Genomic DNA, 57,671 nt, shown 5'->3' with positions numbered 1-57,671 from the left:
TACGTATTTAAATCGTTTATTAAAATATCGATAACATAATTGTCTAGGGGGAATTACAATGCAAGAAGATACTAAAAGTGTTTTTATTAGTTATAGCTGGGATAGTCCAGAGCATCAACAGTGGGTTATGGATTTAGTTGGTTTATTAAGAGACAACGGGGTAGATGCGAGTTTTGATATGTTAGAAACTCAATCTCAAACAGTAAATTTAAATGCAATGATGGTTTCAAATGTACGTGATAATGACTATACGGTCATTGTGTTAACTGAAAACTATAAAAAGAAAGCGGAAGCATTACAAGGTGGAGTTGGGTTTGAAACGCTATTAACAATGCCATTATTGATGAAAAATCCGAATAAATTAATATTAATTGTAAGACATGCTGGCAATTTTGAATCAGTGGTTCCATTCCATTTGGATGGATGGTATGCCATTAACTTTTCGGATGATGCTAATTTTGAGAGGGCATTTAAAGAATTACATTATCGTATCGAGGGAGTACCGTTATATGAGAAAAAACCTTTGGGGAAAAAACCAAAATTAACCCCTCTTAAGGGTATAGTTGAAAAGCCAAGCATTGATTTTTCAGATTTTGATATACCGAGTCTAAAACGCATTACTGATTTAGAAAAGGAAAAATTTATTAATGAAAGTTTTCAAGAAATGAATACGATCTTTAAAGAGCTGTTTTCACAAATGAAACAAAGTAACTTAAATTTTGATTTTACCGTGGAAAATGGAGAAGCGAAGTGTATTTATAAATTGTATGTAGATGGAAATGTGAAGAGTGGATTAAAGATTTGGTTATCAAATGATTTTGCTACTACAAGCATAAAAATGGCTTATGGACGTCTGTCTGTGTCTCCTTTGGATAACAGCTATAATGAAAGCATTGTATGCGAAGTAAATGAAAAGAATGAATTAGCTTTAAAAATGCAAATGAATATGTTTGGGGGAAAAGATACAAATGAACCACTAAGTATTGTAAAAACAGTTTGGAAAAACCATATAACTCCTTATATTAGTTAACGTAATAGTAATTTACAAGTTACATGGTGTAAATATTAAACTTTTAATTTATACAATTTCTTATTTTCATATAAAATTTTCAGAAAGGAATGTAGAAAATAGGGTAGTCCGTAAAATATTATCGCATATAGTGGTGATGAGGTGATGCTCCATGACAACAAAACCATCTCCACTTAAACTAGGCAATGAAATGTACGGTACGTTGAAAATTGAAAAAGCGTTTCTTGAAGCATTAGAAATGTATTTTATAAAACAGCAAGACCAAAAAAACTCCTAGTTAATTAGGAGTTTTTTATTTCGTTGAAAAAGATAAAGTAGTAGATATGATCATTCAGTTTTATAAATCCATACGTAATTTTCACCTATATAAGTATCCCAGTATTTCCATTGCCAAGGTGGAGGGGGTGTATCTTGATAATATAATTGATAAAAGACATTTAACCATTTTAGAGAATAATGATTAATTTTTAGCGAGTGATACAAAGCGCTTGGAATAGGAAAAGCCAATTGATATCCACCGCTACCTTTTCTTGAATAATGGTATATATGGAAAGGTTCATTCAAGGGTAAGCTTTTTAAATCAGCTGTGTAAAAAAGAATGCCGTAGTTTTTAGCCCCTTCAAAAAATTTAAGAAGGGATTCAACATCTGAATATTGTGTGTTTCGTATGCCGGTGTTTAATGTGAGAAGTTTCATTAAAGAGCCTCCTAAAGTAATAAGGATTTTTCCTATCTATCATACTTTCCAGATTTAATAAAAATATTCATTTATATAAAAAAATTTTATTAAAATGAATTTTTTGTTTGTGTTATACAGACATGAGACAAAATTATCTCTTCATACATTAAAGAAATAACTTACATAGAAAGAAGGAAGAGAGCATGAGAGGGAGGTTACAACAGCTTCAAAAAATATATTATTTTTTAATAAAAATATATAAAAACTAGTAATGTACAGATTAGTTGCATATCCTAATAACATTTGGCATAATATAGAAAAAAGGGTGTACGGTTAGGAAAGGAGGAAAACAAGATGAAAACGACGATTCCTGCTTGTTTGGTTGATTTATCAGCACAAGATCAATTCATTATTGATACAGAAAGTTATAAATATTCATTTATGATTCGTTATGCATATAAAAGATTACAAGAAGGAATGGCAGTCGGTTCTCTTGAAAAAATTCTTTCTGCAAAAACAAATACTAATATTCGTGTAGCAAAAGATGCCGTAGCGGAAGCCGTTCAATTAATCAAATCTAGAAAAGCATTAATGATAGAGTATTTCGAATTATGGAAATCCCGTTTTGAGAAAACAAGCACAAAACTAGAAAAACTACTTTGTATTCCAGATATAAATCCAAATTCAAAACGGATATTAGGATTACAAAACAAATTAGAAAAACAAATTTTGAAAATGGATCATTATGAACAACATGTGAAACATGATACGTATGATGAAGTCATATTTGGCGGGCGTGAAAACTTTGAAAAACGTACTAAAGGTTTAATTACAAAAGAACAATGGCAAGAGTTACGAAATGGACGTTTTTCTTCACGTGGTGATAAAAGCAAAAAAGGGAATCCTAATCTTCGTGTCATCGAAGAGAATGGTTCTTTTTTCTTAGAGATGACAACAAGTAATCCATTCCAAAAAGGAAAGAAAACGTTATATCAAAAAGTACGCTTTTCTTTATATATTGCATCAAAAAAATCGAAAAAAACAGGTCAATATAACGGACGAAATTACCCTGCATTGATGCGTCAAGCGTTAGCTTCTGGTGATGCATATGCGGTTGAAATTTTAAAGCGAAACGGAAAATATCGGGTTCATATTTCGATTACAGAACAACCTGCGCCACTTGTTACTTTTCCTGTGAATGGATATCGTGGTTTAGATACAAATCCAGACGGGTTGGCTATTTGTCATGTTAAGAAGGACGGAAATCCCAAATCATTTGAATGGTTAGGAGAAGGTGGATTACAAGACTATCCATCTGACAAACGAGAAAATTTAATTTATGAACTTTGCCATAAGTTAGTGAGAAAATGTGTGGAAGACGGTACAGGTCTTATTGTCGAAGATTTGAAATTCATTCAAGATAAAAGTATTAGTGCGAAGTTTAGACGTATGAGTCATTCTTTCTGTTATCGAAAAATCTTATCTACGTTAGAACGTTTGTGTGAACGATACGGTGTGGAGTTTATCAAAGTAAAACCTGCGTTCACATCGATTTCCGGAAGACTAAAATATCAACAAAAATATCGAATATCTGTTCATGAATCAGCAGCACTTACCATTGGTCGTCGTGGCATGGGAATGAAAGAAAGAATTCCAAAAAAATTACAAGATATATTAACGAAACAGCAAACAAAATCATGGAAAAAACAAAACGAATGGGCACGTTGGAGTACAGTTCGAAAACGGATTACAAATATACTCAAAAAACGAAAAGCGAAATTCCATCAATGGTTTCATCATAAACAACACGTGTATCAAACGATAAAAAAATAAAAAACCTCTTGTGCTGGAACGTAGTGAAGAAGGTGCAAGATATCTTTTACAGGGTCGGGTAACACCCGAGGTCGAGGAATCCTTCTTAGTAAGTAGAAGAAGCAACATCCCTTGTCGGTGGAGCGAGAGCTGTCCCCTAGTGCGGAATCCTGTGAGCGCACGTCGTGAAAACGATGAAAACTTCTAACTAAACTATTTTAATAGTTTTTATTAGATTTTTTTAACCAGGCTTATGACTGTTCGACTAAAACAAATTGTACCGATATACACAGAAAGTATTTCTGAAACGGTTAAGAAAAGGATGGTACGTTGCATATGGAATGGTGAAAATCTGTCAAAATACCTAGTTTTGGAGAAAGATCCAAATCATAAAAGATATTATTTACTATCAGGATATGTAGCCTACGAGGCGTATAAAGAAGCAGGAATAAGTGTTGTCGATTGTATCGTCAAGCCTTTTTCGAATAGAACAGAACAGATGGTGCAGCTGTTACAAAATATGTTTCATAATTCTAGAAGTGATTGGATGGGGAAATCGGCTTTAATTTCTACATTGTTAGATCAAGGAACAAGCATAAAGGAAATTGCAAAAAGAGTAGGCGTAAAAAATCAAGATTTGGAACGGTATTTACTTCATCCGGAAATTCCATTGGAAATAGCGAATAAGGCTTATGAATTAAAGTGTGTACCCTTAGTTGATAAAGTAAGACGGTTAGGTATTTCAGATATATTAAAATATCGTTTATATGAGAGAGCGGTATTAAACAAGAGCAATCCTGCTCGCTTAAAGCATGATCAGTTACATAAGGTGAAGTGGTTGTTGGATTTAACGATATTTTATGAATTGTATGACATTGAATCGCAGTGGCAATATATATTGAAAATGATGGATTATAAAACGGTTTTAATAAGTATGTTGCAGTCCGAAATTGAAAAAGAGCTGTCTCATTGGGGGAGAGGTCCAGATGACGATGATTTTCCAAGCTTAACAAATTAAAAAAGAGAAACTCTATAGGAAGAGATTCTCCTTTTTTCTTTGTTCTACGGTAATTGGTAAATACTACCAAATTGGAGTCGAGGTGCTCTCCAGTAGGTGTCGTTTTTTAGTTAATTGGAATTTCTAATTCATGATATTTTCCGTTTTTTCCTTTAGAAAAGTAAATAAATGATACCTTGCTGTAATTAATTGTGAACGATTTGTATGCTCTATTAGGATCATCTCCTAAGAAATATTTGGTTCCTATATAACCACGAACTGTTTTCCCAGGGGGGATTACAGAATCGAATTTGTATTTATCGGGAAGTTCCATGGAGTATGGGATTAAATTATAGAAGTCACCTAATTTTGCGTAAAATAGGGTGTTTTCTATAGCACTGTTGCTTAATATATCAATTGTTTGGTCTGTTGTATTCGTAATGTCTAAAGGTAAAATAAGAGTAACAGTCTCTCTACCATTATAAGGATCAAAATATTTGATTGGCTTCAATGGCTGAAGTACATGATATTTAATTCCTTGCAAATCTTGAAAAGTACGATTGGATGGAAAATTATCTTTTTGGATTGTATACATGTTATTATTTGCGTTTACAGTCCTGTATTGCAGTATACTAAAAACAAGGAATAGTAGTGTGAAGGTTATTCCTAAAATAAAGTATATTTTTTTCATTCTTCATCAACCAACCTTCCTTCGCTAACACAAATAATACGATCGATGATAGGATTACTTAATATTGTTTCATCGTGACTAGCTAAAATAATGGTTGTTCCTTTTTCTTTTTCATTTTTCAAGAGTTCTAAAACAAGTTGTATTCCTTTACTGTCTAGGGCGTTAGTAGGTTCATCTAATAATAGTAATTTGGGTTTTTCCATTAAGGCTTGTGCAATTCCCAAACGTTGTTTCATGCCTAACGAGTATCTTTTATATTTCCTCTTATCTAATTTGTTTAGACCTACTGTATCAATTGTGCTTAAAATTGCTTCATCTGTGACCTTTTTATTAATAGATGCTAGAAATTTTAAATTTTGAAATCCAGAGTACCCGGGGATAAAACTTGGATATTCAATCAATATTCCCATATCCTCTGGGAATTGAATATCTTTACCAATTTTTTTGTTATCTACGTAAACTTCACCTGAATTTAAATGAAGTAATCCAGCTATTGCCCGTAAAATCATCGTTTTTCCTGATCCGTTATGTCCTTTTAAAACTAACACTTCGCCTTTTTTTACTGAAAAGCTTATATTATTTAAAACAAAATTGCCTTTTAATTTCTTCACCATATTTTCGCATCGGATAAATTCTGGCATATTTTAATCTCCTATCACATCTAATTTTTTAAAACTCAAAAAGCTTACTATTAGTATCAAAATAAATGTAATGAATGAAACTAAGAAAAACTCATTATATTGAATGGAGTGAGAATGACTGGCTGTTAGTTGGATTGGACTATGATCCACAAAATACCAACGTCCTGGCATTACAAAAGATCCTAACAGATAATGGCTATGAATAAATACAGAGCCTACTAAGTAGGTTACTAAGCAGCTCAAAGCAATAATACTAGGCATATAGAGTGTAAACAGTTCATAAATTAAACATAGTATATAGCTAATAATTATTTGAATTGCCATGGTGTACAATATATTACTAAGAAATAGATTATTTGACATAGAGGAGGAACCTAATACATTTATAAGTGAAAAATACAATGTGAACCAAATAACATACATAACAATCCAAAGTACGAACGTATAAACGAATAATGAGATCATTTTACTTGACCATAACAAAGATTTTTTTCTAACACGAGGAAGCAAATATACACCGTTTTTTTGTATATCTGAATGAGTAAAATGTCCTAGTGCCAATAAAGGAATCAACTGAAAGAAGAGCCAGTAAAAAGGGAATGTTAGACGACCTTCTTTATAAAAGTGAGCTAGATTAATAAAATCTACACCTGAAAATATTTTATAAAAATTAATACTTAGAGAAACATGTCGCTCATTCATGGCGGTAAGTTGATTCCATGTACAATAAAAAACAATAGCAGTGTATAAAAGGATTAGAAAAGTAGACATTTTCATGGTATCTCTAAAGCGTAAATACAAGTCTCTTTTTAATAAATAGTATAATATCATTTATTAATGCACCTCTTTCTCTTCTTCCGAAGAGATATAATTCTTTTTCTCAATAATGAATATGCTAAGGGCATATATGAAAAAGAATATACCTACACGTAAGGCTATTATGCCTATGCCGTTGGCTGGATTTTGGAAAAAGGTATGTATAAATAAGTAGCCGTTTAATAGTAACGCATCTACTGTTATTGTACATATTAAAATAATTATTACCAGAATGTTTGGTAATAGAAGTTGTAAAAAAGCAGCCACTACCCCTATGAAAATAATAGAAAACATCTGAAATGGTACAAACCTAAAAAAGTTAATTTTTTCTGTACCTGAGGAAATTACATAGGCAGTTAAACTACTCTGAAAAATAATAACCCCGCCAATTATCATTGTAAATATGATTACTTTTAGATAATATATGCTTACCAGTTTTAACGTATTATTCATTCGGTGGATAACGTAAATATTAAAAAATCCCGACATGGTATATACAGCAAAAATAATTATTAATGGAATGAAAATCATTGATAAATGATGAACAGATAGTAATTTGAAAAGTACCTCTAGACTGCTCATTTGATTGTGTACAGTATCTTTTGTTAAGAGGTATATTGTAAGTATACTCAATGCCAAAATAACTAATAATGATTTGTATTTTGTTTGTATAGTTTCTTTTATCGAATTATAAAAGAACATGCTTTTTACTCCCCCAAACATAAACACATAAGGATAAAATCCAAATAATAATTAAGACAATTAAGAAGTTTTGAAGTTCAAAAAAGCCAAGATCTTTAATTAAGTATTCTTTTGGATTAATAAATGATTGTCCAATTGTTAACCAAAAGATATGTAAAATAAAAGGAACTACATAAACAAAATATACTCTTTTGATGAAAAAGGAGACAGCTAGTGCTAAACTTGAACAAATTGCGCCATACATCCCGTTTAAAAATACATACATAAGAAAATATATGTTGGGGTGCCCATAATAAACGGTATGAAATTGAGCGGTTGGAGAGATAGTAGCCGACGTATAATTTATTATTGGATTTGGAGCAACCGCTGGGTATGTCATTAAATATAAATAAAAATTAAAGAGCAGTGGAATAGCTATAATTAAAAACGAAATAATAAAATTAATTGAATACAATGATAAAAAGTAACGTTGAGTTCCCATCTTGATTAAAACTGAATATAAAAAACCATTATTTCGATCCATTCGGTACATTCCTGAAAAAGTAACTGCAGCTGCTATAGGTAATACAATGAGATACAGTTCACTGTAAAATGGAAATCTATTAAAATATAGAATATTAGACAAATATGGGGATATAACTATTGAGTGCGTACTATTAAATCCCTTAGTTGTTATAAAGGTAAATATATATTGTATAAAACTAATAATTAACATCATGAATAATGTGATCCATAATATTTTACCTTTGAAAAGTCGTGTTAAAAAATAACTCATTGTTGGACATCCTCCAAAATATTACCAGATTTAATTTTTTGTAATGTGAATAATTGATCTGCCACACCATAACATTTGTTATTTGTATTTAGCCATATATAGCGAAAAGAAATATAGGCTTGTTTGCCCTCAAATTTAGGCATTTGAATTTCATACTGATAAACATCTTTAGTGCCATTTTTTTTCATATACTTAATTTCTTGTTTCCATTGTATAACTTTCCCATCTTCCTGTTCGATTCGTCCTAATAAATAATTGGGCTTGTTTTTATTACTAAAACCTGATAAAAAAATATAATTTTGTTCTGGTAATACACCCGGTTGAATTTTTTTATTTGATATGTTTTGTTTTATACGAATGTCGTTTACATCTATTTGCTTATCGTAAAATGTTTTTCCATCTTTACTTTCAAAAAATACCTGATTGAAAATGGCATTGTTATTTTTATTTTTTAATTCAATTCTCCTTAAATTTTCTTTTTGACTCGTTGCATCATCAATAATGATAATGGGTTCTTTAATTTCTTTTTGACAGGCAGTTAACAAGAATAAGGTTGTTGCGGAAATACATAATAAAATTAAATATCTTACTAATTTGATTTTGATTACCTCCAATCAATTTTATGGATAAAATAACCTAGTGATATTACACAAGAAAACGTGTCATTCTTTTTGGAAAGGGAAAAGAAGTCCATCTTTTATTATAATAGTTTTTTATATCCGATTTCCCTTAAATTTTTATGGTATTAATAATTGTAATAATTTTTTCAACTGTTTTCTGATAAAGGATTACACTGGTGAAAGTTGTTTTATAGTGAAATAATTAATTAATCCTTTTGTCAGTAATAGTTATTTTAGTCTATCAATTTACAATGTTTATCGTAATCCTCTGACAAAAAAAGTTGTATGATTCTTATTAAGAATCATACAACTTTTACATGTAGCAAAAAAATTTTAAAGAGCGCGGTATTATTTGAAAATATTACTATGATTTAATTTTTACTTAATATTCAGTATAAGATCCTTTTGGTCTAACGCTATCAGGGCTCCAATCAACATTATATGAGTTATTCTCTCTTGAATACCCACCAAAACGGACAGGAACTTGTTTACCATAAGTCTCAACTGCATTATTTATGAAGAGATATGTACGCCCTGGTTGTACAGCACCTTCATGTTTACCATCCCCAGAAGCGTTTTTCCAATCTCTTCCCCCACTCCACACATTGGCATCTGCTTCCGCCCAAACATTGAAAGAACCTGCGGAATTGCTAGAATTCACACGCATATACATTGAGGAAGTATTATCTTTTCTACGAGCGTTTGTATAATCCCAAGCACTATTCCATTGGAAAGTAAAATTGACAGTTTCATCACTTGTATCAGCTAGCGAAAATTTACTTACTCCAAAAATACTGAAAAATGTACCTAAAGCTAATATTAATATAAGAGCGAAACGACTATTTTTTCTAATTATCATTTAACATTCTCCTCTTTTATTATTAGAATATTTTAAATAATTCCGCCTCTAAATATTAACATCTTCTTCCTATAAATGTTAATATGTGAAATTCAAATAAAATATTTCTCAATAAAAATCAGAAAAATCAATTTTTAATTCGCTTATTTTATACTTTCATAATTTGAAAACAATATTTGAAGGATGGATGTTTTAATTAGGATGGTTGAATTGTATACGAAATGGAGGAAGTGGTAACTTATCCTCTAAGTTTAGAACAAAAATTAGGTAAAAAGATATCAGCATACTGGATGTATAAAAAAGAAGGAAGCGCTATATTGATTGTATTGTAAGTCAATTTTTTTTAGAAAGAAGCAACCAGTTTTATTATTGAAAAGTATCTTTCAAATGGTTGGAGTGAATTGGTGGATAAATCTATTGTGATTTTTAAACGTTAGACAAGGAAGGGAAATTTAATCATCGGGCAAGGTTGTTTCAAGTGAGAAGCTGATCAATATTTACAAGAAGGAAAAAATAGATAAATACAAAGAAGAAGATGGTTGGTGATCAGCTAGAGGATATCAGTTGGTAAGTAGAATTATTATTTAATAAAAAAACGAGAAACATGTATGTCACAGGGTTTCTCGTTTTTTATGTTTGGTTTGAAAATCTTTTACTTATGAAGGGGCTGATGCCCTTTTAGTGGTGAGCGATTTAATTTTTGATGTAGTTTCTTCTGTATTACTTTGTAAATCATTAAATCGTATGAAGGTGTATCAAATACAATAGGTAATATTTCTTCAGGACGAATACGATTTGTGTGATCTGGATTGTTGTATAGAAATTTGCATGTGAAGGTAAGATCTGCTTCCGGTTGTGGATTTTGTTGTATCTGAATAGCACTCCAAAGATTTTTATTTTCTTGATAATAAAGAAAACAAAAATCTTGCTCAATATGTGTTTTCCATTGTTTTTCTATCTCGACTCCACGTTTAATCTTTTTGAAATTATTTAATGCAGAAGCATGTTTTTTTTCTAAGGCTGTTATAGAAGAGCTTATACTAGATATAGTATCTTCTAAGTTCGTAATATTAGCTTCGATATTTTGTTTTTGTTTGGTAAAGGAATCTAGTTGTATTGTTAAGTTGTTTTGTTTAGATTTTAATTCTTGTATTTCTTTTGATTCAGATCCAGCATAAATAAATCGAGTCCATTTACGGAATTTATTGCTGAATTGTTTTTCTGTTTCTTTGATTTTGGATTTTGTAATGCGAAGTTGCTTTTTTATATTTGCTGTGTCAATTAATAATGTGTTATGAAGGACGGACATACTGTTTTTCTCTTGGGTTTTCATTTCTTTTTCCTGAAAAAGCAGTTGTTGTTTTTGTTGGGTTTCTTGAACTGTTTGTTTTATTTTCTTGAAATCCGATTGAGCTTGTCTGTGAAAAGTAAACATTCCAGGGTGATATGAATGAAGTTTACTATGATGAAATTCCATTGTACGTGTAAGTAGTTTCTGAATTCGATCAATATTAATACTGGGTGTTCTAAAAGGACAAGGTTCACTTTTTTGTAAATCTAAAAATACAATTTGATGATGTAAAGAAAATAACTCTATTTGTGAAAAGCCCTGATTATGTTTTAAACGCCCGTAACATCCGATTTTTCTATTTTCTAGGCATTGTAAATCTGTTTCATTATAAATATGATAAGGTGATACTGACAAGCGAAATGGACGATCGGATTTATTTGAGCCTTGTTTAAATACAATGTTGATATAACCACCGTTATTACGAGCCTCAACTCTTTGTATTGTTCCATATACAATTGCGATTTTGTTTGGGTATTGTTTAGATGAGTCAATTGCTTCATCGGGAGATAGCAATAAATTTTCGATTTTTTTAGTTTCATTATCTTCGGTTATAACAGGTAATTCTCTCCAACTTTCCCCGTAGCGATTGTAAATGTCTTGCAGAGCACCGAATGTTTGTAGGTGTGAAGCTTTAGGTTTAATTGTTTTTCCTAAACCTTTTGTGGAAGATCTAATTTCAGTTTTTAATATTTGATTCATCCGATTTAATATGATGAGGCGGGCAGTTTGTTTTTCAGCAATTTCGATATGGTCGAAAGAATCAGATAGTTCTTTGTAATAATCTGATGGATCATTAAAATAGCAGCCTTTGAGATGATCATGATTTTTCTCTTGTGATTTGCGACGGAGTTTGAAGTGGGTTTTATTTCCGTTTTCATATATATAATGTGTTAATTTAGGTAGGGCATAATCAAAGGGTTCAGTATGATTTTCTTTTATCCATTTTTTATAGCAACCATAGCAATAAAAGCTATCTTTAATTAATTCATAATAAGGATGAGTGTCTCCATGTTTTAATCTTAATTTTTTAATATCTTCAGCGGTATCTTTTATCCAGTTAGAATCATTTTTTCGTACTGCATAGGGCATAGAACTTATAGAAGTCATATTTCAACATCCTTTTTAATAAATTTTCTTTTTTATTAACATAAGTTTTTTAATTTAGAAGAGTTAGTACATATTTTGTTTTGATTTGTAAAATTCTAATTTTTCTTTCGTTAAATTTATTATACTAGAATTATTGTGTTTCAGAAAAGAGAAATATTCACATGTATCTGCTGTTGTAGCAAAATTAGGGTTGAAAAATTGAAACGGCAAATAGGTATTGTATAGATGAATTCATTAATATTTAGTAATTAATAGATTGAATTAAAACGCTAAATTATTATAAAATGATAATATATTTCATGAGAGGAAGATAATTTGTGGACATTATTGACATTGACATATTAAAACCTATCTTTGATCAACTAGCTATGCGAGTAGCGATGATTTTATTCATTCCGCTACTGATTACATTATTAGGTGTTGCGATTTTAAATAGATGTAATGCACCTAAGGTTGTTATTTTATATGGTATGGTATCTGTATTTTTGTTTTCTGTGTATAAAATGTTTGGATTATTCTATATGTAAGTAGAGGACAATTTGTCTATGGAGTAAAATATAGGTATAAACTGTTTCCAGCTTTTAATGATAATTATGAATTTCAAATTTGCTGTCTTTTGATGAAAATAGTTAAGAGATTTAAGAAGTTGTACAACAATTAGTTTAAACTGGTCGATTTGTAACAACATTCCAATATCGTTTAGATCCGTTATTTACAGTACGTTATGTTCATACGACGCCGGTGTTAAATAACTTAATTAATCAGTAAATAAAAAGAAGATGGCTGTTAACAGCCATCCTTTTTTATTTTAAAGCAATAATTCGAAAAAAGTACATTGAAAGAACATAGCATATATTTAATGTTTATTCTTTGTGTTTGGGATTTTTGATTATTAACTGATTATAAAGGGTTACATATCGACCGTTTTCAATAACAGTATGTTCCGGGGCACCATAAAAAATATTATTAACGCCATATTTATCTTGGAGTTTTGAAATAATACTTTTAATGGTTTGTGTCATATCGTTTTGGGTATATAAAATCCCTTCTTCTAGTAACATATCTTCTATTGTGTCAATGTAATCATCCCCGATAAAGTTAACATCACTTTCAAGTTGAACATGTACCCATTCGAGGTAGTCATTAGCTACTTTTAGTAATTCTTCTTTCATATTGATTCATCTCCTTAATTAGAAAAAAGAGAACCTCTTTTTATAAAGGTTCTCCTATTTTCGAGAATTTATTCATATTTATAAAAATAATTCATAATAATGAATAATAGGTAGACAAGTTGTTCATAATGAGAGTAGGGTGTTTATTTGGGTTGATAAAGTTCCAAACCTTTTTCAACATGAGCAATAAAGTAATCCGCTAACTCTGGATTTTCATCATGAGTTTTTTGTAATACTTGGCATAATCGTTGTAAACGAAAATCAAGTTCATGGTTTGGAGAATCTGTTTCCTGGGTGAGAGCAGGGAACAGGTTCAGTTCTTCTTGTATTTGTTCTAGAAATGTAAGTGAAACAGTATCGGTTTTCATTGTTTCTAAATTACTGAGGTAGCCTGGTGAAACATGTAATGTTGCTGCAAGGTCATTTAGTGTAATCCCTTTGTGTTTTCGTAATGTTCGGATGGTTTGCCCGAGATGTTGTAACAAGTAAATACCTCCCTTAATTAGTTCTTAAACAAATATTTTATCTTTAAAAATATATGCAGTTGGGGAAGAAAACAGACTTTTTATAAATGACTTTTATGAAAATGAAATAGTGGAAGGAGTGGAGTTTTTGAAAGATACAGAAGCAATCGGGTACATTGTAATGGGAGTAAGTAGGATGGGATATGGATTAGATGTTATATTTCAGGCAATGGATGTAGCTCAATTGGTGTTAAATCAAACATTAAAAGAAGAATTGTGGAATGAGGATGTCTTAGAGGTAGTTGGAAATTTAGTACATGAAATAGAAATAAATGAAGACGAGTTAAAATCTGAAATGTACTGGAGTTTTGATATTCACACAGAAAACGAAGCGGGTATCATTTATAAAAAAATTATGGATTTAAGAAAGAACGAATCAAAATTAACGAGATAACAATAGTGTGATTATGTAAATAGGATTTAGCTTGAGGGAGAGCTAAATCCTATTTTTTTATTTTTAATATTACTTTTGTGTAGTTATATCTGTTATATGACATTCATAAAATTATTAGAGATATGAGGTGAGGTGGAATATGACAAGGTGGATTAATGTTCAAGAAGCGATGAAGATTTTAGAAGAAAACTATATAAAGGTAAGTTATAAAACATTTACGGATTGGCTTCGGAAGTTAGAAATTGCAGCAGTTCCATCAGAGAATCGGAAGGAGGGATGGAGTATTCGCGAGGAAGATTTATTTGAGTTTATCGATAAGAAACGTCCAGGGTTACGTCAAATTTTGCAGGAATATCAGCATCTTATTCAAGATATAAATGATGTAAAACAACAAGTACAAGTTTTATTTCATAAAAAAAATGAAGGAGAAGTTGAGTATTTGGAAGGAAGGGCGAGTATAACGAATGGGGACATTCATTTTTTATATGATGTGGTAAATATTATGTGTGAAGAGATATCAGCATTGCAAAAGCAGAATCAATGGATGAAAGATGTGTATGAACAAGTGGTAGAAGAATATGATTTATTGCAACAAAAAGTGAGTACGTTGGACGCAGTGATTGAAAACAGACAACCACTGAGCAACATAGATGAAAATAGGATTCAGGGTTTGGATGAAAAAGCATTTCAAGGGCTATTAAGAGCTCAATTTAAAAGACTCTTTCCTGATCGTACATATTCATTAAAAGGAGAGAAGGGATTGCAAATATATCAAGATTTTTGCAATCTTGTATTTCCAAAAGAAGATAAACATCTGGGGATAATAAAGAAAGGAGACGAGTATATTTATCAACGAACAGATGAAAAATCTACACAGGTAAATCGTCTTTATAATAAAGTAATAAAAGAGTTATTAGAAGATATGGAAAAAAGAGCCGTTTTGGGAAAATAGGCTCTCTTTTTCAGGGTACTTTATTCATTTTTGTAAATTAATTTTATAAAAATGAATAACTAGTTCTTAATTGGTAATAATAACCACTAAGCAACTATTCCTTTTGGTATAATATCAATCCTTGTTCAATATGAGAAATAAAATAATTTGCTAACTCGGGATTGGTATCATGTAGCGTTTTCAGTAGTTCGCATACCCGATCTAGTCGGAAATGTAATTCATGATGAGGAGAAGTTGTGTGATTCAGGGAAGGAAATAAATCAAATTCCTCATTCAATTTTGCGAGTAACGTTAAAGAAATGGTATCTGTTTTTTGTGTTTCAAGGTTACTTAAATATCCCGGAGAGACTTCAATTTGCTCAGCGAAATTTTGAAGAGAAATTCCCTTTTGCTTTCTTAAATTACGAATGGTTTGTCCTAATTGCGTAATCAATTGTAATTCCTCCTATGCAATTTGTTTTGAAAGGTGATGATTTTAATGGCTGTACAAAAGAAGCTTCAACTCAGATCGATTTCGTATATTCATGATCCTGAAGCTGCACAAAAATGGTTTCAACTATATGTGGAACTTTTAGTAGAAGTAATGAAACAAAATGATTCTATGGACAAGGATGACGTGCATACATTGTAAGCACAACATGATGGAAGGGCTGGTTGTATTGAAGAAAACAGTCGCATATTACCGTAGTTCATCTAAAAAACAAGAACACTCCGTTCGAATGCAGAAATATTATGCAAAGGCGTATTGCAGAGATCATTATATGAAGCTGGACTATGAATATGAAGATCCATATGTATCGGCTAGAATTATACATATGAATCAGCGACCGGGTTTACGAAAGTTGTTGGAAGCAATTCGAAATGATGAAATTGAACATTTAATTTTGTATAAGAGAGACCGGTTAGCAAGAAATGTAATCGAGTATATGGAAATTTATGAACTTCTTCAGGAGAAACAGATAAAAGTTCATTTTACGACTGTTGGAGAACCGGTAATGGAATACACGCCGATGAATCGCTATCTAGAAGTGATTATGGCTGGCTTCGCACAACATGAAGGTGAACAAATTAATAAACGGTTTGATGCTATGCGTCAGAGTAAATTTGATGCAGGAAAAGCAGTGAGTCGGCTGCCATATGGTTTCCAAAATAATAAAAAGAAAAAAGAAATTGAAATCGTAAAAGATGAAATGGATATAGTTATGTTTATTTTTAATGAATTTTTGAACGATACATGCACATCTTTGCAACAAATAAAAGATCGTTTAGATGGAAAAGGTTTTAAGAAACGAAAAGGACTTCCTTGGGAACTACAAGATATTAGACGTACATTAGAAAATTCCTTTTATATGGGTGTATATAGTATTCGATTGAAGGGAGTTCAACAAGAACATCAGCTAGAAGGCACAATGCCGATTGAACCGCACCAATGGGAAGCTGCGCAAGAAAAACTAAATCAAATAGTAAATAAGCGTGGTTCTACGAAAATGAAAAAGGAAATTGCTAAAGAAGATATTCTGTATCGTATAGAAGGACTCCTGCAATGTTCTTATTGTAAAAAACAATTAGAGGGAGTGGTTAAACGGAGAGGAAATACATTTTTAATAGGATATCGATGCAAAGAACATCGTTTGTATATTGATAAGGAATATATCGAACAAAAAACATTTGAAAAAATGAAATGTTTTTTTCTTAATTTACGAGAGAAAGAATTTGATGGCTTGTTTCAGCGTTACTATAGACAAAATGTAAAAGAAATAGAACGAATGATACAAGGGCATAGTCAGCGTTTAGATCAAAAGAAAAAGACAGTGCACACAAAAGTACAAAGATGGTTAACGGAAAAGAAAAATGAAAAGTTACACAAAGAATTACTTGGTTCTTATCAACATTTTCAGGAACACAAACAAATAAAAGAAGAATTGGAATTAAAACTAAATGTATTAAAAAAGGTGCCTGGTGTAGTAAAGGATTTGGAGTCTAATGTCCATAAACAACTGATGTTAGATTCCTTACCAGATTATAAGGTTATGGAGTTATTTCAAGATTTGATTTTTACTGTAATTGTAGATAGACACGGTTATGAAATTATTTTTAAACATCCATTTTTACATTATCAAGAGGTGCATACATGTGAAGACAATTCGTGATGTTTTAGAAAAAGGAAAAAAAGGAGCTTTTTATGCGAGGGTTTCATCTGATCGTCAAACAATCGATGCACAAAGACATCATGTATATGAATTTATAAAAAACTATGATTGTGAAATTGTGAAAGAATATGTAGACCCTGGAGAATCGGCATTTAAAAAGAAGTTAATCAAGCGTCCCCAAATCATGGCGTTATTACGAGACGTAGAACAGGGGAAATATGATTTTGTGATTACGTATGCAGATGACCGCCTTGCGCGATCAGAGATTGAACATGTACAAATACGAGTAATAATGAAAGAAGCGAAAACAGATGTCATATTGACGAGTACGGGAGAATTGTATACAGAGCGTGATATTATTACACAATTAATTCGAGAGGGTGGAACTCGTTATGAAGTAGAGCGAATCAGTGCACGTACGAAAGATGCGTATGGACAAAGAACAGACTATGGTCAATGGATGGGAGGACCTGTACCATTTGGATATGTACAGGATGAAAATACCAAGAATTTCTTTATTCTAGAAGATGAAAAAGAAATTGTGTTAAAGATATATCAGTTATATCAAAATGGCGAAGGGTTTGCGGATATCGCCAAAATATTAAATGAGCAAAAGGCGAAAACAAATACAATCCATTGGAAAAAGGAACGAGTAAAGCACATTTTGACCAATCCAATTTATGCAGGGTATGTTACATTCGGAAGACTAAAACCTGGATCTGGGAATAGTATTGAAGACTTATCCAAATGGAAAATGGCAAAATGTGAAGAGATTCCACCTATTATGACCAAGGAAGAATGGTTAGCTACTTTTCAAATGTTTGAGAAAAAAAGAAACAAGGAATTACCTCCCAAACAATTAAAAACAGAGTATGTTCTACGGGACTTAATTTATTGTAAAAGTTGTGATGCTCCCTTGCTTCCAAAGAATCAAGAAACTAGAGGGAAAAATGGCAAGAAGTATGGAATCAAGAAATATATGTGTTCGAATAAATTATGTAAAGTTTGGTTCTCAACAGATGAGCTACATGCACTGGTTTTTGATAGTGTTATAAAAGAGGTTACGGATAAAGTCATTTCTAAATCTCAAACAGAACTGATGTATGAAATGGAACAAATTTTAGAAAAAGACATAAAACAAATAAAAAAAGAAATCCAGCGTTTGAAAAAACAGGTGGATAATTGTCTAGTTTGGATTAAGGATGCGGAACGTGAAATAGACGAATTATATAATCAAAAGAAGAAATTGGTGGAAGTTGATCCGAAAATAGATCCTTTGTTGGATGTAATGTTGGATTATCGTTTGCATTTGTTGCACGAAATCAGGGGGACAGAGGAGTTAATCGCAAAAAAAGAAGCAGAAATGAAGCATATTGAAGACGTCGATTCTAACCAAGGTATGTTACAAAAAAATGTGTTACAAGCATTTCGAATAGAATTTACAAATTTACAAAAAGATATGAAACGAGTTCGTCAACTTTTGGTGTATTTAATTGATAAAATTATAATAGATCAAAATGGGAAAACAGAATATATTTTAAAAATAAATTTAGAGCAATAAAAAGTAACTCGGAAATTTGAGTTTCTTTTTATTGCTTTTTAATATCACAAATATGGACGTGCTATATGTTGTCATTTAGAAATATGCTAGTTTCAAAGAAAATATTTTTCTCGGCAAAAAGGTGAAGGAGTTATGCCAAGAAAAACGTTTACTCGGTATTAAGTTAGTAATGGTATACCATTACTAACTTAATACCGAGTAGTTTTTTGAAAAAGTGGGACGAGACCTTATGAGATGTAAGGTTTGTCTTTTTGGTTTTAAATAAAGAATATTCTGATTTTTGATTCTCGGTAGAAAGATGAATTATATTTTTGGGTTACGGTTTTGGGGTGAATTAATCCGGTGTATATTTGAGGTTTAGTAGTGACTCTTGAAATAAGTAAGAAGAATATGTTATGTAACATTTATAATAAGAGCTTATTTTTTTCAAAACACTATTATGATATAGATTATATTAACATGTTAATAATACCTTCCTTATATAAGGAAGGTGTTATTATTAATGAACTTTTACTTGTGAAAATATTTTGGCTTGCGTTTGATGATGTGTAATCCATTCTTTGTATGTCATTCCTACTTCTTTAGCAAAGTTTTTGCGTATTTTAGTGGGGTTTGAGGATACTCTTTAAATCCATGATATGTAAATGTTTCTTCCTTGTATCCTTGCTCTCCTAAAACAAAAGGAGGCTTAAGGGAGAAATCTAAATATTTCTCCAGTTGTATAGTAGAGGTATCGATGACAGAATTTTGATATAAAACAAATGCATGTAATGTGTGCATCAAGTCTGAACCTTCGCCTGTTGAAGGTAACTTATAATTTTTAGAAGGTTTAGTCCGTGCAAAACCTTGTACGTACTTTAAATGTTTATTATCAAGTGCGAATTCTTCACGTAAGAGACAGTATAATAATGCACTTGCATAAATACATAACCCTAATTTACGGTTATAATGATTTAGTTGTTCTAAAATCAAGTTATCTACTACATCGAATGGCACTTTTTTATTTTCTGGAGTCATTTGAAAAACAGATGCGAGTACAGCGTGATGAACATATCTAATATTTTTAAGTAATGCAGCTTGTTGCATTGAGCTTAGATTTATAAATGGCTTCGGAGGAAAAAATTCGATTGTTGATGCATCATATTTAAAACCAGTTAACCACCTTTTTTGCCATTGGGATACTAAAACGTTGGTACTTTGTTTTACGCTGTTAAAAGAATGATATCTTTCTGCGTCGGTCATCATTAGTAACACTCCTTACTGTAAATTTGATTTACCATTTAATAATCTATATATTAGTTATAATAAATGTAATGGTAAGAAAAATAAACAGCTATCTCCTACGATAGCTGTTTATTTTTAGTTTGGTTACTTTTCTTTTCTAACACCTTTGAAAGGTGTTGTACTACTTGTTTTTTGGTCAAGGAATCGTCCGGTTGCGCTGTCACGCTTAATCCAATTTCCGTTTGGACCTTGTAATTGGCTACGCCCTTTTACTGCGCCAATACGTCCTTTTCCAGGTTCTCCATTTTTCGCCATGAAAATTCTCCTTTCTTCTGTGCTTCATGATGTATATCTTGTTGTATGATTATTATTTTATATGAAAGTATTAGATTTTTATATCATTTTTAGTGTCAACTTATTCAACTACAACATTCTCATAAATTCTTCTTCGCTAATAATTTCAAGCTCCTTCCCCTGTGCAATCAATTTTTCTGCTTTCTCTAATTTAGAAGATTTATTTCCTTTTATCATCACGTTGTCGAAATCTCCGATGATAATATAGTTAGTGTTTTTGTTAATACCGTTTTGTGGAATGCCACCTTTATTAGCAATTAACTGTGCGGCTTCTATACGAGTATACGCATTTAATTTGCCTGTAAATACGATATGTTTTTGATAAAAAGGATGATCTTCAGATACTTCTGTTGCTACGTTAATATCTTTTAAATTTAAAGAGGAGTAGGATTGAGATTGAACTAATGAAGATCTATAGGTGTTACCAGAGATTTCGCCAGTTCTAATGTGTGTTTTGGAATAAATTTCTTCTATATTTGGTAGATCATATTTATGAGATAGTTGTAACATGAGTTGAGCACAAGCCCTTGCATCTTCCAAAGCATTATGATGGTTATTTAATTCAATGCTAAAATGTTTGCAAAGGTATTTTAAGGTATAGCTCTTTTCTCCGGTTATTAATTTTTTTGATAGTTGGTATGTACAAAGTAAGTTGTTATAAACAGATGGAAGTTCATACCGTCTTAAACTATCCCGGAGTGCGTATCCATCAAAAGGAAGATAATGAGCGACTAATAATTTGTTTTCAAATCTTTTTTTATACGCTTCATAAAATTCTGGAAATGTGAGGGCGTCTTTTACATCACTTGGTGTAATTCCGTGAATAGCGATATTATAATAGTCAAAATCTTCTTCTGGATTAATTAATTCATAGAGGGTATCAATGATTTCTCCATTTTCGACAAAGACCATACCAACAGCACAAATGCTATGACGATGATGGTTAGCAGTCTCAAAATCAAAAGCTACGAAATTATGCATTTTGCACCGCCTTCTCGATAATAACGCGTGTAATAAGGGTATATGTTGTAACCACGTTCTTCGGGATCTGCCACATGTTTATGAATCTCGTCTAATATCTTTTGAGTCAGTTCTTCACGAGTGGGCGCAAAACAACTACGTCCATGCCCGACGAATCGCCATATATAAGATTTTCGTTTGTTTGTATTTCCTTCCGAATCTATATAGGATTCAAATCCGAAGAGTACATAGCCTATTCTATTTTCTAAATGCCATAATTCGTAAATAGGAATGTTTTTTAAGTTTTTATATGCAGAGATTTCTTTTGTGAAAGATTGATAAGAACGTACTCCGTGGTCAAATAAAAACAGTAATGCATCATTTTTATGTACAAAAGATTCTTTGATACCTGTATCAGTCTCCGCAACATATCGTTCATCCATAGGCAGATCGGGATGCGGATTGGTGAAATAAAATAGTTTGCCGTGTTTCAATGCAAACACTCCCTTTCTAATTGAATATTTTTAATTTTATATTATTAGTATATAACATATATGGAAAGAGGAGTTAATTGAATAGTCATTTTTATACATAATTTCTATGTGAAGACAATTTGATCAGCGTATAAATTAATTCTTTTGTAGGTTACTACATCTTTTTATTTTTGAGTGTTATGGTCTTAACTTTGTATAAGAAACTCTATTATTATAAAATATGAAATATAAAATAAAGAAACAAATAATAAGAACGAATCATGTCAAAAAGGAAAAGGTGTACAAGGATGAAGAAATTCGACTTAAACATTGAAAAAGTTTTGGAACATTGGACTGTAGCACATGCATTAAGGGAAATCATCGCGAATGCATTGGATGAATCGAATTTAAGTGAAACAAAAGAACCTATTATATGGAAAGATGATGATGGAAAATGGCATATTAAAGATTATGGAAGAGGGCTAAAACATAATCATTTAACACAAAACGAAAATAAAGAAAAAATGAGCCGTGTTGAAAAAGTAATTGGAAAATTTGGAGTCGGATTGAAAGACGCTTTGGCAACCTTTGATAGAAGAAACATACATGTATTGATAAAATCTAAGTATAATGACATTACAATTAAAAAGTTATCAAAAGAAGGATTTGCGGATATTACGACATTGCATGCAATCGTTCAAGAACCTTCGAATTGCAATATGGTTGGGACCGAATTTATTTTAGGAGGGCTGCAAGATTCAGATATTGAAAAAGCGAAAGATTTTTTCTTGTTATATTCAGGAGAACAAGTGATTGAAGAAACAAAATATGGCGCTTTACTCGAAAAAGTGGATAATAAGGAATCTCGCATTTATGTGAATGGACTCTGCGTAGCTGAGGAAGAAAATTTGCTGTTTTCCTACAATATTACTTCACCAACTAAAAAACTTTTAAAATCGTTAAACAGAGAAAGAACAAATGTAGGAAGAAGTGCGTATTCGGATCGAATGAAATCCATCTTACTGGCATGTACTGGATCTGTATTTGCGGAAAAATTGGTAAGCGATCTTGAAAAAATTCAAAAAGGTAACTCTCATGATGAGCTGCAATGGATAGATGTGCAACTGCACGCATGTAAGATTTTAAACTCGAAAGAAAAAATATTGTTTTTAACCTCGGATGACTTAATCGGGGGCAGTAAATATATCAATTATGCGAAAGATGAAGGGCATAGAATTGTTACCATACCAGAAACGCTTGCACTCAAATTATCCAAAGCAAAAGATATTTCTGGAAATGAAATCGTGAATTTGGATTACTATTCAGTGCATTGGAATGATAGTTTTGAATTTAAATTTGTAGATGAAAAAGACTTAAGTAAAAAAGAAAAGGAAATTTATGAGTTAAAACATGTGATTCAAGGATGGTTTCCGAAAAATATAAAACCTGTAAAGGAAATCAAGATTTCTGAAACCATGAGACCTGATAGCTTTACTGGATCAGATGCGTTAGGATTATGGGATAAATCGGACCGTACCATTATCATAAAAAGAAGCCAATTGAAAAGTGTTGAAGCATATACTGGAACGTTAATTCATGAATTTGTTCATGCTTATACAGATACAGATGATGAAACGATAGAATTTGAAAGCGGATTAACAGATATGTTAGGTAAAATAGCGACAATGGTCATAACGAGTAAAGAAAAAGATACATGGTTCAAACGAGTGTTCAAGTTTTAGTAAGTAGGTCCCTTGCTACTTTCTAACGTTGAAGTGGTGAGCTTCTCGCGATAATGATAAAAAGAGGTTGTCCCAAAAGGTCGTTAAAAATGAACTTTTGGAGACAATTTCTTATGTTTTACCTTTATATGGATAAAACCCCAATCATAAGTAGAAAACCAATAGGTTTTCTACTTATGATTGGGGTTTTTTTGCTTTTGATTGAGCTCGGTAAAGAATGTTCTTTACTGTTTTTTGAACCGATTTATTTTTCCGAAAGAGTTTTGATTTTCTTTTTGTTCCCCAAAAATTTATCGAATAATTCCATAGGTGATATATTTTTTTGTTTTTCTTAATATTAAAATATATGATTTGACGCTATCCCGTCTTTTGTTCTCAATTCCTAAACGCGTGATTTAAGGTTCTTCTATGTAGTAAATAAGGGCACTTGTGGTACAAAAAAAATCTCGCAATGTTTTTTTATTTTTTATAAATTCATTTCCATGAAATGTTTTTACTGAAATGAATTTTATACCTTGTTAAAGACATACTAATATTAAAACAAGCTGTTTTAATATTAGTAATGAAAAAACAGCAGAATGTCATATCTTTTATAAAAGGATAAAAATTTTTCATATGAAATTCGGTAGTCTAGTGGTTCGGAGATGGGAAGGTGAAAGCAGTGGAGTCTTACGCAGTATATGTTCGTGTGTCAACTGACCGAGATGAACAAGTTTCATCTGTCGAAAACCAAATAGATATCTGCCGGAACTGGTTAGAACGAAATGGATTCAATTGGGATGAGAAACGTGTTTTTAAAGATGAAGGGGTAAGTGGAACTTTATTTGTAGACAGACCATCTATTCAATTACTGTTAAAAAAGGCAAAAGCAAAAGAAATTAATATGGTTGTTTTTAAATCTATTTCCCGTTTAGCGAGGGATTTGAAGGATTCGTTAGAAATTCGCGAAGTATTTTTAGCTCATCATGTTCGAATTATTTCTGTTGAAGAAGGCTACGATTCTATAAAGGCTGGCAAAAACGATATGGCATTTGAACTTTGGTCTTTGTTTTCGGCTCAATACAGTAGAACGCTTTCTTCTAGTATTACGGCAGCATTGGCGGTAAAAGTTCGTCGCGGGGAGCATATCGGGAAAATTCCATATGGGTATAATCGTGAAGAGCAAAAATTGGTGATTAATGAGGAGGAAGCGCAAGTTGTCAAAATGATGTATAAATGGTATTGCGAAGGTTTGGGATATAAAAAGATAACAAATGAATTAAATCGATTGGGTATAAAGTCGAAAACTAAAAAGAACTGGCAAATGACATCGGTTCAAAGAATCCTTCAAAGTGCAATTTATAAAGGAACTTTTATTTTAAACCAATATACTTCAGTAAAAGTTGGCGGTAAGAAAAAACAAATCCGGAACCCAAAAGAAAAATGGTTTGTTTTTCCTAACCATCACCCAAAGATTGTGGAAGAAGAGATATGGAATCAAGCGAATCGAAAAAAAAATAAAACAAATAAAACGAAAATCACAGCTTGGAATGAATTTCGCAATCTAGCAAAATGCGCGGTTTGTGGTTCTAATATGGTAATTGTACAGTCTCATTTGAAAAAGAAAAGTGGGGAGCGAACAGAATGGAAATATTTAAAGTGTTCTCAATATCGTCGGGCAGGAAAACATGGTTGTGTAAATCATGTGCCAATTCAATATGGGCATTTTCGTCAGTTCATTATAAATTTATTAGTGGGAAAAGGAGAGTCTGTTTCTTTAAGACTTCAAAGTAATGTTGAAAAGGGGCAAGAGAAAAATATAAAGAAGTTGCAACAGCTTGTGAGTACAAATCAGCAAAAGAAAAAAGCACTGCTAGATTTGTACTTAGAAGAACTTATTAATAAAGGAGAGTTTGAACAAAAACGGAACGATCTTGAAGCGGAAATAACCAAAGCGAATCATGAGTTACTGGTAATACAAAATGGTAATCATGTTCAAATTGATATTCAAACGATAAAACAAGCTTTTGAGCAGTTACAAAAGCAAGAGCAAGATTTGATTCATGTATTTCAAGCGTTAATTCAAAAAATAAGTATTCATCAAGATGGAGCGATAGATATTACATACACTTTTGAAAGTCCATTATAAGAAGGGATATTATACATATTCCTTCTTAATTTTTGTATTAGAAAATAATATTGTACAAGTAGTTATATATTCATTTTCCTTGCATATTTTTTAATGATATGGAATAAAGGGGGATATGAAAAATGTATATTTTGAATGATATAAATCTTGAAGAAGATACACTTTTAGAATCTTATCCAGTTTGTATGAAGGATAAATATAATGGAGAGATTTCTTGTATGGGTATATTAGTGAAAAGGGAAATAGAAAATCATCAATCAAAATTGGAAGGTACACACTATTATCAATTTGTCTATTTTTATGGAAAAAGTCCTATTAATTTTTCTAAATCAGACTATAAGGAATTGCAAGAAAGGGTCCGCTTTGATATGGATCTCGAAATGGTTGCGGATTTCCGATATTCTTTTAGTGAATATAGTTCATCTCCAGGATTGAGTTCATCAATTAAAAATAAGAACTCTTTAACGGACATATTAGGGGATGATATTATGCAGGTTAGCTATGAATATCGCATTTAGGAGATGTTCCTCTTAGTATCTGTAAAAACTAAACAGCTCAAATATTAGGATTAGAAGGCGCTTATAAGCAGTAGTTGAGTTTGTTCATATGGGAGGGATGAACTATAAGAAAGCAGCCGACTTTTACATAAAAGTCGGCAATTTTTCTTTCTATTTAATCTTTAAAAGATATGTATTCTTTAACGGTATAGGTGATTCATATCAAAAGTACCCTGGAAATTAGGGTGCTTTAGTTATATATATTTATGTTAGTATCTAATTAGAGAAATGTATTTGTTAAGAGAGATACTTTGAGAAAATAAATTAATTCTATTCAGAGAGGGATAATTATGGGGATATTCAATACAATCAAGAAGTTATTTTCTAATCCGGCTGTTAAGGAGTCTAATAATGGTCCAATGATGAATTCAGAGCGTCATTTAGGTAATGTTAAACAAAATAAATATTACGATTTTATTGATAAGGATACAATTCGACCAATATCAACGATTCTATTACAAACGGATAGCAAGCAAACATGGGATTCGTTCTTTTCTGTAGCCAAGAAAAATCCTAAATTAATAAATTTTGAAATCAGGTCTCGTAGGAAATTTCGTCATCTTTATCATAATCAAGATTTACTTGTTGTCGAAGCGGCAGGAACTATTGAAATGATTACTAAAGAGCAAGTACAACAAATCAATTTAAAAGAAACGCCATTAGAAAAAATGCATCCTGTTGCTGTAAATCATATGGGTGTTCTACTTCACGATAAAGAAAAGGTTGCTTTTGTACATTATAAGAATCAACGAGCTATTGTATATGAATTTCAATGGCAGCCTTTTAGATTTGCCATAGGTAACGATTTTTGGTTAGTGGGAACACGGGAAACATATGACGGTCCAGGTAAACTCTATTGTTTTGACTTTAATGGAGATTTAAAATGGGGCATTGCTTTTAAAGAAGTATTCTCTACGATGTTTGGTGAGCTTAGTTTTATGCCTTATTTACTTGAGGTGTCAGCAGATTCAACGGATATTTTTGTCTCGAGTATGGATAGATTGTATCGATTGGACAATAATGGTAATTTGAAAGCGAGAATTGCTATTTCTGAACTGAAAGAAAAAGAATTACAACAGAAACAAGAAGAGCTTCAACATGAATTATCTGCACCGCCAAAAAGTGAAGAAGAAGCAATAAGTATGTCCGCTAAACAATTAGCAGCTCAATTTACTATGGGATTTGAGAGAATGAGTTTTAATTCGCCATTCGCTGGTTTTGCGCATGATTACAAAACTGACATGGTGTTCATTTTAGAAGAGAAGGGGCGAGTTTCTGCCTGGGATAGTAGTGGGAGGCTCAAATGGATTAATGCATTTAAAAATGAAGGTAGGTATATCTGTTGGATAGAGAATAAATTGGTTGTCTCTTTTAAATCTGGAGAAACCTTCTGGTTAAACAGGGATGGGAAATTTATTTATGGAGCACAGTTACCAAAACAAGCTTCCACTATTCAATTGATTCCTAATCAAGAAAAATATTTAGTTGTATGTGAAGATAATAGATTGTATGAACTATACAAAGATACCGGTAACCTCATAACAGGTTCAGAAGGGCATCCTGGAATGGAACTATTCATTTTATTTGGTCGAAATGTATTTTTTGATGGAGGGGTTCATAATCAAGGGTATTTTTGGCTAGCTCCTGAAAATCACCAATGGCAACATTTTGAGGCTAAAACCTTTAAGGATGTAGACAAGGTTGTTGTTCAAAGTGAGGTGGCACCTGAGATTGCTGCGACTAAGCAGTTTACGGGGGGATGGGAGATAAAGAATAAAAAAGAGTGGTTTGGTAATCGGGTTATTGACATGAAAAACCAAAGGGTCTATGTGGTTGAGGAAGGACCGCGGAAGTCAATCAATGAATTGGTAAATTTATCTGATAAACAAAGAGAAAAAGACCGTTTGAGTCATAAATTAGTGTGCTATGACCTTGGTGGAAATATTATTTGGGAAAACCATATATATTCATCTATGTGATCGCTATTTTTATCTTTAGATGGAGAGGTTTTGTTCACAAGTATACCTTCAGAAGCGGAAATTACTTATCTTCCTGGGCATATTGTTACCTATTCAAAAGATGGTCAGCAACTTGATAAATTCAAAGTAGATGCTCATGGATTTAATCTAGATTTTATTTCCGAGGACAGGGCTATTGTTCATTTTGCTTCTGATAGAGGGGAGAAGTCTGTTTCTGGTATGTTCGAGATCAACGGCAAAGGAAAGTGGAGACTAAAGATATCTGAATCCGATGTCGAAAGTGAAAAACGGAATGTGTTCGGCGCAGGATTAAACGATGTAAGTCTACCTAACTTCAGATTAAAAAGAACAGACAAGAAAAAATATGAATTGGAAAATCGAAATAGTAAAATAGAATTAAAGTTTTCGGCGGCTATTTATGAAGCTTATGAAACACCGGAACATAATTTGGTATTGCGAATAGGAACAAGATTGGTATCGTTCTATAACATGAATTTAGAGAAAACCCTTGAAGTTAAAGAACAAGAAAGTATTCAATCTATGACATTGGGATCGAGTAGCTTAGTGGTTGTCACAAAAACAGAAGTAAAAAGTTACAATTATCAAGGTGAAGTCTTGTGGAGGTATAGCCCTCTTCCAAAAGCGTTTGAATCGAGGGTAATATGGATTCCGAATAAGAACATTTACCTATGGGTAGTATCAAATAATTTGGAAACGATAGTCGCGGCTATACATGAGAATGGGAACGTGCTAAAAAGTCATTCTTTTAACAAGAATAGCTATCATCATTCTATCTTGGTCTATCCTGAAGAGTGTTGTTTTGTAGCTCAAACAAATGAAGTTATTAAAGGATACAGTATTTAATAATTAATATGGATACATCACTTGTTTAATTTTTTGGTTCTGTTATTGTTGGATATTGATTTATTGAGGTAACAGGCAGGGTAATTAAGAAAAGTCAATTTACCATAATTTACATTTGAGTTAAAATAAGAATTGTTGAAACAAGGGCACTACTTATATTTAGAACTAGAATTTTAAAATTAGGAAAATGGAGGGCTGGTTATGCAAATTAATGAAGAAGGTAAATTAGCGGATTGGAACTTAATCGTCCAGGGTAATATAAGTTTATTATGGATACAAGAATGTTTGAAACCAGAAAATCAGAATAAGAAAGTGAATGAATTACTTAGAGAATTTCTAAAAAAAAATGAGAATATTAATTTACTTAACCCTAGTGTTTTACTCATGGCATCTTATTTATTATTTGTATACACAAAAGAAAAAGATTTTAATGATGGGGATTATTCGTTTGTTGATATATCAAAGTTCAATGTAATTGCTAGCAGAAAAAGAAGACCTGACGGCAATTATATTTGTAGAAGGGTAAGAAATGCTTTAGCACATTCGAGAGTTCATATTGATGAAAGTCTGCAAATCACTTTTGAAGACAGCAAACCTGATGGAACGGATTACTTCAAGTGCGTAATTTCATGTGTCGATTTTGGGAATTTTATTAATAACTTTATGTTTACCCTTAAAGATAGTTATTTCAGCAATAGGGTTTAATGCAAAAGAAAAGTTATTTAGATAACGGGACTCGATAGTTCAATAAAATAAAAAAATCACAATTTGTTATGTGGGTTTTTTGGTGAGAAGAGTAGGAAGAAATGTGATTTCTGTTTGCAATCACTACACATCTCAAACGCAATGCAAAAGCTAGGGGTTAAAGGACGTTCACAAGCAGTTGTTGAGCTTCTTCGCATGGGAGAGCTCGAGTTATAAAAAGAAAGCCGACTTATATAAAGAGTCGGCTATTTTTTTGCGTATATTTTGAATTTAAAAAGGTATCTCAGACTTGGAGAGGGAAGATATGTTTCAGGAAGAAATGTTAAAATAACTGTTTTAGAACATGATGAGGTATGCAGGATAGGTATTTTTGTCATTTATAAATAAGAAGGTGCACATATGAAGTTGTATTTTAAGGGTATGGAGATAGGTGAAATTAAAGATGTTTTTGGATACATGCCATGGATGTATGGAACAATTCGTTTATTCGAGAATAGTAAACCTTTCCAAAAATATTTTCGTGAGATGGTAGACGAAGATAGTATATTTGATTTTGAAAGCATAGACCCTGAATTTTTATATGAAGAAAATTGGGCTATTTTTGAGGAGGATGCTCAGCGGTATTTAGGGATTGATATACCTGCTATTCATATGGAGTATAACATGATTGCGTGGCGCTGGAGATAAAGTTATCAGGTTGTGAACATCTTTGTATGAAAGAATTCAAACGAGAACAATAAGCCGACTTTTATAAAAAAGGTCAGCTAGTTGTTCTCGTTTTTTCGCTTGCTATATGAATGATAAGAACACTCCATACATAAATAGGTAGTAAGGAGGGGATATGTTGAAAAGGGTATTGTTAGTTTCAACAAGCGCTCATGATATGAATGGACACCCGACTGGTTTGTGGCTGGAAGAGCTCGCAGCTCCTTATAATTTGTTTAAAAAAGCTAAGTTCGATGTTGATATTGTGTCGATACAGGGCGGTAGAGTGCCGATTGATAGAGTTTCTATTCCGAACGGGATACCTCGTGAATTTAAGCATGTCGCTTCTTTATTGCAAAATACGAAGTCGATCTCAACGGTTCATTTTTCGGATTATGATGCAGTTTTATTTGGTGGTGGACACGGGGCGATTGTAGATTTTCCAGGTAATCCATATGTTGCAAATTTAATTGTGAATATGTACAACAACAACCGAATTGTAGCGGCTGTGTGTCACGGAGTAAGTTCTTTAGTTGGTGTGAAAAATAAGGACGGCTCGTTTTTTAGTGCGGGTAAGCATATAACAGGTTATACAAATGATGAGGAAAAAGCTGTACATTTAGAAAAGCGAGTGCCGTTTTTGTTAGAAAGTAAATTGAAAGGAGAAGGGGCTTTGTTTTATGTTGCTCCAAATTTTACGCCGCACGTCGTAGTAGATGGGCGTTTAATTACAGGGCAAAATCCGCAGTCTAGTATGGAAATAGGGAAAGCTATAAGAAGAGCTGTAAATAAAGTATAGAAAAAGTGCTCGTTACTTATAAATGCCCCCTTAAACTAAAAAGATGTATTGAGTATAGTGACTTCATTTATAATTAATCGTGAATTTGCTATACTATTTTGTATGGACAAAAGGGGAGGCTCTTTTAATGAGAAAAGTTGCGTGTGCAAATACTTATATTAATAAAATAAAGCCCGTTATTAGAAAAACGAGTTTTAGTCAATTGAAAATAGATGAAATTGCGAAGTATATGGATATTAGTAAAGCTACTTTATATAAACGTTTTTCTTCAAAAGATGAGATTATTGAAGCTGTGGTAGAAGATTTTATGAACTACCTTCTTGAAGGGGATGCGGATAATCAAGATGAAAGTATGTCTTTTGCAGAACGTTTCCAAAAGACGTTTATTCACTCTTTAAAATGTGTGACATACATTTCTGATGTCTTTTTACAAGATTTGAAAGAGGCATATCCGCACTTATCTGATCAGTTAGTCGCTGCACAACAAAATCGTAATCATAATTTGCAAATGTTTTTTGAAGCTGGTATGGAACAAGGCTACTTTAATAAGATGAACGCACAATTATTTATGGTGCAAGATGATGTGATGTTAAGACGTATTATAGATCATTCTTTTTGTATTCAGTACGATATTACGTTAAAGAAAGCGATACTTGATTTTTATCAACTAAAGAAGTATCAACTGTTTAAACCGGAGTATATAGAAGCGATTGATGATTCTGAAATTGAAAAAGAAGTTATGGCTATTTTGCAAATGATTTCGTAAAAAAGCAGATTTTCCTATATGAATGGAAAATCTGCTTTTTTATTACATGTTCTTTTTTAAGTGTTGTAATACTAATTCAGCTACTGGACTACCTGAAGCTGGGTTTTGACCAGTGATAACACGGTTATCTTCTACGGCGAAAGCTTCCCAAGGCTGTGTGGCTTTTTCGTAAAGCCCTCCATTTTTAATAAGTTCATCTTCTGTTAAAAATGGAACGAATTGATCTAATTCAGCTAGTTTTTCCTCTTCATTTGAGAATCCTGTTACTTTTTTACCGCTAATTAAACGTTCCCCATTACTTAATGTAATATGAAATAAACCAGCAGCTCCGTGACAAACAGAGGAAACAATTCCGCCATTTTCATAAATGCTACGGCTAATCATTTGGAGTTCTTTATTTTCAGGGAAGTCCCAAATCACACCGTGACCACCTGCGTAATAAATAACAGCATAGTCTTCCGGATTCACCTCACTCGGTTTCAGTGTAGAACCGAGGCGATTCATAAATTCTTTCTTTTGATACCATTCCCAATCGATGCTCTCCGCCATTGCTAAACTATGCGGATCAATCGGTGTATAACCACCTTGTGGGCTAACATAATCTACTTCGTAACCAGTTTCTTCAACTTTTTTAACGAAATGAACAGCCTCACCAAGCCAAAGGCCAGTAGCTCGATTTAAATTTGGATATTTTTCAACGCTCGTTAATACAACTAACATTTTTTTCTTCATCATAATCCTCCTATAATGTTTCTTCTATATATAAGTTCATTATTTTATTAAGTTAAAAATTGCAAATCTGAATAACCATGTCAGTCCTCCTTATATCGGATTCGAAATTAGTGTATAACAATTTTTGAACAAAGTAAACTAAAAACACTAAATTAGTTTACTTTGTATATTTTTTCGTTGACAAACTGTAATGCTGAAACTATGATAGTTCCATGAATATCGAACAACGTACATGTTTCGTTTCGAATTCAATTTGTCGCGCGATAAATGTATACATTTGATGAAGTTGTCTAGTGATAATAGAAGAGCTAAACAACTTCATTTTTCGTTTTCAATTACTACAATTAGGAGAGGTGTTACACATGGGGGAAGATATAAGTACTCATTCAAAATGGTTTGTTTTCACATTATGTTTTATCGTTTTATTAGGACCGATGAATGCGGTTTTATTTAATGTTGCGTTAGAGGATATTGCTCATGATTTATCTATTAGTCAATCGAAAGTAAGTTGGGTTGTAGTAGGTTATTCTTTAGTTGTCGGTATTGGTTCAATGATATATGGGAAGCTTGCTGATCGTTACAGTGTAAAAAAACTATTAATTATTTCGATTATCATATTTGTAGTGGGTTCTATTATTGGATTTATGAATCAATCTTATGTGATTACCATTCTTGCAAGATTAGTGCAAGCGAGCGGGGGTGCAGCGTTTATTGCGCTTAGTATGATTGCAGTGGCGAAATTAGTTGTTCCTCATAAGAAGCCTGGTGCGTTAGCGATGATTAGTTCTTCTATTGCATTAGCAGTAGGTATTGGCCCTTTAGTTGGCGGGGCTATTACAAATACACTAGGGTGGCCATATTTATTTTTATTTATGGTTATTTCAGTAGTGGGGATTTTCTTGCTTATAAAATTTATGCCAGAAGAAGCACGGCACACGGATGAAGCTTTTCATTTTGATTACATTGGAGCGGCGTTACTATTTGCATTCATTACGACTGTTTTATTAGGTGTCAATACGAATAGTTGGCTATTTGTGTTATCGATAATTTCTTTATTTTTATTCACGGTTCGTATGAAGAAAGCGGAGCATCCATTTATCGATATTGAGTTGTTTTCGAACAAAGAATTTCTTCGTTTAATAACAGTCGGATTTATAATTAATGTGGCGTTATGTGCTAATTTATTATTGTTGCCATTACTGTTAGGAAGAGAGCACGGATTGTCTCCGTTTGTTATCGGAATTGTATTATTTGTTGCATCACTCTTTGGTATTGTGTCTAGTTTTATTACTGGAAAGATTGTCCCTTCGTTTGGAAATGTGAATATGATTTATGTAGCGTCTGTCATTATGATTGTTGGCTTTTTAATTTTAGGGTTTATTCCGAATGGAAGTATAGTCGTTATTGTATTGGCGATTATTTTGACATTTATGAGTTATTCTGCCATTCAAGTATCATTGAACACATTTATACCGAAAACATTACATGCAGCTAAAGTTGGAGTCGGTCTTGGCTTATATAATTTAATTAACTTTTTCGGTATGGCATTTGGACCAGCTGTTGCGAGCAAAATTATGGAATCTACAAATAGTTATCGTTTCAATTTTATTTTAATCGTCATGTCAATTTCTGCCCATTTCTTCTTATTAATAGGAATGTCTTCTTTCCAAAAAAAGATGGAGCATTAAAGATGTACTTTATTATAGAAGAAACCGACTTTCATATAGAAGGTCGGTTATTTTTCTGTCTTGCAAATTATGAAAAAAAGGAGCAAAATAAAAAAGGTCCTAGTCTATACAGGTACAAATGAAAATTTTCATATAGAAGCAGTTTAAGTGAGCGAACTTAAAGTGTGAAAAATATAATGATAAAATAAGATGATGAATGAGAAAACGGGTGATGAAGTTGAATAGAGCAATCGGTGTTATCGATTCAGGAGTTGGCGGTTTAACAGTGGCGAAGGAATTAATTCGTCAGTTGCCGAAAGAGCGCATTATATATTTAGGGGATACAGCACGTTGCCCTTATGGTCCACGTTCTCGAGAAGAAGTGCGTCAATTTACGTGGGAAATGACGGAGCATTTACTAGATTTAAATATCAAAATGTTAGTTATTGCATGTAATACAGCAACTGCAGTTGTATTAGAAGAGATGCAGAAACAATTACCAATTCCAGTGGTAGGAGTTATTCACCCAGGATCACGTACAGCTTTAAAAATGACAAACACGTATCATGTTGGGATTATTGGAACGATTGGAACGGTGAAAAGTGGTGCATACGAGGAAGCGTTAAAGTCTATTAATAATCGTGTTATGGTAGAAAGTTTAGCGTGTCCACCTTTTGTTGAGCTTGTAGAGAGCGGTAATTTCGAAAGTGAAATGGCGTATGAAGTTGTAAGAGAAACGTTGCAACCGCTGAAAAACACTGATATTGATACGCTTATTTTAGGTTGTACACATTATCCAATTTTAGGTCCTGTTATTAAACAAGTAATGGGAGATAAAGTGCAACTCATTAGTTCTGGTGATGAAACGGCGCGTGAAGTAAGTACCATTTTATACCATAGTAAAATGTTGAATGAGGGAGAGGAACAAAGTGATCATCTCTTCTTAACAACAGGGAAAATAGGTCTATTTAAAGAAATTGCATCAAAATGGTTCGGTCAACCGATTGAAAATGTGAAACATATTTATTTAGAAAAAGAATAATAATAGAATTCATATAAGTGAACTCCTGAGAAATCAGGAGTTTTTTTGTTTATAGGGAGCACAGCTTGTTCTAAAACATGAAACAGCTCGTATACATAATAGTACAAACTTAGATTTTAGGGGGGAATGGCATGCCTAAATCCACTTTTAAATGGGTTGTTGGTGCTACTGTGAGCGCTGTTTTACTAACAGGGTGTGGCTTTATAAATCAAGAGAAAGCAACGGAGCAAATTGATCCGCCAAAACAAGTTACGTATACAGAGGGTGGAAAGAAAGAAGTATCTAAGAAAGATAAGCAAGGACAAACGGTGAATAGAGAACTATACCTTGTTGATAAAAATGGCTATGTTGTACCGCAAACGTTAGCTATACCTACTCCGAAAGCAAATGAGGTTATTCAGCAAACGTTAGAGTACCTTGTGAAAGATGGACCGGTAACGAATTTGTTACCGAATGGGTTCCGTGCAGTCATTCCGGCGAATACATCGATGACCCTAAACTTGAAAAAAGATGGGACGGCAGTCATTGATTTTTCTAAAGAAATGAAAAACTATGCAAAAGAGGAAGAACGTCAAATCGTTGAATCTATTGCATGGACGTTGACGCAATTTAAAGAAATAAAACAAGTGCAGTTCCAAATAAATGGTGAAAAATTAGCGAAGATGCCTGTTGGTGGTACACCGCTTGGTGAAGGGGTGAGCCGTGCGAACGGTATTAACTTCGATGATGAGCAAGTAGCGGATGTAACAAATACAAAACCAGTAACACTTTATTTTATGGCACAAAATAATAATAAACAGCAATACTACGTACCAGTAACACGCCGCGTTGTAGAAGGAAAAGAAAATGATTATGCAGCAATTGTAGATGAACTTGTAAAAGGACCGATTCATCAATCTCTTCTGAACGATTTCAATCCAGGAGTTAAGCTCATTACGAATCCGAAATTACAAGATGGAAATCTTACATTAAACTTTAATGAAAATATATTTATAAACCCAGATAAAAATATGATTTCAAATTACGTATTGAAGTCATTAGTTTTATCTTTAACAGAAAAGAAAGGCGTGAAAAGCGTTTCTATTGAAGTAAATGGTAAAGCGAATCTTATAGATGAAAAGGGCGGAAAGTTAATAAAACCTGTAGATCGTCCAGAAAACGTGAATACAGGTAGTTTTTAATCGCCAATAATTTGATATACTTAAGTAAGAAAGGGGAATTGCTTTTTGGGTTCCCCTTCTTTTATTGTATACATATCATACATTTAAATTTGGCTATACTAACAAGTAGTTATGAGGAGGTTATTGTTATGCGAGTAGATGGTAGAGAGAAAACAGAATTACGCCATATACATATTCATACGAATTACTTAAAACATCCAGAAGGATCAGTATTAATTGAGGTTGGGGATACTAAGGTAATTTGCTCAGCGACAATTGAAGAGCGTGTCCCGCCTTTTATGCGTGGAGAAGGAAAGGGCTGGGTAACAGCTGAATACGCGATGATTCCACGTGCGACAGAACAACGTACAATTAGGGAGTCAAGTAAAGGGAAAGTAACAGGACGTACAATGGAAATCCAGCGCTTAATTGGACGAGCATTACGTGCGGTAGTTGACTTAGAAGCGCTTGGTGAGAGAACGGTTTGGATTGATTGTGATGTTATTCAAGCGGATGGTGGAACGAGAACAGCTTCTATTACAGGTGCATATGTAGCAATGGTATTAGCGTTTGAGAAATTATTACAAGCAGAAAAAGTATCTAAAATTCCAGTAAAAGATTATTTAGCAGCAACGTCAGTAGGAATTGTTGAAGAACAAGGTGTTGTTTTAGATTTAAACTATGCAGAAGATTCTAAAGCAGACGTTGATATGAACGTAATTATGACTGGAAAAGGTCAGTTCGTTGAAGTGCAGGGAACTGGAGAAGAAGCGACGTTTAGTAGAGCGCAGTTAAATGAATTACTTGATGCTGCAGAACAAGGCATTTTCCAACTGATTGACATGCAAAAAGAAGCGTTAGGTGACATCGTATCTCATATAGAGTAGAGGTGGAAAGTATGAAACAAGTTGTTGTAGCGACAAAAAATATGGGGAAAGTACGTGAATTTGCTGAGTTATTTGAGCGATTTGATTTAGAAGTGAAATCATTACACGATTTTCCTCATATTGAAGAAGTCGAAGAAACTGGTGAAACATTTGAAGAAAATGCAATCTTAAAAGCGGACAGTTTGAGTAGACAATTGAATGCAATTGTAATTGCGGATGATTCAGGTCTTATTGTAGGTGCTTTAAACGGGAAACCAGGTGTGTATTCAGCACGTTTTGCTGGAGAGCCGAAAGATGATCAAGCAAATATTGATAAAGTTTTACAAGAATTAAATGACGTAGCGTTTGAAAAGCGTAAAGCTCGTTTCTACTGTGCATTAGCAGTGGCATTCCCTGAAGGGGATAAAAAGCCTGTCATTGTAAATGGGACGTGCGAAGGGTTTATTTTAGAACAACGCCGCGGGGAAAACGGCTTCGGATATGATCCGATTTTTTATGTGGAAGAATATAAAAAAGCGATGGCCGAACTAAGTTCAGATGAGAAAAATGCTATTAGTCACCGCGGACGTGCTCTACGTAAGCTAGAAGAAAAAATCCCTGAATGGTTTTTAGGAGAATAAGGGAGAGAGATTGATGAAAGCTTTAATCGTAAGCGATAGTCATAGCTCTGTGAAGGAATTACAGCAGTTAAAAGAGAAGTATGAAGGGAAAGTAGATATCATGATTCATTGCGGTGATTCAGAGCTAACGCCTGCTCATGAAGAGCTGCAAGGTTTCCATGTTGTAAAAGGGAATTGTGATTATGCTAACTTTCAAGACGAAATTGTAACGGATGTAGATGGTGTTCGTTTCATAGTTGTGCACGGACATCGTCATAACGTGAAAATGACGTTACAAACATTAGCGTACCGTGCTGAAGAGGTAGGGGCGCAAGTTGCATGCTTCGGACACTCTCACGTATTAGGTGCGGAATTAATCGACGGCGTTTTATTTATTAATCCAGGCAGTATTTTATTACCGCGTCAGCGTGTAGAAAAGACATTTGCTTTATTAGAAATGGATGAAAATCAAATGGAAGTTCGTTTTGAAACACTAGACGGACAGCTAGTTGAACAAGCAGTTTTTAAAAGAGGATAAGAAAAATTATCCTCTTTTAAAAAAGGTGTTGACTTTATGTATGGTTATACATATAATAAATATTGTCGATAGGGCAACGGCGCTAACGAAGAAAATAAAATAACATATGCGGGTGTAGTTTAGTGGTAAAACAAGAGCCTTCCAAGCTCTGGTCGAGAGTTCGATTCTCTTCACCCGCTCCATGTCCCAGTAGCTCAGCAGGATAGAGCAACGGCCTTCAAGAAAAATAGGAGCCTTTATAGGGAAACAAGAACCTATAAAGTGGACGACACTATATCGGTGAAGCCTTAACAGTTCGGCTGATGGTAATACCGAGGAAACTTACGATCTTGAAAAAGATTAAGGAGTTTTGAATGATTAAGTGAAACTTAATGGTAAAGACTCTGAAGTATGATGAAAATCATCGTGAGGTTCCGTAGAGACTACACGTGTCGCACCTGAAATGGTGAAGATATAGTCCAGACTACAAACAGTAATTGCTGGTAGCGAAAGCTATGGTGGTAAGCTAAGCCGTCGGTCGGGAGTTCGAATCTCTCCTGGGACGCTAAGAAAACCTTTTGCGGTGACGTCAAAGTCCGCAATATATAAGCTCTCTAATTCTTAAGTTGAATCGTACAATGTGCGATCGCCAACGAGTTAGGGGGCTTTTTTTTTTTTTTGTCAAAAAGACGTGATTCATTAACGATTAGTGAAGATTTAACGAATGTTTTTATGGAAGGTAGCATTTCATAATTCCATTTCCTAAAAATTTGAATAGTAATGAGATAGGAAAAAATAATTACACTACTTATGATTTGAAGGGAAATTAAAACCTTAAGAATAATATTAAACTTCTTGTTTTTATGAAGAGAAAACAAAAACAGAAAATATAGTACAACTAATAGAATAACATTAATAATTAAAGTTCCTCCGATGTACCAAACTTTTTCGCTGTTACTCCAAGTTTTATTAAGGTTATCATATACTCCAAAGTTAAAAAACACAGTAGCAAATAGATATAAAATAGCACTTAACAGTGTAAATAAAATTATATTCCAAAATTTAATTTTACTTGTGTGGCTTTATTTAAATGCAATTTGTCAATTTCCTTAGTTGTTGCCGCTATTACAAGTTGATTAACACTATATAATACAGCTGGTATAAGTAAGGTGGCTATAATTGTAGTGAAAGCAGGTGGAATTTTGCTTATTGTCTCTAATGATAATCCATCAAACATTCTTGTGGTTCAACCCTTTCGTTAAAGTTAGATAAAAAAGAACGCCACCCTAAGAGTAGGTAAGCGTCCTGCGTCTTTAATAAATCAGCCTGTATCACCATCAGCTAAACCTTGTATAATATTAATAGCTGCTTGAGTGTTAACTGAAGTATGCGTGCCTATCGTTACAAGTGTAATCAATAGCATTCCTAATAATACTTTCTTCACTTTAACGCCTCCTTATTAAAAATTTCTTTCTTAGCTTCATAACTTAAGTAGAAATATTTACTTCCTTGTTCAAAGTTTCCTTCGCTATGAAATTGGACCGCTAATGCTTCCATGTATTCTTGAACATATTCCCATAATCTTTCGTTTCTAAAGTAGTCCATTCCTGCCAGTACTGCTTTTTCTAATTTGTCAGCAGCAGCTTTTTTATTTAGTTCTCTCAGAATTGCAAAACGGTATTGATATTCTTGATTCCCTAATTCATTGCAGATAGTTAAACCTTTTTCAATGAGTTGACATGCAATTTCTTTTTCCCCTAGCTTAACATGTTCCTTTGCTTTAACAAAAATAGCTTTATAATGATGAGGTTTCTTTTCAACTACTTCTGAAAGGTATCGAATTGCCGAACTAGAAAGATTTTGACTCGCATACATTAAGCCTAAATTATGACGAACTAGTAAGATTGCTTTCTCATTTTTTGTTTTTGGAATGTGTTCATTGCAGTAACAAAGTATTCTTCAGCTAGTTCAAATTCTTTTAAATGCGTACAAGCTAATCCTAATAAATTATCACAATAAGCTGTTTTTAATTCATAGCTTTCATGTTTAGAAAATATGTCCCTAGCTTTTGTACCATGCTTAATGGCTAAAAGTGCTTGATAAATATGATAATGATATGTTGCTAAGTTGTAATGAAATTCCGCCTTTTCAAGTTCATCAGGAATGTGTTTAAGTAAAAGTTCTGCTTTATCATACTGTTCTTTAGCAAGGTTATAATTACCGACTGCGTTAGAATGAATAGCCTTATAAAAATGGTAGTAGTAAGATAAAAAGTTATCTGTGGGAATATCAAAGGATTCAATTTTATCAAAGCTATTTTTTGAAATACTTAAATTATCCACTAAATATTTATAGCCGAAATCTAACAGGTGATAGTAGAGTAACAAGTTTGAGTCTGCTTCGTTATTGTGAATGATAGAATTAATTTCTTCTTTTAAACAATGGGCATTATCTATATTACGTGAACGTATTTCTTTGTACCATTCGTTAAGTAGTTTTGAAATTTGTGCATTCCCCTTTATTAGAACGTCCATAAAATTCCCTCCCTTTTTGAATATTCTTATAAATGATGATAGCAAGAATAGAATTTGATGGAAATTGAATTTCAATATTTCTCAACATTTGTGTAACGATTTTATTTTCAATTATGTAACTAATTGCATTCATTCTCCCTGTTAGTAATTTCAAATGGTGGTTTGTTCCTACTTTTAACTATTGCACCTGATTCTGCAATTTCAGGGAAGGCTTTTTTCTGATTTTTAGTAAGAGGTGCAGTAGGTGAAGATTTTAACTCTACTAAGTCAATCTTACCATTTGCGTCCTTGCCTCCTATATCTATACGAGTGCGTACGCCGATTTTGTTTGTACGGTTATTTGTTCATTCAATTCAGATTTAGGTTTTTGTTGTTTTATAACCTCGAACATTTTTGTTTCGTATTCTTTACCTGCTAAGCTATTAGCTTTTAAAGTTTTCCGTTGTTTTTCTAGTGTGGCTGCTGCATCTATTGCATTGGAAACTTTTTTTGCACCTTTGACTACTTTTATTCCCTTACCAACAGGTGTAAGTCCCGCGAAAAACATGACATCAGCACCAGTGCGTTCCCACCATGAAAGTTTTTCGCCAGTATCGGGATCAACACCTTCTATAACACGTCGTACATCGTATTCTCCTAACTGTTCACTTACAATATTATAAAACTTTTTACCGCCCTTGTACGATTGAGCAACCGTTATCGAAACTTATCCCCGTTAGTGTGTTACAATGAATAGAAGCGGAAAACGAGAATCTCCAATTGACTAGACCTGTGATTGGTTAGACAGTTTAAGAAGGTTGTATAAAAAAGGGAGATGGCGCAAAGATGGCGAGATCAAATGAGAACGATTTAACGGAGAAATTGGCAGAAGGTCACCGAAAATATGGTGATGGCAACTTTACAGTACAGAACATCGGTGATGAAACTAACCCGGATTGGACTATCGTAAAAAATGTGAGGAAAGGATCGGCAGGTATTCGAGAAGAGGAAGATATATTAAGACTGCGATCAAAATATATAAAATAGTACGGAAACGGGCGGAGTGGGAGCTCGAAATTCTCCTGGGACGCTGAGAAACCCTTGTTATCTTTTGATAACAAGGGTTTCTGTTTAGTTATTAATAAACTTCTCAAATACAAAACCATAATCTTTCACATTATATTGTTTCTTCGTATCAACGAGCCAGTTAAAGGCGATTTCGTTCATTTCTTTAAATTGCTCTGCTAAATTTACTTGTGCATTTGAAATACGGCTAAAAGCGTTAGATGCCATATCTAAACTTTTATGTGCATACTGCAATGTAATATCGTTGTCGTATGAAATTTCTTCGATTTTAAGTAAAGCTTTATATAAATCTTTTAATTCCTCGATATGTTTTTTATGAACATCAATTGAATAATGTTCATCTCCCATTTGAAATTTAATTTCTACATCTAAATCAATCGTTCCCGCAGTTTCAAGCGCTACGTTTTTAATTTGATATTTACTATAGCTAAAGCGGCGTAGTGTACGTTTTTTGCTTGTCGCACTTGTACCATCTAGGTGAAGTAATCCTTTGTTTGTGAAGCAATATTCATCTGATTTCGATTTAATTAGAAAATAAATTTTCTCTCCATCTTCATGCATTACGTAATCATCAGCATCGACCTTGTCATAATCTTTCGGTGTAATGACAGAACCTACATCACTTAACCCTAAAACATCAGCAGCTACTTTTTTGAACATATATAATCCCCCTTGTAAATTAAATTCTTAATTATACAAAAATATATTAACATGGTTTTAACAAAGAGTTTTCTTTTAATGAGAAAATGTTGGGAGGTAAGTTAAGAAAAGGAACGAATATTATTTTGAAAATATGTAAAAAGGTGCTGAGAAAAAGTGTACCATCATACAAAAACAAAAGGAGATTTAGCTGTTTTAAAGGCACAAGTTGATTTGTATGAAAAAGGATATATGATTTTAATACCACAAACAGAGCATTCGCCCTTTGATCTTGTAGTGTATAAAGGCGGGGTATTTAAAAGGGTGCAAGTGAAATATAGAGAGTTGAATGCAAGAGGGATACTGGAAGTAAAATTCCGATCTAGTTATTCTACAGCAAGCGGAGTCGCTACAAAAGAAGTGAATAAAGAAGAAATAGATGTGTATTGTGTATATTGTCCTCAAACGGATTGTTGTTATTATTTCAACCCAAAATTATTTAGTAAATCTATTAGTTTAAGAGTGGATTCTCCGAAAAATAACCAAGAGAAAAAAGTTAATTTTGCAAGTGATTATAGAGAAATTCCGTAAAAACACTTCAAGTTATGTGAGGTGTTTTTCTATCCTCTTTTGAAATCTTACAATTCTGTAAGGTAGTTCGATGGTAACAAATTGCTAATCCTCTATAATGAAGGTAACAACGATAAAACGAGGAGGAAGAAATAATGAAGGGATTAATCGTAACAGGTTTAACAGTTGCTTTTGGATTTGTAGCGTATGAGAAATTAACGTATGTAGTTGATGTTGTAAAACATTTAATCGCGTAGAGGAAACTACCATGAGAGGGAAAGGGAATGAGTGAATGAATGGAATGGTTATTTGGAATTATAGGTACTTGTAGTGTTGTGTTATTGTTCTTTGTCCCAAGTGGTATACTTAGTTCGACAACGAGTTTGTTCTTCTTAAGTTTGTTTGCTTGTACGATGCTCATCATTATGTTTTTAATGAAACGAAGTAAACCAATCTTCTACTTTAGCATGATTGTTATGGCAATTATTGTTCTCCAAATTATTACCCTTGTTATATACTCCACTATTATAAACGCTTTCCATTAATGATGAATCCTCTGCTTGAATTGCTGAGGGTTTTTATTTGCATATTTTTAATTTTGAGTAGGAATTCACTTGTATTGAAATGTAAAAATTAAATATTTCTATATTTCAAACAAAGGGTTTCGGGATGTTGTGTTCTCATTACTCATTTGATATATTTACTTTAAAGATAATTAAAATCTAGAAAAAGAGGCGGACGTATGGATAAAAAAGAAAATACGGTCGTATTGTTTCCGCAACTATCAGAGCGCTATATTGATGAAGGTTTTTTAGCGCTGAAAGAGCGGAAATTCGAAGATGCATTGCGCTGCTTTGAAATATTACGTCAGTATAATGCAGAAACGGAACAAACGGAACTAGCTTCGGTTATTTGTTTGTTAGAATTAAAACATATGGAAGAAGCGAAAGAGAAATGTGAACAGTTACTGGAAACAGGAGCTGTCTTATTTGGTGATATTCTGGAAACGTATGTGACAATTTTAGTTCAAACAAATGATTATGAAGGTGTTATTGAAACTGTTGAAAAAGTTTTGCAAACGAAAGATGTAATGCCTGAACAAAAGGAAAAGTTAGCGCAGCTCGCTTTATTTGCAGAAGGTATGTTAAATGAAGTAGATACATCACGAGTTGATTCGAATTTTGAGTTAGATGAATTTACTAATGAAATATTTGGAGAAAACTTTGGGCAAAAGCTAAGAGCGATTCAGCAACTTTCGTTAAAAGATTTGGATCTTGCATTACCTATTTTAAAGAAATTTTTAATAGACGAAAAACAGCACCCTTATTTGAAAACTTCTATTTTATATAAAATGATAGAAAATCAAATAGAAGAAGAGATAGAGGTAGAAAAGTTTGGGAATACGATCAAGGTAATTCCAGCATTTACAGGTCATAATGAGGAGCAATCCAATAACATTATACATAGATTATCAAGTCGATTAGAGCAAAATTATCCTGATATATTTGATGCGATGGTTACATATTGGAAAGAATTGCAAATTAGCATTTTCCCATTCGCTCTATTAATGGATAAAGTGGAGATTTGGGCTGCTGTTTTAGAGAGAATTGGTAGAAAGCGTTTCGGGTTGACTATTGATGAAGAAGAGCTTATGACAGCGTATAATATTGAATTAGAAGAGTTTCATATTGCCTATCAATGGTTATTACGTGTTGAAAGAGAAGGATATTTGCCCGTATAATTATGAAAAAGAATCGTTCGGTTCTTGAAACGAGCATATTCTATGTTATAATGTAAGGGTTGCAAAAGGCAGAAATCTGCCTGTTTGTAAGAGAAGAGAAGTGTAATTCTCTTACTTAATATGTTTCATATTATTCTCGAACAAAATATACCGTAGTTGTCTTTTAGGCAATTAGTAGATTGGAACATTATATCTGAAAGCTTTTGCTAGAGGATTATTTGTACTTTTGTTATTTCAAAAAAGAGATAATGAAGATCTTAATCTATAGAGGTATGTGCATACATTATTATAGTTGGAGGGAAAGAATAAATGGCTGCAAAATGGGAAAAATTAGAAGGTAATGTAGGCGTTTTAACAATCGAAGTTGATGCTAAAGAAGTAAACAACTCTATCGACGCTGCGTTCAAAAAAGTAGTAAAAACAATCAACGTACCAGGTTTCCGTAAAGGAAAAATGCCTCGTCCGTTATTCGAACAACGCTTTGGTGTTGAATCTTTATACCAAGATGCTTTAGATATCATCTTACCAAAAGCATACGGTGAAGCAATCGATGAAGCTGGTATCTTCCCAGTTGCTCATCCTGAAATCGACATCGAGAAGTTCGAAAAAAATGCTAACCTTATCTTCACTGCAAAAGTTACAGTGAAACCTGAAGTTAAATTAGGTGAGTACAAAGGTTTAGCAGTAGAAAAAGTTGAAACAACTGTAACTGACGAAGATGTAGAGAACGAATTAAAATCTTTACAAGAGCGTCAAGCTGAGCTAGTTGTTAAAGAAGAAGGAACTGTTGAAAACGGTGATACAGCTGTAATCGACTTCGAAGGTTTCGTTGATGGCGAAGCATTTGAAGGCGGAAAAGGCGAAAACTACTCTCTAGCAATCGGTTCTGGTACATTCATCCCAGGTTTCGAAGAGCAAGTAATTGGTCTTAAATCTGGTGAGTCTAAAGACGTTGAAGTATCATTCCCAGAAGAGTACCATGCTGCTGAATTAGCTGGCAAACCAGCAACATTCAAAGTAACAGTTCATGAAATCAAAACAAAAGAACTTCCTGAGTTAAACGACGAGTTCGCTAAAGAAGCTGACGAAGCGGTTGCAACTCTTGATGAATTAAAAGCAAAACTTCGCACAAACTTAGAAGAAAGCAAAAAGCACGAAGCTGAGCACAAAGTACGTGACGAAGTAGTAGAATTAGCTGCTGCTAACGCTGAAATCGACATTCCAGAAGCTATGATCGACACTGAGTTAGATCGTATGGTTCGTGAATTCGAGCAACGTTTAAGCCAACAAGGTATGAACCTTGAGCTTTACTACCAATTCACAGGTACTGATGCTGACAAGTTAAAAGAGCAAATGAAAGAAGACGCTCAAAAACGCGTAAGAATCAACCTTGTTCTTGAAGCTATCATTGAAGCTGAAAACATCGAAGTTACTGAAGAAGAAGTAACTGCAGAAGTTGAAAAAATGGCTGAAATGTACGGTATGCCAGTAGACGCTATCAAGCAAGCTCTTGGAAGCGTAGACGCTTTAGCTGAAGATCTTAAAGTTCGTAAAGCTGTAGACTTCTTAGTAGAAAACGCTGCATAATAAAATAACAAGGCGCGATTTTAATCGTGCCTTGTTTTATAAATATAGAAATATATTTATAAAACTTTTCGATGAAGAAGGAAAACTTCCTTAATGAGTCGAATATACATATTTCAAAAGTTTTAAAAACTTTTATTTGTACATAACTAGTCATATTATTTGTATTTCTCGCCAAGTAGTGACATAATATGTATTTACATACGATACATTTATCGTGTACATACGAAGGCAAGAGGTTAGCACTTTGTAAGGGGTGTGAAAATATGTTTAAATTTAATGATGAAAAAGGGCAATTAAAATGTTCTTTCTGTGGTAAAACACAAACGCAAGTTCGAAAGTTAGTTGCAGGTCCAGGTGTTTACATTTGTGACGAGTGTATCGAACTTTGTACTGAAATTGTACAAGAGGAGCTTGCGAAAGACGAAGAAGTAGAATTCAAAGATGTACCGAAACCGGTAGAAATTCGTGAAATCTTAGATGAGTATGTCATCGGACAAGATAACGCGAAAAAAGCACTAGCGGTAGCGGTATATAACCATTACAAACGCATTAATTCTAACAGCAAAATTGATGATGTAGAATTAGCGAAGAGTAATATCGCACTTATCGGGCCAACAGGTAGTGGTAAAACATTACTGGCACAAACGTTAGCGCGTATTTTAAATGTTCCATTTGCGATCGCGGACGCAACATCTTTAACTGAAGCTGGGTACGTTGGGGAAGATGTAGAAAACATCTTACTTAAATTAATCCAAGCAGCTGATTATGATGTAGAGAAAGCGGAAAAAGGAATCATTTATATTGATGAGATTGATAAAGTGGCACGTAAGTCCGAAAATCCATCAATTACACGTGATGTATCTGGTGAAGGTGTGCAGCAGGCACTTCTGAAAATTTTAGAAGGTACTGTAGCAAGCGTTCCACCTCAAGGTGGCCGTAAGCATCCGCATCAAGAGTTTATTCAAATTGATACAACGAATATCTTATTCATCTGTGGTGGAGCGTTTGATGGCATCGAGCCAATTATTAAACGTCGTCTTGGTGAAAAAGTAATTGGATTTGGTTCTGAGAAGAAAAATGCTGATGTAAATGAGAAGCATGTTTTATCTCACGTATTACCAGAGGACCTTTTAAGATTTGGTTTAATTCCAGAGTTTATCGGTCGTCTTCCAGTTATTGCGAACCTAGAGCCGCTTGATGAAGATGCTCTTGTTGATATTTTAACGAAACCGAAAAATGCACTTGTTAAGCAATTCCAAAAACTATTGGAGCTTGACGATGTTGAGTTAGAGTTTGAAGAAGGCGCACTAATTGAGATTGCGAAAAAAGCAATTGAACGTAAAACAGGTGCTCGTGGACTTCGTTCTATTATTGAAGGCTTAATGCTTGAGGTAATGTTCGAGCTACCATCTCGCAAAGATATCGAGAAGTGTATTCTTACAAAAGAAACAGTAGCTGATAATGCAGCGCCAAAATTGGTGTTACAAGACGGTACTGTACTTGATACAAAAACATCTGCATAATGCGAAGGGGAAACAGCAATTTTTATAATTGCTGTTTTTCTTTATGTTTAGCTATGTTCCTCCGCGGAAATACTAAGAGATAAAACATTGCGGGAGGAAATAAATGATGAGCTGGACAAATATATTTTTACTTGTTCAACTTGTTTTTGGTGTAATTGTCGGATTGTATTTTTGGCATTTACTTCGAAATCAGCGAACACAAAAAGTTTCAATTGATCGAGAATCAAAAAAAGAATTAGAACAGCTTCGTAAAATGCGTGAGATTTCTTTAACAGAGCCGCTTGCGGAAAAGGTGCGTCCTACATCCTTTTTAGATATTGTGGGGCAAGAGGACGGGATTAAGTCGTTAAAAGCGGCTCTTTGTGGTCCAAACCCGCAACATGTGATTATATATGGTCCACCAGGTGTAGGAAAGACAGCGGCAGCACGTCTTGTATTAGAAGAAGCAAAACGAAATCCAAAATCTCCATTTCGCACAAATGCAACATTTATTGAACTGGATGCGACGACAGCTCGGTTTGATGAACGTGGTATTGCAGACCCTTTAATCGGTTCGGTGCATGATCCAATTTATCAAGGTGCTGGTGCGATGGGGCAAGCAGGTATTCCGCAACCGAAAAAAGGTGCGGTAACAGATGCTCACGGTGGTATTTTGTTTATTGATGAGATAGGTGAACTACATCCGATTCAAATGAACAAAATGTTAAAGGTGCTAGAAGATCGAAAAGTGTTTTTGGAAAGTGCATACTATAGTGAAGAAAATACGATGATTCCAACGTATATACATGATATTTTTCAAAAAGGTTTACCAGCCGATTTTCGCTTAGTTGGGGCGACGACACGTTCGCCAGATGAGATACCTCCTGCTATTCGGTCGCGCTGTTTAGAAGTGTTCTTCCGTGAGTTAGATACAGAAGAAATTCAAAAAGTAGCGAAGAATGCGGCTGACAAAGTGGAAATGCAAATCGGTGAAAATGGTATTGAAATGATTGGGATGTATGCGAGAAATGGGCGAGAAGCGATTAATCTTGTACAAATTTCTGCTGGAATGGCAATAAATGAAGAACGTCCTTTCATTAAAGATGAAGATATAGAGTGGGTTGTTCACTCTAGTCAGCTCACACCGAAGTATGAAAAACGCATTTACCCTATTCCGAGAATCGGTCTTGTAAATGGACTTGCTGTATACGGACCAAATACAGGCGCGTTATTAGAAATTGAAGTAACAGCAATCAAGGCGAAAGATAAAGGATCGGTAAATGTTACCGGAATTGTTGAAGAGGAAAGTATTGGTAGTCAAACGAAATCCATTCGTCGTAAAAGTATGGCGAAAGGTTCTGTAGATAATGTATTAACAGTACTTCGATCTCTAGATGTGTTGCCAGAAGGGTACGATATACATATTAATTTTCCAGGTGGTATCCCGATTGATGGGCCTTCGGCGGGAATTGCTATGGCAACAGGCGTGTATTCAGCAGTGCATCATACGTATGTGAATAATGAGGTAGCGATGACTGGTGAGATAAGTATACACGGGGAAGTGAAACCTATCGGTGGTGTGTACGCAAAAATAAAAGCTGCGAAAAAGGCAGGAGCTAAGAAAGTTATCATTCCTGCTGAAAACATGCAACCATTTTTGTATACAATAAAAGGAATTGAAATTATTCCTGTTCGGAAGCTGAAGGAAGTATTTGAGCTAACGTTTATACAGGAAAATATACATCGAGAGCTTGATGTACATACTACGATAGACGAAACAGATGCACAATCAATGTGAGAATGAACGATAATAGTATTTGCCAGACTTCGTTTAAGTTTGTATGCTTAAGCGGAGTCTTTTTTCTTTTATAAGGGAGAAAAAACGAGGGATTTACAGTTGCGGAGAATCTCTGCAATTGCATCTAGATGTATTGTAATATAAAATAGTTGAACAGGAGTTTAATTTATTATGGAGGTGCTATGTCTAGTATGAATACGAATGAAAGAATCGTGCCCCTCCTACCATTAAGAGGCGTTCTCGTATATCCAACGATGGTTCTGCATCTTGATGTAGGACGTGATAAATCGATACAAGCACTAGAGCAGGCGGCAATGGATGAAAATATCATCTTTTTAGCAATGCAAAAAGAAATGAATATCGATGATCCGAAAGAAGATGACATATATAGTGTAGGTACAGTGGCGAAAGTGAAGCAAATGTTAAAATTGCCTAACGGTACGCTTCGTGTCCTTGTAGAAGGTTTACATAGAGCAGAAGTAGTAGAGTTTATCGAAGAAGAAAATGTAGTGCAAGTTTCTATTAAAACGATAACGGAAGAAGTGGAAGCTGATTTAGAAGAGAAAGCCCTTATGCGTACATTACTGGAGCATTTTGAACAATATATTAAAGTTTCGAAAAAAGTTTCAAATGAAACATTTGCAACGGTAGCTGATGTAGAAGAGCCAGGAAGATTAGCTGATTTAACTGCTTCTCACTTGCCAATTAAAACGAAGCAGAAACAAGAGATTTTAGAGATTATATCTGTGAAAGAACGATTACATACACTTATTTCAATTATTCAAGATGAACAAGAATTACTTAGTTTAGAAAAGAAAATTGGACAAAAAGTGAAACGTTCAATGGAGCGCACGCAAAAAGAATATTTCTTACGTGAGCAAATGAAGGCGATTCAAACTGAACTTGGCGATAAAGAAGGTAAGGGCGGGGAAGTTGAAGAACTTCGTGAGAAAATTGAACAGTCAGGAATGCCTGAAGAAACAATGAAGGCTGCGCTGAAAGAATTAGATCGTTATGAAAAGTTACCAGCAAGTTCTGCGGAGAGCGGTGTAATTCGAAATTATATCGATTGGTTATTAGCGCTTCCGTGGACAGAAGCAACAGAGGATATGATTGATCTTGCTCATTCTGAAGAGATTTTAAACAAAGATCATTACGGTCTTGAGAAAGTGAAAGAGCGCGTACTTGAATATTTAGCGGTACAGAAGTTAACAAATTCATTAAAAGGACCTATCCTTTGTTTAGTAGGACCTCCTGGGGTCGGAAAAACTTCGTTAGCGCGTTCCATTGCAACATCATTAAATCGTAATTTTGTCCGTGTATCCCTTGGTGGTGTACGTGATGAATCTGAAATTCGTGGTCACCGCCGTACGTACGTTGGAGCAATGCCAGGACGCATTATTCAAGGTATGAAAAAGGCGAAATCAGTTAATCCAGTCTTTTTATTAGATGAGATTGATAAAATGTCTAACGATTTCCGTGGAGATCCATCAGCCGCATTACTTGAAGTGTTAGATCCAGAACAAAACCATAACTTCAGTGATCATTACATTGAAGAACCATATGATTTATCCAAGGTTATGTTTGTAGCAACTGCAAATACACTTTCCAGTATTCCAGGCCCATTACTTGATCGTATGGAAATTATTTCGATTGCTGGCTATACAGAACTTGAAAAAGTTCATATTGCTCGTGAACATTTATTGCCGAAACAATTAAAAGAGCATGGCTTACGAAAAGGTAATTTACAAGTACGTGATGAAGCGCTTCTTGAAATGATTCGCTATTATACACGTGAGGCTGGTGTTCGTACACTAGAGCGCCAAATTGCAAAAGTTTGTCGTAAAGCAGCAAAGATTATCGTTACAGCAGAACGCAAGCGTATTGTAGTAACAGAGAAAAATGTTGTTGATTTACTTGGTAAGCACATATTCCGTTATGGGCAAGCTGAAAAAACAGACCAAGTTGGTATGGCGACAGGTTTAGCGTATACAGCAGCAGGTGGCGATACACTGGCGATCGAAGTGTCCGTAGCGCCAGGTAAAGGGAAATTAATTTTAACAGGGAAACTTGGGGATGTTATGAAAGAATCCGCACAAGCAGCGTTTAGCTATATTCGTTCTCGTGCAGAAGAGCTTCAGATTGATCCTGATTTCCATGAGAAAAATGATATTCATATTCATGTTCCAGAAGGAGCAGTTCCAAAGGATGGACCGTCAGCAGGTATTACGATGGCAACAGCACTTATTTCTGCACTAACAGGTATTCCTGTAAGTAAAGAAGTGGGGATGACAGGTGAAATTACACTTCGTGGTCGTGTATTACCGATTGGTGGTTTAAAAGAAAAAACATTAAGTGCTCACCGCGCAGGTTTAACAAAGATTATTTTACCGGCGGAAAATGAGAAAGATTTAGATGATATTCCAGAGAGCGTAAAAGAAAACCTTACGTTTGTGCTTGCATCTCATTTAGATGAAGTATTGGAGCACGCATTAGTAGGAGTGAAACAATGAAAGTAACAAAAGCAGACATTGTAATTAGTGCTGTTAAACCAGAACAATATCCAGACGGTGACTTACCAGAAATCGCATTAGCGGGTCGTTCCAATGTCGGGAAGTCTTCATTTATTAATAAAATTTTAAATCGTAAAAAGTTAGTGCGTATTTCTTCTAAACCAGGGAAAACACAAACATTAAACTTCTTCTTAATTAATGAGATGATGCACTTTGTGGATGTTCCAGGTTACGGATATGCGAAAGTATCTAAAACGGAGCGCGCAGCTTGGGGTAAAATGATTGAGACGTACTTTACAACACGTGAGCAATTAGACGCAGCTGTACTAGTAGTTGATTTACGTCACAAACCAACAAATGATGATGTAATGATGTATGATTTCTTAAAGCATTATGACATCCCAACAATTATTATTGCAACGAAAGCCGATAAAATTCCGAAAGGGAAATGGCAAAAGCATTTAAAAGTTGTTAAAGAAACGCTTGATATTGAAAGTGGCGATGAAGTCGTTCTATTCTCTTCTGAAACAGGACTTGGAAAAGAAGAAGCATGGAAAGCAATTCATAAATTTACAAAAACAAAAAACGCGTGACGAATGTCGTGCGTTTTTTGTTTTACTAATTTTTTTAGCGTATGTTTAATGTAACCTCAATATTTCCTCGTGTTGCTTTAGAGTAAGGGCATACACCGTGAGCGGCTTCTACAAGTTCTTGTGCTTCGCTATGTGAGACGCCGGCAACATGTACATCAAGCACAGCGGATAGGCCGAAACCACCGTCTGTATCTTTTCCGATAGAAACGTGAGCAGTTACTTCTGTGCTTTCTACTTTCACACGTTTTGTACGAATGACAAGTTGTAACGCACTATCAAAACAAGCAGCATAACCAGCAGCAAATAGTTGTTCTGGATTTGTTGCCTCTCCGCCTGCACCACCTAGTGCTTTCGGCATTTTTACATCAAGATTTAATATGCCATCATCTGAAACTACTTTTCCGTTTCTTCCACCTGTAGCAGTTACTGAAGCAGTATATAATTTATCCATGTTTATTCCCCTTTTCTATCATTAATTGTTTTCATTGTTTCAATTAGTTTATTTAATTGAATTAATAAAGAACGATATTCTTGTTCTGTAATTCCTAAATTTGTAGCCATTGTTGTCGGTAATGAACAAGCCTTATCTTGTAAATCTTTACCTTGTTCTGTTAATTCAATACATACTTTTCGCTCATCTTCTTTGGAACGAACGCGTTTTACAAGGTTTAATGATTCCATTCGTTTTAGCATAGGTGTTAACGTACCTGAATCTAAAAATAGACGTTCTCCAATTTCTTTTACTGTTAGTCCATCTTGCTCCCATAGTACGAGTAAAGTAATGTACTGTGGATACGTAATGCCCATTTCTTCTAAATACGGTCGGTAAAAGCGTGTAACCTCTCTAGAACAGGCGTAAATAGAAAAACAAAGTTGGTTATCTAGATGTAAAGAATTATTTACCATACATAACTCCTTTCTTATTGAGTTGTGCACAATTTAATTTTGTAAAACCAATATGACGGAAAAGAAATACAATGTCAAATACATTGTATTGAGAAAGTTTGTGCTACAATTTGGAACAATCATACATATTTTCCTTCATGATGAAAGAAGATAGGAAAGATGATGTTATAATTCATATGGAATAGTTTCCATCACTTGATTATGAGGACTTTTTTTGGTAACGTACAAATAGAGTTATTATTTTATAATCATTATAAAGTAGAAAGTTTTTATTCATTTTACTGAATCTCCTTTCTTACATATGGAGAATAAATAAAAAAATAATCGGTTGTTCACACGATTGTCAGATTCATAAGAGGAAAGTTGTATTATGATAGTAGATAAAGTGATAAAACGGGTGAAGGGGGACATGCTGCGTGCATATTCTTGTTGTTAGTGTAAATTATCGAACAGCCCCTGTAGAATTTCGTGAGAAACTCACATTTCAGGCAACAGAACTAGAGCAAGCAATGACGACATTACAAAAGCAAAAGAGCGTGTTAGAGAATGTCATTGTATCAACTTGTAATCGCACTGAGATTTACGCTGTTGTCGATCAATTACACACGGGACGGTATTATATTAAGAAGTTTTTAGCTGATTGGTTTCAGCTTGAAATAGAAGAAGTCGCACCATATTTAACTATTTTTGAACAAGATGGTGCAATCGATCATTTATTCCGCGTAACGTGCGGTTTAGATTCTATGGTAGTTGGAGAGACGCAAATTTTAGGTCAAATAAAAGATAGCTTTTTAGAAGCGCAGCAAGTAAAAGCAACAGGGACAATTTTTAATGAATTGTTTAAGCAAGTCATTACATTAGCGAAACGTGCTCACTCAGAAACGACAATTGGTGAAAGTGCGATGTCTGTTAGTTATGCTGCTGTTGAGCTAGGGAAAAAAATATTCGGCGAGTTAACAGATTGTCACGTGCTTATTCTCGGTGCTGGTAAAATGGGTGAACTTGCACTTCAAAACTTATATGGAAGTGGTGCTCGTAAAGTAACAGTCATGAATAGAACGCTTTCAAAAGCAGAAATAATGGCTGAGAAATATATGGGACACGCAAAACCTTTAAGTGAATTACAATGTGCATTATTAGAAGCTGATATTTTAATTAGTTCAACTGGTGCATCGGATTATGTCATTACGAAAGAGATGATGACAAAGGTAGAGAAAATGCGCTCTGGTCGTCCATTATTTATGGTTGATATTGCAGTGCCGCGTGATATTGATCCGGCAATTGATGAGCTAGAAGGTTCTTTCTTGTATGACATTGATGATTTGCAAGGAGTAGTAGAAGCGAACCGTGCTGAGCGTTTGAAAGAAGCAGAGAAAATTCAATTTATGATTGAAGAGGAAATTGTTTTATTTAAAACGTGGTTAAGTACACTTGGTGTCGTTCCGTTAATATCAGCTCTTCGTGATAAGGCACTTGCTATTCAAAGTGAAACGATGGAAAGTTTGGAACGAAAAATACCAACTCTTAGTGATCGTGAGAGAAAAGTAATTAGTAAGCATACGAAAAGTATTATTAATCAATTATTAAAAGACCCAATTCTAGTAGCGAAAGAAATAGCTGCTGAAGAGGGAGCAGACGAAAAATTAGCGTTATTTGCAAAGATTTTCGATTTAGAAATGGAAGACGTAGAGAGTCGTGCGGAAGAAGTAGAACATAAAAGAGCGTGGACACCATCCGTTCCATCTTTATAATTTGGAAGGATGATCGGATGAGTTTTTTAAATAACAGTATTATTTATCATATTGCAATTATTTTATATGCTTGTAGCATTAGTTTATATTTTATAGATTATTTCCAAAGTAACCGAAAGGCGAACCGATTTGCTTTTTGGTTACTTTCGATTGTATGGGTTCTGCATTCTATTTTTATGTTACTTAGAGCTACAGATTCAGAAACGAACCCTCTTTTAACCTTATTATCAGGCATTTATTTTTATGTTTGGCTATTGATTACGATGTCGTTAGTCATTAATCGATTTATGAGAATCGATTTTTTAGTCTTTTTTACAAATGTTGTTGCATTTGGCGTAAGCGCTTTTTCTATTTTTACGCCGCTTGGAAAGATGTCGCCGGTACTTGCAGAGCAATTAGTTTCGGAGCTTGTATACGTACATGTCGGTATGGCTATTATTTCTTATGCAACTTTTACTGTATCGTTCATTTTTTCTATTATGTATTTATTGCAATATCGCCTATTAAAAAAGAAAAAATGGAATGCGAGATTAAGAAGGTTAGGGAATTTACCGAAGCTAGAATCGATGTCTTACGGATTAAATTTATTTTCTGTTCCATTTTTCTTACTAGCTATTTTATTAGGATGCATATGGGGATATACAAAATTGGACAATTTCCATTGGTATGATACGAAAGTAATCGGGTCTTTTGTCGTTCTATTTGTATATTGTGCTGGCCTATATTTACGAGCGGCAGATGTGTTGCAAGGGAAGAAAATCGTGCAGTGGAACATCGGAGCATTTCTCGTAATGCTAATTAATATTTTTCTATTAAGCAGTTTATCCAACTTCCACTTTTGGTATTTATAATGAGGAGAGAAAATTATGCGCAAAATTATTGTAGGGTCACGAAAGAGTAAATTAGCATTAACGCAAACAAATTGGTTTATTGATCAGTTAAAAGCGCTAGGTTTACCATATGAATTTGAAGTGAAAGAAATCGTTACAAAAGGCGATGTTATTTTAGATGTTACTCTTTCAAAAGTAGGTGGCAAAGGCTTGTTTGTGAAAGAGATTGAACATGCGCTACTTACGAAAGAAATTGATATGGCTGTACATAGTATGAAAGATATGCCGGCCGTACTTCCAGAAGGATTAATGATTGGTTGTACACCAAAGCGTGTTGACCCTCGTGATGCTTTTATCTCAAAAAACGGAGCGTCGTTTAAAGAGTTAGCAGAAGGCGCTATTTTAGGTACGAGTAGTTTAAGACGTAGTGCACAGCTACTCGCTGCGAGACCAGACTTACAAGTGAAGTGGATTCGCGGAAATATCGATACACGTTTACGCAAATTAAAAGAAGAAGATTACGATGCAATTATTTTAGCGACAGCGGGATTACAAAGAATGGGCTGGGATAATGAAGTTATTACAGAACATTTAGATGAGACGTTATGTGTACCTGCTGTAGGACAAGGTGCATTAGCGATTGAGTGTCGTGAGGATGATAAAGATTTACTGCAGTTGTTAGCGCGTATGAATGATGCAGTAACAGAAAAAACAGTGGCAGCAGAACGCGTATTTCTTCATAAACTTGAAGGTGGATGCCAAGTGCCGATCGCAGGATATGCAACTCTTACAGAAAACGATGCAATCGAATTAACAGCTCTTGTCGGGTCTATGGACGGTTCTGTTTTATTGAAAGAGACAGTAGTAGGAACTGATCCAGAGAAAGTAGGATTAGAGGCTGCGGACCGTTTAATAAAACAAGGCGCAAAAGAACTTATTCTTGCTGCAAA

Annotated in this window: 59 protein-coding genes, 1 tRNA gene and 3 pseudogenes (1 of these 63 cut by a window edge); 39 read left to right on the top strand and 24 right to left on the bottom strand. The window is 33.8% G+C overall.

The features are described 5' to 3' along the window. Window positions 1-58 precede the first annotated feature (58 nt). Together PDQ68_RS04520 and PDQ68_RS04515 are read left to right on the top strand one after the other, a co-directional pair. Window positions 59-1,030, top strand: coding sequence for a toll/interleukin-1 receptor domain-containing protein (locus tag PDQ68_RS04520; RefSeq protein WP_076868874.1), 972 nt, complete (start codon window positions 59-61; stop codon window positions 1,028-1,030). 151 nt (window positions 1,031-1,181) lie between these two features. Continuing rightward, window positions 1,182-1,307 carry a hypothetical protein gene (locus PDQ68_RS04515; protein ID WP_258959470.1) on the top strand — a complete coding sequence of 42 codons (126 nt, stop codon included), beginning with the start codon at window positions 1,182-1,184 and terminating at the stop codon, window positions 1,305-1,307. A gap of 50 nt (window positions 1,308-1,357) precedes the next feature. On the opposite strand, the gene PDQ68_RS04510 is transcribed toward PDQ68_RS04515, so the two are convergent. Continuing rightward, window positions 1,358-1,726, bottom strand: coding sequence for a hypothetical protein (locus PDQ68_RS04510; RefSeq protein WP_076868873.1), 369 nt, complete (start codon window positions 1,724-1,726; stop codon window positions 1,358-1,360). A 336-nt stretch (window positions 1,727-2,062) separates the two neighbouring features. Between PDQ68_RS04510 and PDQ68_RS04505 the strand changes: the two genes are divergently transcribed. Both PDQ68_RS04505 and PDQ68_RS04500 read left to right on the top strand, forming a co-directional pair. Next, window positions 2,063-3,541 carry an IS200/IS605 family accessory protein TnpB-related protein gene (locus tag PDQ68_RS04505; protein WP_076868872.1) on the top strand — a complete coding sequence of 493 codons (1,479 nt, stop codon included), beginning with the start codon at window positions 2,063-2,065 and terminating at the stop codon, window positions 3,539-3,541. 232 nt (window positions 3,542-3,773) lie between these two features. Continuing rightward, window positions 3,774-4,538: a helix-turn-helix domain-containing protein gene (locus PDQ68_RS04500; RefSeq protein ID WP_076868871.1), complete on the top strand. Its 765-nt coding sequence runs from the start codon at window positions 3,774-3,776 to the stop codon at window positions 4,536-4,538. A 106-nt stretch (window positions 4,539-4,644) separates the two neighbouring features. Here the strand turns inward: PDQ68_RS04500 and PDQ68_RS04495 are convergent, their stop codons facing one another. The 8 genes from PDQ68_RS04495 to PDQ68_RS04465 form a co-directional block, all read right to left on the bottom strand. Beyond that, entirely contained in the window at window positions 4,645-5,208 is a 564-nt protein-coding gene (locus PDQ68_RS04495; protein ID WP_076868870.1) for a hypothetical protein, read from the bottom strand. Next, the gene (locus PDQ68_RS04490) at window positions 5,205-5,849 is read right to left on the bottom strand and encodes an ABC transporter ATP-binding protein (protein ID WP_076868869.1); all 645 of its coding nucleotides are present in this window, start codon (window positions 5,847-5,849) and stop codon (window positions 5,205-5,207) included. The genes PDQ68_RS04495 and PDQ68_RS04490 overlap by 4 nt, the downstream gene beginning before the upstream one ends. A 3-nt stretch (window positions 5,850-5,852) precedes the next feature. Continuing rightward, on the bottom strand, window positions 5,853-6,680 hold the full coding sequence (locus PDQ68_RS28975; protein WP_076868868.1) for a hypothetical protein: 828 nt from the start codon (window positions 6,678-6,680) through the stop codon (window positions 5,853-5,855). 3 nt (window positions 6,681-6,683) lie between these two features. Further along, window positions 6,684-7,367, bottom strand: coding sequence for a hypothetical protein (locus PDQ68_RS04485; RefSeq protein ID WP_076868867.1), 684 nt, complete (start codon window positions 7,365-7,367; stop codon window positions 6,684-6,686). After that, the gene (locus PDQ68_RS04480) at window positions 7,354-8,142 is read right to left on the bottom strand and encodes a hypothetical protein (protein WP_076868866.1); all 789 of its coding nucleotides are present in this window, start codon (window positions 8,140-8,142) and stop codon (window positions 7,354-7,356) included. The genes PDQ68_RS04485 and PDQ68_RS04480 overlap by 14 nt, the downstream gene beginning before the upstream one ends. Then, window positions 8,139-8,741, bottom strand: coding sequence for a hypothetical protein (locus PDQ68_RS04475; protein WP_076868880.1), 603 nt, complete (start codon window positions 8,739-8,741; stop codon window positions 8,139-8,141). The genes PDQ68_RS04480 and PDQ68_RS04475 overlap by 4 nt, the downstream gene beginning before the upstream one ends. 403 nt (window positions 8,742-9,144) lie before the next feature. After that, window positions 9,145-9,621: a hypothetical protein gene (locus tag PDQ68_RS04470; RefSeq protein WP_076868781.1), complete on the bottom strand. Its 477-nt coding sequence runs from the start codon at window positions 9,619-9,621 to the stop codon at window positions 9,145-9,147. Window positions 9,622-10,273: 652 nt separating this feature from the next. Beyond that, on the bottom strand, window positions 10,274-12,079 hold the full coding sequence (locus PDQ68_RS04465; RefSeq protein WP_076868780.1) for a hypothetical protein: 1,806 nt from the start codon (window positions 12,077-12,079) through the stop codon (window positions 10,274-10,276). A 317-nt stretch (window positions 12,080-12,396) separates the two neighbouring features. Here PDQ68_RS04465 and PDQ68_RS04460 point away from each other — a divergent pair, with 317 nt between their 5' ends. Beyond that, window positions 12,397-12,606 (top strand): hypothetical protein, encoded by a 210-nt coding sequence (locus PDQ68_RS04460; RefSeq protein WP_000351252.1) that lies wholly within the window; start codon window positions 12,397-12,399, stop codon window positions 12,604-12,606. A gap of 336 nt (window positions 12,607-12,942) precedes the next feature. On the opposite strand, the gene PDQ68_RS04455 is transcribed toward PDQ68_RS04460, so the two are convergent. Further along, window positions 12,943-13,251, bottom strand: a complete 309-nt coding sequence (locus tag PDQ68_RS04455; RefSeq protein WP_076868779.1) for a hypothetical protein — start codon at window positions 13,249-13,251, stop codon at window positions 12,943-12,945. Window positions 13,252-13,394: 143 nt separating this feature from the next. Continuing rightward, window positions 13,395-13,736, bottom strand: coding sequence for a helix-turn-helix domain-containing protein (locus tag PDQ68_RS04450; RefSeq protein ID WP_076868778.1), 342 nt, complete (start codon window positions 13,734-13,736; stop codon window positions 13,395-13,397). 118 nt (window positions 13,737-13,854) lie between these two features. Between PDQ68_RS04450 and PDQ68_RS04445 the strand changes: the two genes are divergently transcribed. Beyond that, window positions 13,855-14,169, top strand: a complete 315-nt coding sequence (locus PDQ68_RS04445) for a hypothetical protein (RefSeq protein ID WP_254848097.1) — start codon at window positions 13,855-13,857, stop codon at window positions 14,167-14,169. A 139-nt stretch (window positions 14,170-14,308) separates the two neighbouring features. Next, window positions 14,309-15,121 carry a DNA-binding protein gene (locus PDQ68_RS04440; protein ID WP_076868776.1) on the top strand — a complete coding sequence of 271 codons (813 nt, stop codon included), beginning with the start codon at window positions 14,309-14,311 and terminating at the stop codon, window positions 15,119-15,121. A 94-nt stretch (window positions 15,122-15,215) separates the two neighbouring features. Here the strand turns inward: PDQ68_RS04440 and PDQ68_RS04435 are convergent, their stop codons facing one another. After that, on the bottom strand, window positions 15,216-15,554 hold the full coding sequence (locus PDQ68_RS04435; RefSeq protein ID WP_000632660.1) for a helix-turn-helix domain-containing protein: 339 nt from the start codon (window positions 15,552-15,554) through the stop codon (window positions 15,216-15,218). A gap of 45 nt (window positions 15,555-15,599) precedes the next feature. Here PDQ68_RS04435 and PDQ68_RS04430 point away from each other — a divergent pair, with 45 nt between their 5' ends. From PDQ68_RS04430 to PDQ68_RS04420, 3 genes are read left to right on the top strand one after another with little or no spacing between them, the layout of a single operon-like run. Then, complete coding sequence (locus tag PDQ68_RS04430) at window positions 15,600-15,752, top strand: hypothetical protein (RefSeq protein WP_175879545.1); 153 nt, start codon at window positions 15,600-15,602, stop codon at window positions 15,750-15,752. Between the two features lie 28 nt (window positions 15,753-15,780). Continuing rightward, window positions 15,781-17,271: a recombinase family protein gene (locus tag PDQ68_RS04425; RefSeq protein WP_258959472.1), complete on the top strand. Its 1,491-nt coding sequence runs from the start codon at window positions 15,781-15,783 to the stop codon at window positions 17,269-17,271. Beyond that, complete coding sequence (locus PDQ68_RS04420) at window positions 17,255-18,832, top strand: recombinase family protein (RefSeq protein WP_072770216.1); 1,578 nt, start codon at window positions 17,255-17,257, stop codon at window positions 18,830-18,832. The genes PDQ68_RS04425 and PDQ68_RS04420 overlap by 17 nt, the downstream gene beginning before the upstream one ends. A gap of 573 nt (window positions 18,833-19,405) precedes the next feature. On the opposite strand, the gene PDQ68_RS04415 is transcribed toward PDQ68_RS04420, so the two are convergent. The 4 genes from PDQ68_RS04415 to PDQ68_RS04400 all read right to left on the bottom strand — a co-directional run bounded on the left by PDQ68_RS04415 (window position 19,406) and on the right by PDQ68_RS04400 (window position 21,873). Then, window positions 19,406-20,074 carry a hypothetical protein gene (locus tag PDQ68_RS04415; RefSeq protein WP_140383337.1) on the bottom strand — a complete coding sequence of 223 codons (669 nt, stop codon included), beginning with the start codon at window positions 20,072-20,074 and terminating at the stop codon, window positions 19,406-19,408. 126 nt (window positions 20,075-20,200) lie between these two features. Continuing rightward, on the bottom strand, window positions 20,201-20,371 hold the full coding sequence (locus tag PDQ68_RS04410) for a hypothetical protein (protein WP_001097071.1): 171 nt from the start codon (window positions 20,369-20,371) through the stop codon (window positions 20,201-20,203). A gap of 108 nt (window positions 20,372-20,479) precedes the next feature. Further along, a complete protein-coding gene (locus PDQ68_RS04405; RefSeq protein WP_000551413.1) occupies window positions 20,480-21,391 on the bottom strand; it encodes an exonuclease domain-containing protein in 912 nt (303 codons plus the stop codon). Then, the gene (locus tag PDQ68_RS04400) at window positions 21,376-21,873 is read right to left on the bottom strand and encodes a hypothetical protein (RefSeq protein WP_088106398.1); all 498 of its coding nucleotides are present in this window, start codon (window positions 21,871-21,873) and stop codon (window positions 21,376-21,378) included. The genes PDQ68_RS04405 and PDQ68_RS04400 overlap by 16 nt, the downstream gene beginning before the upstream one ends. A 278-nt stretch (window positions 21,874-22,151) precedes the next feature. Between PDQ68_RS04400 and PDQ68_RS04395 the strand changes: the two genes are divergently transcribed. From PDQ68_RS04395 to PDQ68_RS04350, 10 genes and pseudogenes are all read left to right on the top strand, one after another. Next, window positions 22,152-23,585, top strand: coding sequence for an ATP-binding protein (locus PDQ68_RS04395; protein ID WP_088106399.1), 1,434 nt, complete (start codon window positions 22,152-22,154; stop codon window positions 23,583-23,585). Window positions 23,586-24,237: 652 nt separating this feature from the next. Continuing rightward, on the top strand, window positions 24,238-25,713 hold the full coding sequence (locus tag PDQ68_RS04390) for a recombinase family protein (RefSeq protein WP_000648666.1): 1,476 nt from the start codon (window positions 24,238-24,240) through the stop codon (window positions 25,711-25,713). Between the two features lie 122 nt (window positions 25,714-25,835). Next, window positions 25,836-26,231, top strand: a complete 396-nt coding sequence (locus tag PDQ68_RS04385; protein ID WP_088106401.1) for a hypothetical protein — start codon at window positions 25,836-25,838, stop codon at window positions 26,229-26,231. Between the two features lie 329 nt (window positions 26,232-26,560). After that, window positions 26,561-28,249 carry a hypothetical protein gene (locus PDQ68_RS04380; RefSeq protein WP_258959473.1) on the top strand — a complete coding sequence of 563 codons (1,689 nt, stop codon included), beginning with the start codon at window positions 26,561-26,563 and terminating at the stop codon, window positions 28,247-28,249. Between the two features lie 30 nt (window positions 28,250-28,279). Beyond that, entirely contained in the window at window positions 28,280-29,113 is an 834-nt protein-coding gene (locus tag PDQ68_RS04375) for a hypothetical protein (protein ID WP_258959474.1), read from the top strand. Between the two features lie 201 nt (window positions 29,114-29,314). Continuing rightward, window positions 29,315-29,818 (top strand): hypothetical protein, encoded by a 504-nt coding sequence (locus PDQ68_RS04370; RefSeq protein ID WP_088106402.1) that lies wholly within the window; start codon window positions 29,315-29,317, stop codon window positions 29,816-29,818. Between the two features lie 126 nt (window positions 29,819-29,944). Continuing rightward, window positions 29,945-30,034, top strand: a pseudogene (gene gerE / locus PDQ68_RS04365) (spore germination transcription factor GerE); the annotation flags it as partial. Window positions 30,035-30,217: 183 nt separating this feature from the next. Further along, window positions 30,218-30,505: a hypothetical protein gene (locus PDQ68_RS04360; RefSeq protein ID WP_061184126.1), complete on the top strand. Its 288-nt coding sequence runs from the start codon at window positions 30,218-30,220 to the stop codon at window positions 30,503-30,505. Between the two features lie 154 nt (window positions 30,506-30,659). Then, window positions 30,660-31,322, top strand: coding sequence for a type 1 glutamine amidotransferase domain-containing protein (locus PDQ68_RS04355; RefSeq protein WP_270786585.1), 663 nt, complete (start codon window positions 30,660-30,662; stop codon window positions 31,320-31,322). Window positions 31,323-31,449: 127 nt separating this feature from the next. Continuing rightward, on the top strand, window positions 31,450-32,088 hold the full coding sequence (locus tag PDQ68_RS04350) for a TetR/AcrR family transcriptional regulator (RefSeq protein WP_001233021.1): 639 nt from the start codon (window positions 31,450-31,452) through the stop codon (window positions 32,086-32,088). Window positions 32,089-32,130: 42 nt separating this feature from the next. Here PDQ68_RS04350 and PDQ68_RS04345 read toward each other — a convergent pair whose 3' ends face one another. Further along, window positions 32,131-32,820, bottom strand: a complete 690-nt coding sequence (locus tag PDQ68_RS04345) for a type 1 glutamine amidotransferase domain-containing protein (protein ID WP_061184125.1) — start codon at window positions 32,818-32,820, stop codon at window positions 32,131-32,133. Between the two features lie 362 nt (window positions 32,821-33,182). On the opposite strand from PDQ68_RS04345, the gene PDQ68_RS04340 reads away from it, so the two are divergent. From PDQ68_RS04340 to PDQ68_RS04310, 7 genes are all read left to right on the top strand, one after another. Next, window positions 33,183-34,508 (top strand): MFS transporter, encoded by a 1,326-nt coding sequence (locus PDQ68_RS04340; RefSeq protein ID WP_061184124.1) that lies wholly within the window; start codon window positions 33,183-33,185, stop codon window positions 34,506-34,508. A gap of 211 nt (window positions 34,509-34,719) precedes the next feature. Further along, entirely contained in the window at window positions 34,720-35,529 is an 810-nt protein-coding gene (racE, locus tag PDQ68_RS04335; protein WP_000773996.1) for a glutamate racemase, read from the top strand. Window positions 35,530-35,660: 131 nt separating this feature from the next. Then, entirely contained in the window at window positions 35,661-36,710 is a 1,050-nt protein-coding gene (gene gerM, locus PDQ68_RS04330; RefSeq protein WP_001126762.1) for a spore germination protein GerM, read from the top strand. Window positions 36,711-36,838: 128 nt separating this feature from the next. Further along, entirely contained in the window at window positions 36,839-37,576 is a 738-nt protein-coding gene (rph, locus tag PDQ68_RS04325) for a ribonuclease PH (protein ID WP_001261765.1), read from the top strand. 11 nt (window positions 37,577-37,587) lie between these two features. Beyond that, the gene (locus PDQ68_RS04320) at window positions 37,588-38,196 is read left to right on the top strand and encodes an XTP/dITP diphosphatase (protein WP_061184123.1); all 609 of its coding nucleotides are present in this window, start codon (window positions 37,588-37,590) and stop codon (window positions 38,194-38,196) included. 13 nt (window positions 38,197-38,209) lie between these two features. Next, complete coding sequence (locus PDQ68_RS04315; RefSeq protein ID WP_000645499.1) at window positions 38,210-38,713, top strand: metallophosphoesterase; 504 nt, start codon at window positions 38,210-38,212, stop codon at window positions 38,711-38,713. A gap of 108 nt (window positions 38,714-38,821) precedes the next feature. Then, a tRNA-Gly gene (locus tag PDQ68_RS04310) sits at window positions 38,822-38,895 on the top strand. Between the two features lie 845 nt (window positions 38,896-39,740). On the opposite strand, the gene PDQ68_RS04305 is transcribed toward PDQ68_RS04310, so the two are convergent. From PDQ68_RS04305 to PDQ68_RS04290, 4 genes and pseudogenes are all read right to left on the bottom strand, one after another. After that, window positions 39,741-39,929 (bottom strand): hypothetical protein, encoded by a 189-nt coding sequence (locus PDQ68_RS04305; protein WP_016718611.1) that lies wholly within the window; start codon window positions 39,927-39,929, stop codon window positions 39,741-39,743. An 84-nt stretch (window positions 39,930-40,013) separates the two neighbouring features. Then, window positions 40,014-40,136, bottom strand: a complete 123-nt coding sequence (locus PDQ68_RS04300; RefSeq protein ID WP_016718610.1) for a hypothetical protein — start codon at window positions 40,134-40,136, stop codon at window positions 40,014-40,016. Then, a pseudogene (locus tag PDQ68_RS04295) lies at window positions 40,133-41,226 on the bottom strand (response regulator aspartate phosphatase). Before PDQ68_RS04295 ends, PDQ68_RS04300 begins: the two are co-directional and overlap by 4 nt. A gap of 119 nt (window positions 41,227-41,345) precedes the next feature. Continuing rightward, window positions 41,346-41,872 (bottom strand): annotated as a pseudogene (locus PDQ68_RS04290) (pre-toxin TG domain-containing protein); the annotation flags it as partial. Window positions 41,873-42,051: 179 nt separating this feature from the next. On the opposite strand from PDQ68_RS04290, the gene PDQ68_RS04285 reads away from it, so the two are divergent. Continuing rightward, window positions 42,052-42,252 carry a hypothetical protein gene (locus PDQ68_RS04285; RefSeq protein WP_000124456.1) on the top strand — a complete coding sequence of 67 codons (201 nt, stop codon included), beginning with the start codon at window positions 42,052-42,054 and terminating at the stop codon, window positions 42,250-42,252. 84 nt (window positions 42,253-42,336) lie between these two features. On the opposite strand, the gene PDQ68_RS04280 is transcribed toward PDQ68_RS04285, so the two are convergent. Then, window positions 42,337-42,951, bottom strand: coding sequence for a PH domain-containing protein (locus tag PDQ68_RS04280; RefSeq protein ID WP_000475206.1), 615 nt, complete (start codon window positions 42,949-42,951; stop codon window positions 42,337-42,339). A 156-nt stretch (window positions 42,952-43,107) separates the two neighbouring features. Between PDQ68_RS04280 and PDQ68_RS04275 the strand changes: the two genes are divergently transcribed. The 8 genes from PDQ68_RS04275 to ysxC all read left to right on the top strand — a co-directional run bounded on the left by PDQ68_RS04275 (window position 43,108) and on the right by ysxC (window position 53,234). Further along, a complete protein-coding gene (locus PDQ68_RS04275) occupies window positions 43,108-43,521 on the top strand; it encodes a group I intron-associated PD-(D/E)XK endonuclease (RefSeq protein WP_061184121.1) in 414 nt (137 codons plus the stop codon). A 275-nt stretch (window positions 43,522-43,796) separates the two neighbouring features. After that, complete coding sequence (locus tag PDQ68_RS04270) at window positions 43,797-44,045, top strand: hypothetical protein (RefSeq protein ID WP_061184120.1); 249 nt, start codon at window positions 43,797-43,799, stop codon at window positions 44,043-44,045. Window positions 44,046-44,242: 197 nt separating this feature from the next. Continuing rightward, window positions 44,243-45,241, top strand: a complete 999-nt coding sequence (locus PDQ68_RS04265; protein WP_061184119.1) for a hypothetical protein — start codon at window positions 44,243-44,245, stop codon at window positions 45,239-45,241. Window positions 45,242-45,550: 309 nt separating this feature from the next. Further along, complete coding sequence (gene tig, locus PDQ68_RS04260; RefSeq protein ID WP_016718608.1) at window positions 45,551-46,828, top strand: trigger factor; 1,278 nt, start codon at window positions 45,551-45,553, stop codon at window positions 46,826-46,828. Between the two features lie 263 nt (window positions 46,829-47,091). Continuing rightward, window positions 47,092-48,351 (top strand): ATP-dependent protease ATP-binding subunit ClpX, encoded by a 1,260-nt coding sequence (gene clpX / locus PDQ68_RS04255; RefSeq protein WP_000472282.1) that lies wholly within the window; start codon window positions 47,092-47,094, stop codon window positions 48,349-48,351. A gap of 106 nt (window positions 48,352-48,457) precedes the next feature. Next, window positions 48,458-50,128, top strand: a complete 1,671-nt coding sequence (gene lonB / locus PDQ68_RS04250) for an ATP-dependent protease LonB (protein WP_029141203.1) — start codon at window positions 48,458-48,460, stop codon at window positions 50,126-50,128. A gap of 182 nt (window positions 50,129-50,310) precedes the next feature. Further along, the gene (gene lon, locus PDQ68_RS04245) at window positions 50,311-52,641 is read left to right on the top strand and encodes an endopeptidase La (RefSeq protein ID WP_000097298.1); all 2,331 of its coding nucleotides are present in this window, start codon (window positions 50,311-50,313) and stop codon (window positions 52,639-52,641) included. Next, window positions 52,638-53,234: a ribosome biogenesis GTP-binding protein YsxC gene (gene ysxC, locus PDQ68_RS04240; protein ID WP_000869113.1), complete on the top strand. Its 597-nt coding sequence runs from the start codon at window positions 52,638-52,640 to the stop codon at window positions 53,232-53,234. The genes lon and ysxC overlap by 4 nt, the downstream gene beginning before the upstream one ends. 34 nt (window positions 53,235-53,268) lie before the next feature. On the opposite strand, the gene PDQ68_RS04235 is transcribed toward ysxC, so the two are convergent. Next, a complete protein-coding gene (locus PDQ68_RS04235) occupies window positions 53,269-53,685 on the bottom strand; it encodes an organic hydroperoxide resistance protein (protein WP_061184118.1) in 417 nt (138 codons plus the stop codon). Window positions 53,686-53,687: 2 nt separating this feature from the next. Continuing rightward, the gene (locus tag PDQ68_RS04230) at window positions 53,688-54,140 is read right to left on the bottom strand and encodes a MarR family winged helix-turn-helix transcriptional regulator (RefSeq protein WP_000247913.1); all 453 of its coding nucleotides are present in this window, start codon (window positions 54,138-54,140) and stop codon (window positions 53,688-53,690) included. A gap of 416 nt (window positions 54,141-54,556) precedes the next feature. On the opposite strand from PDQ68_RS04230, the gene hemA reads away from it, so the two are divergent. The 3 genes in view from hemA to hemC are tightly spaced (at most 17 nt apart) and all read left to right on the top strand, a layout consistent with a single transcriptional unit that may run on beyond the window. After that, window positions 54,557-55,891, top strand: a complete 1,335-nt coding sequence (hemA, locus tag PDQ68_RS04225; protein WP_000547872.1) for a glutamyl-tRNA reductase — start codon at window positions 54,557-54,559, stop codon at window positions 55,889-55,891. A 17-nt stretch (window positions 55,892-55,908) separates the two neighbouring features. Next, complete coding sequence (locus tag PDQ68_RS04220; RefSeq protein WP_000008996.1) at window positions 55,909-56,742, top strand: cytochrome C assembly family protein; 834 nt, start codon at window positions 55,909-55,911, stop codon at window positions 56,740-56,742. A 15-nt stretch (window positions 56,743-56,757) separates the two neighbouring features. Next, window positions 56,758-57,671: the 5' portion of a hydroxymethylbilane synthase gene (gene hemC / locus PDQ68_RS04215; RefSeq protein WP_061184117.1), read on the top strand. 16 nt of this gene lie beyond the right edge of the window; 914 of the gene's 930 nt are visible here — the first part of the coding sequence; the start codon lies at window positions 56,758-56,760; its stop codon lies beyond the right edge, outside the window.

This window comes from Bacillus cereus group sp. Bc010 (assembly GCF_027716745.1).
Classification (GTDB): domain Bacteria; phylum Bacillota; class Bacilli; order Bacillales; family Bacillaceae_G; genus Bacillus_A; species Bacillus_A pacificus.
Note: the sequence above shows the minus strand (reverse complement) of the source record. Positions and strands in the feature narration are given on the sequence as shown.

What these genes read in the sequence shown, in the direction of transcription:
- PDQ68_RS04455 (WP_076868779.1), bottom strand. Translation starts at nt 13,251, where the DNA reads ATGAAAGAAGAATTACTAAAAGTAGCTAATGACTACCTCGAATGGGTA.
- PDQ68_RS04360 (WP_061184126.1), top strand. Translation starts at nt 30,218, where the DNA reads ATGAAGTTGTATTTTAAGGGTATGGAGATAGGTGAAATTAAAGATGTT.
- clpX (WP_000472282.1), top strand. Translation starts at nt 47,092, where the DNA reads ATGTTTAAATTTAATGATGAAAAAGGGCAATTAAAATGTTCTTTCTGT.
- PDQ68_RS04265 (WP_061184119.1), top strand. Translation starts at nt 44,243, where the DNA reads ATGGATAAAAAAGAAAATACGGTCGTATTGTTTCCGCAACTATCAGAG.
- PDQ68_RS04465 (WP_076868780.1), bottom strand. Translation starts at nt 12,079, where the DNA reads ATGACTTCTATAAGTTCTATGCCCTATGCAGTACGAAAAAATGATTCT.
- PDQ68_RS04235 (WP_061184118.1), bottom strand. Translation starts at nt 53,685, where the DNA reads ATGGATAAATTATATACTGCTTCAGTAACTGCTACAGGTGGAAGAAAC.
- PDQ68_RS04505 (WP_076868872.1), top strand. Translation starts at nt 2,063, where the DNA reads ATGAAAACGACGATTCCTGCTTGTTTGGTTGATTTATCAGCACAAGAT.
- PDQ68_RS04340 (WP_061184124.1), top strand. Translation starts at nt 33,183, where the DNA reads ATGGGGGAAGATATAAGTACTCATTCAAAATGGTTTGTTTTCACATTA.
- PDQ68_RS04515 (WP_258959470.1), top strand. Translation starts at nt 1,182, where the DNA reads ATGACAACAAAACCATCTCCACTTAAACTAGGCAATGAAATGTACGGT.
- PDQ68_RS04285 (WP_000124456.1), top strand. Translation starts at nt 42,052, where the DNA reads ATGGCGAGATCAAATGAGAACGATTTAACGGAGAAATTGGCAGAAGGT.
- PDQ68_RS04350 (WP_001233021.1), top strand. Translation starts at nt 31,450, where the DNA reads ATGAGAAAAGTTGCGTGTGCAAATACTTATATTAATAAAATAAAGCCC.
- PDQ68_RS04485 (WP_076868867.1), bottom strand. Translation starts at nt 7,367, where the DNA reads ATGTTCTTTTATAATTCGATAAAAGAAACTATACAAACAAAATACAAA.
- PDQ68_RS04380 (WP_258959473.1), top strand. Translation starts at nt 26,561, where the DNA reads ATGGGGATATTCAATACAATCAAGAAGTTATTTTCTAATCCGGCTGTT.
- PDQ68_RS04430 (WP_175879545.1), top strand. Translation starts at nt 15,600, where the DNA reads ATGGCTGTACAAAAGAAGCTTCAACTCAGATCGATTTCGTATATTCAT.
- PDQ68_RS04470 (WP_076868781.1), bottom strand. Translation starts at nt 9,621, where the DNA reads ATGATAATTAGAAAAAATAGTCGTTTCGCTCTTATATTAATATTAGCT.
- PDQ68_RS04520 (WP_076868874.1), top strand. Translation starts at nt 59, where the DNA reads ATGCAAGAAGATACTAAAAGTGTTTTTATTAGTTATAGCTGGGATAGT.
- PDQ68_RS04230 (WP_000247913.1), bottom strand. Translation starts at nt 54,140, where the DNA reads ATGGTAAATAATTCTTTACATCTAGATAACCAACTTTGTTTTTCTATT.
- PDQ68_RS04480 (WP_076868866.1), bottom strand. Translation starts at nt 8,142, where the DNA reads ATGAGTTATTTTTTAACACGACTTTTCAAAGGTAAAATATTATGGATC.
- PDQ68_RS04320 (WP_061184123.1), top strand. Translation starts at nt 37,588, where the DNA reads ATGAAACAAGTTGTTGTAGCGACAAAAAATATGGGGAAAGTACGTGAA.
- PDQ68_RS04495 (WP_076868870.1), bottom strand. Translation starts at nt 5,208, where the DNA reads ATGAAAAAAATATACTTTATTTTAGGAATAACCTTCACACTACTATTC.
- ysxC (WP_000869113.1), top strand. Translation starts at nt 52,638, where the DNA reads ATGAAAGTAACAAAAGCAGACATTGTAATTAGTGCTGTTAAACCAGAA.
- PDQ68_RS04415 (WP_140383337.1), bottom strand. Translation starts at nt 20,074, where the DNA reads ATGACCGACGCAGAAAGATATCATTCTTTTAACAGCGTAAAACAAAGT.
- PDQ68_RS04345 (WP_061184125.1), bottom strand. Translation starts at nt 32,820, where the DNA reads ATGAAGAAAAAAATGTTAGTTGTATTAACGAGCGTTGAAAAATATCCA.
- PDQ68_RS04395 (WP_088106399.1), top strand. Translation starts at nt 22,152, where the DNA reads ATGAAGAAATTCGACTTAAACATTGAAAAAGTTTTGGAACATTGGACT.
- PDQ68_RS04280 (WP_000475206.1), bottom strand. Translation starts at nt 42,951, where the DNA reads ATGTTCAAAAAAGTAGCTGCTGATGTTTTAGGGTTAAGTGATGTAGGT.
- PDQ68_RS04440 (WP_076868776.1), top strand. Translation starts at nt 14,309, where the DNA reads ATGACAAGGTGGATTAATGTTCAAGAAGCGATGAAGATTTTAGAAGAA.
- PDQ68_RS04405 (WP_000551413.1), bottom strand. Translation starts at nt 21,391, where the DNA reads ATGCATAATTTCGTAGCTTTTGATTTTGAGACTGCTAACCATCATCGT.
- tig (WP_016718608.1), top strand. Translation starts at nt 45,551, where the DNA reads ATGGCTGCAAAATGGGAAAAATTAGAAGGTAATGTAGGCGTTTTAACA.
- PDQ68_RS04270 (WP_061184120.1), top strand. Translation starts at nt 43,797, where the DNA reads ATGGAATGGTTATTTGGAATTATAGGTACTTGTAGTGTTGTGTTATTG.
- PDQ68_RS04500 (WP_076868871.1), top strand. Translation starts at nt 3,774, where the DNA reads ATGACTGTTCGACTAAAACAAATTGTACCGATATACACAGAAAGTATT.
- PDQ68_RS04370 (WP_088106402.1), top strand. Translation starts at nt 29,315, where the DNA reads ATGCAAATTAATGAAGAAGGTAAATTAGCGGATTGGAACTTAATCGTC.
- PDQ68_RS04490 (WP_076868869.1), bottom strand. Translation starts at nt 5,849, where the DNA reads ATGCCAGAATTTATCCGATGCGAAAATATGGTGAAGAAATTAAAAGGC.
- PDQ68_RS04385 (WP_088106401.1), top strand. Translation starts at nt 25,836, where the DNA reads ATGTATATTTTGAATGATATAAATCTTGAAGAAGATACACTTTTAGAA.
- PDQ68_RS04410 (WP_001097071.1), bottom strand. Translation starts at nt 20,371, where the DNA reads ATGGCGAAAAATGGAGAACCTGGAAAAGGACGTATTGGCGCAGTAAAA.
- PDQ68_RS04315 (WP_000645499.1), top strand. Translation starts at nt 38,210, where the DNA reads ATGAAAGCTTTAATCGTAAGCGATAGTCATAGCTCTGTGAAGGAATTA.
- racE (WP_000773996.1), top strand. Translation starts at nt 34,720, where the DNA reads ATGAAGTTGAATAGAGCAATCGGTGTTATCGATTCAGGAGTTGGCGGT.
- lon (WP_000097298.1), top strand. Translation starts at nt 50,311, where the DNA reads ATGTCTAGTATGAATACGAATGAAAGAATCGTGCCCCTCCTACCATTA.
- PDQ68_RS04305 (WP_016718611.1), bottom strand. Translation starts at nt 39,929, where the DNA reads ATGTTTGATGGATTATCATTAGAGACAATAAGCAAAATTCCACCTGCT.
- PDQ68_RS28975 (WP_076868868.1), bottom strand. Translation starts at nt 6,680, where the DNA reads ATGATATTATACTATTTATTAAAAAGAGACTTGTATTTACGCTTTAGA.
- PDQ68_RS04510 (WP_076868873.1), bottom strand. Translation starts at nt 1,726, where the DNA reads ATGAAACTTCTCACATTAAACACCGGCATACGAAACACACAATATTCA.
- lonB (WP_029141203.1), top strand. Translation starts at nt 48,458, where the DNA reads ATGAGCTGGACAAATATATTTTTACTTGTTCAACTTGTTTTTGGTGTA.
- PDQ68_RS04355 (WP_270786585.1), top strand. Translation starts at nt 30,660, where the DNA reads ATGTTGAAAAGGGTATTGTTAGTTTCAACAAGCGCTCATGATATGAAT.
- rph (WP_001261765.1), top strand. Translation starts at nt 36,839, where the DNA reads ATGCGAGTAGATGGTAGAGAGAAAACAGAATTACGCCATATACATATT.
- PDQ68_RS04220 (WP_000008996.1), top strand. Translation starts at nt 55,909, where the DNA reads ATGAGTTTTTTAAATAACAGTATTATTTATCATATTGCAATTATTTTA.
- gerM (WP_001126762.1), top strand. Translation starts at nt 35,661, where the DNA reads ATGCCTAAATCCACTTTTAAATGGGTTGTTGGTGCTACTGTGAGCGCT.